Here is a 57,671-nt window from a genome sequence, read left to right on the forward strand (position 1 = left end):
AGGTATTTCAGGCGATCGCTCCTCAACAAGCAACAGAAGACACAGTTTTCAACTTCACTATCCCAGACAACACCTTTAAGGATGTTGATGCTGGCGACACTCTCACCTACACTGCCACTCTCGAAAATGGTGACTCTCTACCGAGTTGGTTAAGCTTCAATGTTGCAACCAAAACCTTCAGTGGTACTCCCTTGAATGCAAATGTGGGTAGCCTCAATATTAAAGTTATCGTCACAGATACTGCTCTTGCCCAAGCGAATGATATTTTTGTACTCACTGTTAACAACACCAACGATGCGCCAGAGGTGGCGAATGCAATTGCTAACCAACAAGCAACAGAAGATACGGGTTTTAATTTCACTATCCTTGACAACACCTTTAAGGATGTTGATGCTGGCGATACTCTCACCTACACTGCCACTCTCGAAAACGGCGACCCACTCCCCAGTTGGTTGAGTTTTAATGCTGCGACCAAAACCTTCAGTGGCACTCCCTTAAATGCAAACGTGGGTAGCCTGAACATTAAAGTCACCGCTACAGATCCAGCTCTTGCTCAAGTCAGTGATGTTTTTGTACTCACTGTTAACAACGTCAACGATCCGCCAGAGGTATTTCAGGCGATCGCTCCTCAACAAGCAACAGAAGACACAGTTTTCAACTTCACTATCCCAGACAACACCTTTAAGGATGTTGATGCTGGCGACACTCTCACCTACACTGCCACTCTCGAAAACGGGGACTCTCTACCGAGTTGGTTAAGCTTCAATGTTGCTACCAAAACCTTCAGTGGCACTCCTTTAAATGCAAACGTCGGTAGCCTGAACATCAAAGTTACCGCCACGGATATTGCTCAAACTCAAGCGAGTAATGTCTTTACACTGACAGTTGCGAATACCAATGATGCGCCACAAGTAGCTTCGCCCATCGCTCCTCAACAAGCAACAGAAGACGCAGTTTTCAATTTCACAATCCCAGACAACACCTTCATTGATGTCGATGCTGGAGACATTCTTACCTACACTGCCACTCTCGAAAACGGCAACCCTCTGCCGAGTTGGTTAAGTTTCAATGCTACTACCAAAACCTTCAGTGGCACTCCTTTAAATGCAAACGTCGGTAGCTTAAACATCAAAGTTATTGCCACAGATACTGCTCTTGCCCAAGCGAATGATGTTTTTACACTGACAGTTGCGAATACCAATGATGCGCCACAAGTAGCTTCGCCCATCACTCCTCAACAAGCAACAGAAGACGCGGTTTTCAATTTCACAATCCCTGACAACACCTTCATTGATATCGATGGCGATAGTCTCACCTACACTGTTACTCTCGAAAATGGTGACTCTCTACCGAGCTGGTTAAGCTTCAATGCTGCTACCAAAACCTTCAGTGGCACTCCCTTAAATGCAAACGTGGGTAGCCTCAACATTAAAGTCACCGCTACAGATCCGGCTCTTGCTCAAGTCAGTGATGTGTTTACACTCACTGTTAACAACACTAACGATTCGCCAGAGGTGGGGAATGAAATTGCAGATCCAGAAACAACAGAAGACACGGTTTTCAATTTCACTTTCTCAGAAGACGCCTTCATTGATATCGATGCTGGAGATAATCTCACCTACACTGCTACCTTGGAAAACGGCAATCCTCTGCCGACTTGGTTGAGCTTTAATGCTAATACTAAAACCTTCAGTGGCACTCCCTTAAATGGAGACGTGGGTAGCCTGAACATTAAAGTTACTGCCACAGATCCTTCTCTTGCTCAAGTCAGTGATGTCTTTGTACTCACTGTTAAGAACGCTAATGATGCGCCAGAGGTGGTGAACGAAATTGCAAACCAAGAAACAACAGAAGACACGGTTTTCAATTTCACTATCCCAGACAACACCTTTATTGATGTCGATGCTGGCGATAGCCTCACCTACACTGCTACTCTCGAAAACGGCAACCTCCTGCCGAGTTGGTTGAGTTTTAATGCTGCTACTAAAACCTTTAATGGCACTCCCTTAAATGCGGACGTGAGTAACCTCAACATTAAAGTTACTGCTAGGGATATTTTTGGGGTTGAAGTCAGCGATGATTTTGCACTCACTGTTAAGAACGTTAACGATGCGCCAGAGTTAGTTGAAGCGATCGCTAATCGAAAGGTAGTCATAAATACGCAGTTTAATTTCACTATCCCAGAAAATACTTTCATTGATATCGATGCTGGCGATAGCCTCACCTACACTGCTACTCTCGAAAACGGCGATCCACTGCCCAGTTGGCTAACTTTTAATTCTGCTACCCGGAATTTTAGTGGTACTCCGACGATGGAGAATTTGGGTAATCAAAATATCAAAGTCACAGTCAAGGATCTTTCTGGCGATGAAGTTAGTGATGTGTTTGTATTGACAGTTGCTAAGTTCAATAGCGCACCAATTGTAGATCGGGCGATCGCTGACCAAAAGGCCACAGCAAAAACTACCTTCAACTTCACAATTCCTGAAAACACTTTTAGCGATGTAGATATTGAAGATACCTTGACCTATACTGCTACCTTAGACAATGGCGATCCACTACCCAGTTGGTTAAGCTTCAATCCTAACAAGCTGACCTTCAACGGCACTCCTACAAATGATAATGTGGGTAGCTTGAACATAAAAGTCACCGCCACAGATCCGGCTCTTGCTGAAATTAGTGATGTATTTGCACTCACTATTGCTAAAGCCAACAATCCACCAATTGTAGATCGAGCGATCGCTGACCAAAAAGTTACGGCAGAAACTACCTTTAACTTCACCATCCCTGAAAACACCTTTAGCGATGTAGATATTGAAGATACGCTAACCTATACTGCTACCTTAGACAACGGCGACCCACTACCCAGTTGGTTAAGCTTCAATCCTAATAAGCGTACTTTCAGCGGCGTCCCTACGAATAATAACTTGGGTAGCTTAAACATCAAAGTTACCGCCAAAGATTCGGTTGGGGCTGAAGTCAGCGATGTGTTTGCACTCACCGTTGCTCAAGGGATTACTGCTGAGACTGAATCAATCAGCCTACTCACAAGAATTACAGGTGATATCTTTACTATAAAAAATCAAGTTAACGGTGAAAAAGCCAAACTCTCAGTCAAGATTAAAAGTAATACCTCTGAAGAAGTCAATGAACTGGGTGTATTTGTCGTTGACGATGCAGAAGGTAGGATTAACGGCGTAGCCCCTGGTGCTGCAAATTACACCGAACTAGCTCTCCAACGAGCAACAGTGCTTCTTTCATCTCTTGCCAAATTACCCAATGGTTTTAATCCCACTGACCTAAGCAGGCTACTGGAATTCAACTCTGAGAGCAACCTAAGATTTTATTTAATCCGTAGCAGCACTACTCAGGCGGTGCTATCTGGACAAACCCCGTTTTCTCAGGTGCTTTTTTCCTCGGATACGAATGTGGACGATACAGGGTTCTCTCTCAACTTCCAGAATTTGGTTGTCAAGATTGCAGCAACAGACCAAGATCCACCTCTAGGTACTGGTCTTCAAGGAAAATATGAACCCGAACTAATTGATTTACGGGATGTGAAACAATTGGTGCAAGCCGAATTTGTGGTTCATAGAGAAGCCGCTTTTAACAACTTTGTCGGCTTTTATCAGATAACTGATGAGAATGGTGGTATCGATACCAATGGCGATGGTACAGCAGATGTGCTGGTTGGACAGGCGGGTTATACTCAAGCTGCGATTAATAACCGTGTCGCTGGTATTGATTTGAGTGTAGCTAACGAAGGTACAGCAAGTTTTACAGGTAATTTTCAACCTGGTGCTATTTTCGTACCATTTATCATTGTTAATGCCGGGGCTGATGCAATTCTTGATAGCAATCCCAATAACGATCCGACAGTTTACTTTTCCTTCTTGGGCGCTAACACTGACAAAGCAGATCATATTCGTCTGTTAGGGAATAACGCTTTTGGCTTTGAGGATTTGGCTAATGGCGGCGATCGAGATTACAACGATTTGATTGTCCGAGTTAATTTGAGTATCGCCTAGTACCACAAGGCGGAAGTCAAAAGTTGACCCTGAGCGCAGTCGAAGGGTCAAAAGTCAAAAGTTTGTATATCAAGGCTTTTGCAAATTTTAAAATGGTGGCTTGATTTTTGCTGTGTACTAGTCTGTATAGCCTATAAGCTTTATTGAGCAATGAATACAGACTTTTTGTTTGAAAAAGTCAAATATGAGTCATAAAGCAATACAGTTTAGTTAGGAAAAATTGTAGGTTCGGTTAGCGAAGTGCAACCCAACAAAGCCCAGGACATGTTGGGTTTCGTTCCTCAACCCAACCTACACAACTTAAGGTTTTTGGCACTAACCCAAGCGTATTGAGTCATAAAGAGCGATCGCATCACGGATGTTTTACTGAATCTGTCATTTGCCAGAAGATGCGATTACAGCAAAATATTACAGTGATTCAAACAAATGTGTGAGAGTATATTTATTCACTCACCCGGAGACATAATTATGGTTTTTGCTGGCAAACGACCAAATAATTTAGGTATTAGCAACGGTAAATTAGCACCCTGCCCTAATTCCCCTAACTGCGTTTCTAGTCAGAGTACAGATGCATCTCAGCAAATTGCACCACTAACTTTTACATCTACTCCAGAAGAAGCGATTACTAATCTTAAACAGATTATTGAGTCTTTACCAAGAACTAAAATCATTACCGAAAATAAAGATTATTTATATGCAGAATTTAAAAGTGCTTTACTAGGATTTGTGGATGATGTAGAATTCTATCTAGACCGGACTGCAAATCTTATCCATGTGCGTTCAGCTTCACGTTTAGGTCAAAGCGATTTGGGTGTTAATCGTCAACGAATAGAGACGATTAGAGCTAAGTTCAAATAATTTTGAATTGGACTAAGAACTGGAGATTAAAGACTGGGAAAATAAAGAAGTAGTTGGACAAAATTAATTACACAATGTCATTACGAGTGAGACATTCGCAGAGTATTGGTTGATTCACTGAGTTTGCAATTGTTGTAAATATTTTTGTCCATCTACTTATGTGGATTCAGACCCTAGTAAAATCTGGAATGACGATGTGTAATGTGGTGTAGTGTTTCACCAAAAATTATGAATTACGAATTAGTTCAACTCTGCGATCGCAATATTTGTGAAATTTAATTTATTTAAAAACTTTGACTCTCGACCCCGATTAATCGTTGCTATCGGACTCGCCGTATTAGTTTTACTAATCCTGCCGCATTCTCTGCACTTACCTACTCGCATTCTCTGCGCTTGGAACTCCGGTATTGACTTTTTCTTAGCGATAACGTGGTGGAAAATGACCAAGGCTAACCCAGAAAAAATTCGCCGTTATGCTGAGAGTGAATATGAAGGACATTTGGCTATATTTATGCTGGTGATTGCTGCGGCTTGTGCCAGTGTTTTAGCTATTGGGTTTTTACTAACTGATAAAAAAGGATTGTCAATAATTCTGCTTACCCTACATGTCATACTTTCAATTATGACCATTGTCGGTTCCTGGTTATTAGTGCATACGATGTTTGCAGTGCAATATGCACACAGCTATTATAAATATATTAATCGTAATCATAGTCAAGAAATCATCGGAGGTTTAGATTTTCCTCATAACGACTATCCAGACTACTGGGAATTTTTATATTATTCTTTTGTAGTCGGCATGACCAGTCAAGTTTCAGATGTGCAGACAACATCACCCAATATGAGACGCTTGACTCTGTTACATGGCATATTATCCTTCTTTTTCAATACCACCATTTTAGCTATGAGTATTAATATTATTGCATCGCTGATTTAAAAATTGTTTGACTCAGCCAAAAGTATGATTATTTGGTTCTCTACTTAGAGAAGGAGGAAATTAGATTACCAGTTCTTTAGCATGGACTCAAGTTGAGATAATCGGAGTGAGTTCATGCCTTATAACAAAATAGATGAATTAGCTGAAGAAATTAAAGGACAACTGCCTGAACACGCACAACAGCTTTTTATTGCGGCATTTAATGCTGCTGAAAGTGATGGTTTGACTGAAGAGGGTGCGCGTGATATTGCTTGGAATAGTGTAAAAAATGAATACGAACCAGGCAATGATGGTAAATGGCAGAGAAAGCCTGAAGACACTGCAATACACAATAAAGCTGTTGTATCTGGTGGGAACTAAGTAAATCTCACTTGTGGATAACTATCTAATCTCAAGGGTCTTATAAGGGTTTAAGGGGAATTTTATTCTTAGAAAACAGAGATAAAATTTCCCTTTTTTTCACAACTTATGTCAGGATATAGATATTTTTAACAACTTTTATTAGTAGCTACTATAAAAAATATTATATCTATACAAGATATGCTGATTCAAAAAGGCGAAATATCTATTCGTCTCATGCAAGATGAAATGTATGATTATGAGTTGATGGCAAAATGGTTAACTAATGCAAAAGTTTTAGAATTTTATGAAGGAAGAGATAATTCTTTCCCCTTAGAAAGAATTATAGAAACGTACAAACCGATGGTTAAGAGAGATGAGCCGGTTATTCCTTGCCTCCTCTACTATCAAAATATTCCCATTGGTTATTTGCAGTATTGTACGCTCAATGACTTATCGGAAACTGATAGACAATTGTATCATCTCGATCAAACCGATCGTGTCTATGCAATTGACTTGTTCATCGGCGAAACCGACTATTGGAGCAAAGGAATTGGTACAAAAATTCTGTCAGTATTTATCAACTATCTTTTTGAACAGTGTCAAGCTTATAAAATTGTCATAGATCCGCACGTTGACAATTATCGTGCTATTCGCTGTTATGAAAAATGTGGTTTTGTGAAAGTAAAACTATTGCCAGCACATGAACTGCATGAAGGAGAATACTCAGATTGTTGGCTCATGGCAATAGAGCCAAAGAAATCATGAGGAAATGCATTCTACCTGTTATGCCTTCTTACCTGCTACTGGTTCAGCTATATTTTCCATATCGACCAGATTCCACTTTAAACCTTTGCTCCTATATATACGCTTCTGCAAATTTGGATAATCACCGATATCATGGTCTAGCCTTTGACCAACTACTATACATTTGAATATAGAATTGCCCGTGTTTTTCAGGTTGTGCGGCTTACCACCAGCGCGATATCCAATAAAATCTCCTGCTTTAACTAGATAAACGCTTTCTCCAATTGTTGCCTCAGCTTCTCCCTCAAGAATGTATACGCACTCTTCTTCGTGATAGTGCATGTGAAGCTCCGTTGATTCACGCCCAGGCTCTACTTCAATGATGTGGAAAGCAATATTTTTTAAACCTGTCAAATCCCCTAAAGACTTATTTAGTCTGCAAGCATTGGAGTTGAGAAAATGTGTTTTTTTTAGTCCTTCATAAGACTCAATCTCTTCTTTGGTGACTAAATACTTTTCCATTTCTTGATACCAAGGTGCTAATAAAATTTGATGGTGAATAAGGGAGGGGCCTAAAGATGAATTAAGACGGAAGTTAAAACAGGTTCAAGGGTTCCATCTCAGCAGAAGCGATGCCCTTCGACAGGCTCAGGGTAAGACCTACGGCGGTAAACTACGCTTCTATTTGTGGATGGGATTATATCATCACTTCGTTATTAAGTGCAACTTCATAGAAAATTGGTATCAGTTAATATCTGACTGGATACCGAGAATAGTACATCAGCCTAGATCGTAGTTTATAGTACGTTACCCAATTAACTCGCGTGTTCCCAGTCACTAAGTAACTCATGTTGTACTATTTTATGGGATTGACGAAATGGTACTTTGGGAGTACCAATACTCCTACCAGGAAAAGACTGTTTTTTCGTCTTGGTAGGTTTATTTTCTAAGGTTGTTGAACTGATCTGTTGGGTTTTCATTGGTAAAAAATTTTTGATTAAAACCTAAGCACCAATAATTTATAACATCAATTTGCAAACGGCAAATTTCTGAAGAAAGATAAAAAATACATATTTTTCTTTTAAAAGTATATTTTGTCAGCTTTAACTTGAAAGAAATTGAAGAGTTTATTTTCTCTTAAGGTTAATCGTGCTTAATGAGACTAACGATCGCTGCGGCTAAATCCGCTGGATCGACGGGTTTAGGTAGATGCTTTTGAAAACCTGCTGCCATTGCTTGGTTGTAGTTAATTTCTCCTGCATAAGCAGTCAAAGCGATCGCAGGAATTTGTCCGCCTTGCTCTGGCGGTAATTTTCTCACTTCGCCCAGCAACATATAGCCATCCATTAAGGGCATTCCAATATCGCTTAAGAGGATATCTGGCTTTGATTGCACTAATGTTTGCAACGCTTCATCTGCTGATTCAACTGTCGTTACCGTCGCGCCATATTGTTCCAGCGCAAAGCTAAAAAACTCTCGCACATCGGCTTGATCGTCCACAAGCAGGATTTGTACTCCAGCAAGTAATGTCTCTTCAGTACTGAGTTCTGGTTGAGAAGCCTCACCACTGTTAACTCGTAACTCAGAATTTTTGAGCAAAGGTAATTTAACTGTGAAGGTAGCCCCTTGTCCTTCTCCCAAACTCTCTGCCTGAACTGTGCCACCGTGAAGTTCTACTAGATGGCGCACAATTGCCAGTCCCAATCCCAATCCGCCAAATACTCTGGTTGTTTTGGCATCTGCTTGTCGGAAGTAATCAAAGACGTAGGGCAAAAATTCTGGGTTAATTCCTTTACCTGTATCAATTACCTGGATTTGGGCATCTAAACCAACTTGCTCTAGACGCACTTCTACAAGTCCATCAGTGGGTGTGAATTTAACGGCATTGGAGAGGAGATTCCACATCACTTGTTGCAAGCGATCGCCATCGCCAAGAACTTTGCCGATATCATTACTTAAGATGATTTGAATTTGAATCGATTTGGCTTCTGCTGCCAAACGTACCGTTTCTAATGCAGATGCGATCGCTATTTTCAAATCCACCGCATGGAGATTTAACCTAACCTTACCTTGCAAAATTCGCGAAACATCAAGTAAATCTCCAATCAATTGGGTTTGTAACTTGGCATTCCGCTCGATTGTTTCCAATGCCCGGATTTTAGTAGCTTCATCGAACTTGCGGGTTCTGAGTAACTTTGCCCACCCTAAAATCGGATTCAAGGGAGTTCGGAGTTCGTGGGAAAGGACAGCGAGAAATTCATCTTTAATCCGGTTGGCTGTCTCGGCTTGTGCCCTGGCAGTTTTTTCGGCTTCGTAAAGTTGAGCGCGGGCGATCGCTTGCGCACACTGCTGTCCCAGTGTCAACATAAATCCCCGGTCTTCTTCGTTAAATATTTGTGCAGTGGTAAAGCTTAATCCCAAAGCCCCAATTACTTTACCTTCTACTATCAAGGGAATGGAAGCCCAGGCATTATTCGCCATAACAGTCACAACATCTGCTAAGTCGGGATATCTAGCAATCATCGCTGCTAAATTTTCTAAAAAAATCGGCTGCCCAGTTCTGACTGTTTCTGCTATTTGGTTAGGTGCTGCGATCGGAAAACTTGTCCAAGTATTTATGAGCGTTTGCGGATAGCCAATTGCTTGCACAACTTTTAGGGTAGTATTTCCTTCAGTAAGTAAGACAACGGAACCACCAGTAGCTTCCAAGGCGGCAATGCCTTGGTTCACCACTACATCAGCCACCTGTTGGGGAGTTAAGGCTTCCGAGAAGGCAGCAGTTATTTTTTGTAAAAGTACCGTGCGATTGACAGACCGTTGAGTTTCTTGGTAAAGTCTGGCATTGTCGATGGCTGTCGCTGCCCGCCGAGCAATATCCTCTGCTAAAGCCAAGTCTGTTTGTTGATAGTACCGACCTGATTCGGCGGTAAAAAAAGAGATTGCTCCAAATAATTGTCCGCGAGAACGAACTGGAATCACCATTAGAGAACGAATACCCAGACTTTGCAGCAATTGCAGATGTTCGTTGTCTTCAGACATCTGTAGAAGATGTGAGTTAGATAATTCCGGATAAAAGACAGATATTCCTAGCCTTAGCTGCCGTACAAGCTGTTTGGCTTTGGTTTTGGGTCGATAACGCCGTCGGATTTCGTCTAAAATATTCAGTTTTGTGGGATCGGCAATTGCGATCGCAATTTGTTTACTTGACCAATCTTCCTGGAAGACATCTACAATGCACAAATCGGCTAAAGTTGGAACTGCTAGATTTGCCACATTTTCTAAGGTGATTTCATAATCTAATGAGGCAGCTAGTAAGGTGCTGGCTTCGACTAAAAAGTTTTGTGTGGCTTCAACTCGTTTGCGATGGCTAATATCTTCAATAATTCCTAATGCATACATTGGTTGTCCGTTAGCATCCCAAACTGCTGATGAAGTTAGATTTGCCCAAACTATGGAACCATCTTTGCGGATATAGCGCTTCTCTAAGGAATAACCACTAATTTCTTTTGCTACAACTCGCCGAGCGTTTTCCCAATCAACTTCTAAATCGTCAGGGTGGGTAATTTCCTGAAAGTTCATTTGAATCAATTCTTCATGGCTATAGCCAGTAATTTCGCATAGAGCAGGATTAATTTGCAGAAATTGTCCATCCAACCCTACTAGAGTAATACCGACAGCTGCCTGATTGAACATTGCCCGAAACCTTTCTTCGCTTTCTCGCAAAGCAACTTCTGTTTGCTTTGCTGCGGTCACATCTGCCAAAATAATGCCAATTCCTACCGTTTCACCCATTGCGTTATGAACTGGGTAATAGTTGCCCAGCCAGTAACCGTAACGTTCGGGTTGCTCCCTTGTCTCACCGCTGATTTCCATATTCAGCAGGGGTTCTCCAGTATCTAACACGCGCTGTAACTGTGGTTCTAACTCAGCCGCCATCGCTGGTAGCACTTCCCTAAATTTGCGTCCTAGATGTTCTTCTATAGTTAAACCGTTAATGTCAGCGAAAACTTGATTAATCCGGATATATCGCAGTTCCCGATCCAAAAAGCATACGGCAATAGGAGCTGCTCCGAGCAACGCATCTAGGAGAGATAGAGATTCGGCATAATGGACTAAAGCCTGGTGGATGTCTCGATAAAGTTGGGCATTTTCCACAGCTAAGGCAGCACGATGGGTAATATCTGTTGCTAAAGTTAGGTCAGTGCGATCGTAGCGACGGTCTGCTTGAGTGCTGACAAAGCTGATGGTGCCGAGTACCCGCCCTTTTGCGATTAACGGCACAATCATCACAGACTTCATCCCCAATTGCCGAACAAGTTCTAAGTGTTCCTGATTCTGAGTACTTGCCACTAATAGCGAATCAGATACCTCTGAGATTAATTCGCTTTGCCCGGTTTGCAGTACTTTAGTAATTGCACTTGCACCTTTGTAATCTATCGCATATTCCTGAAGTTTACGCGCCAACTCTGCTTTTGATGGGTCTGCATGAGCAATGGGTAGGCGGCGAATGGAACCATCTTCATTTAAAATATCGACGCTACACCAATCAGCTAGGTGAGGAACTGGAATTTTGGCGATCTGTTGTAAGGTTTGTTCATAATCTAACGAAGTAGAAAGTACACTACTAATTTGGGCGATATAGCGGAGTCTTTCCTCAGCTTGCTTGCGCTGTGTAATATCGAGAACAAAAAAAGCTCCTCGATCTACAGTCCCTTCAAAATGGCTACCACCTGCCAAAACAGGCAAACGCGAGCCGTCTTTACGGATATATTCTTTTTGATATGGTGTGCAAAAGAAACTGTCTTCAAATTGAGTTAGTGCTTCCTTATCGAGTGGCACGTACTCTGTAGGAGTTAGGTCTTGCCAGCGAAGTGTTCCGGCAAGTAATTCTTCACGCGTATAACCAACCATATTCAGCAAGGCATCGTTAGCGTCTGTAATCCTGCCGTCTCTATCCCAGAAGCCGATACCAATCATGTTTGAATCAACCACACTGCGAAACTTAGCTTCGCTTTCTCGTAATGCTTGTTCAGTTTGTTTCAGTTGAGTAATATCAATTGAACTAATGCCCACTCCCAACAACTGTCCATTTGGCAAACACACCGGATAATAGCTGACAAGACCATAACGATATACCCCAGGCGGATAGGTTTCACCGCTCACTTCTTGGTTGAGTAAAGGCTGCCTAGTTTTCATCACTTGCTGAAAAACAGGCTCAATTTGCGCTGCCCATTCTGGTAGTACTTCCCTAAAGGTGCGACCAATATGTTGAGTTTGCGGTACACCGTTAATGGCAGCTAGCGTTTCATTCGCATGAATGTAGCGCAGTTCGGGATCGAGAAAAGCCAGCGCCACTGGCGAACTAGTAAGCCAAGCATTGAGTAAAGCCAGAGATTCATCTTTTTGCCCAATAGCTTGTTGAAGTTCCTGGTGCAACCTGACTTTTTCTAGTTCTGCCTGCTTGCGCTCAGTAATATTCACACCTGCACAGGTGATACCTAAAATGTTATTGTCTGCATCTCTTAGCGGTTCAACTAGCAAATCGTAGTAACGATTTTCTTTACCAATTGTCAAATCAACCTCTTGGCGGGTTGCAACACCAGTTTTTATTACCTTTAGCTTAATTGCCTGCAATTGCGCTGCTACTGAGGCGGTAAATAATTCATCATCAGACTTACCTAACATTTCCTCAGCAGTTTCTAAACCTTGAGGATTATGAATCCACTGATATCGCAAATCGCAATCCTGCTGAAAGACCACGATATCTGAACTACTTAACGCTAATCGAAATCTTTCTTCACTAACTCTCAGCTTTTGGAGATTTTCATCCGCCCCTCTTTTGGCAGTTTTTAATGTCTCACATAAGATACTGAAGAGCAATCCTTGCAAGGCAAATAACCCAATTCGCACAGAATTAGATAAGTCAAAACTCAGCTCATAAGCTGGAGGGAGAAAGAAGTAATTGCTCAGTAATGCAGACAATGAAGTTGCTAACAACCCTGACTTCAAACCACCATGCCAAGCACTCAATATTACAGCGCTAAAAAATAGTAGAAAAGGAGTTCCATTCATGCTTAACCAAGGGTCTAGCATCAACATTAGCACTAATGCTAGTGCGACAATTAATACAACAAGACCATAACGCAGTAACCGAGAATAATGAATATGGGGCATGAAAAGTTTTTGGAAAAACCAATACTCATTGCAGAGGCTGTACATACCCTAAGTTAGTTTGTGATTTTTTGTAACTTATCTACAGATAGATTTTTGCTGAGTTATAAAAGTCTCTTTTGCCAGAGGTCAATCTGTTAGTTATTTGATATATAGAGTGAAAATTTAGCTCGAACCACCAAGATAAATAACACTATTTGGCTAATTTAAAATACTAAATACAAATACCAGCTAACTTATAACAAAAATTATGGAATAATATTTGCTTAAGGAGCAATACGGTTCAGTTAATGTTTTAAGCTATCATCGATCGCTTTGAACCGATCTAGATCGAGAAATAAGACGGCGTAACGATAGGTTTCTATTCGTTTGGCTTGGTTAATCGATAATTCTAACCGTTCTACCAAAAGCGTCAGATTTGGTAAATCGTCAACGGATCGTGTAAGGCATTATGAATAATCTGTTCTTCTGCATGTTTGCGATCGCTCACGCTCACATCTAAGAAAACACCATCGGACGGAAGCAATAGAAATTCCCCTCTGCTCCCCTGCACCCCTGCCCCTCTGCCCCTCTGCTCCCCTGCCCCCTTGCCCCTCTGCAATCCTGACATTGCCTACCCTTCAGGACACCCATCCCACAAGAAGATTTGGGATGTTTTTTATTTGGAAGTGCCTAAAGAGATTTTTCAGGAACTTTACCCCTTGTCAGCTAATCTTTGTGCCAGTCCCCCATACTCAATATTGCGATCTAAGATTGTTGGGTATTCTATAAATTGCGATCGCCACTATACGGATGATTGAAGTTGAACATCTGAGTAAAATATACGGCTCTACCCCAGCGATTACTGATGTCACCTTTAGCGTTGAGCCTGGGGAAATTTTAGGTTTGTTGGGCCCCAATGGCGCTGGGAAAACAACAACCATGAGGATTCTGGCTGGTTATTTACCGGCAACTAATGGTAATGCCCGGATTGCTGGTTATGATGTCCATGAAAATTCTCTGGCTGTGCGCCAACGCATTGGTTATTTACCCGAAACACCGCCGTTATATCCAGACATGACGGTGGAGGGATTTTTGCATTTTGTCGCCCGAATTAAGGGAGTTCCAGCAGGCGATCGCCCTAATAAGGTGACAGCCGCTATCGAACGCTGCAACTTAGAAGATAAACGGCGAACGATTATTCGCAAACTCTCTAAAGGATACCGCCAACGTGTCGGAATTGCTCAAGCGATCGTTCACGATCCTCCAGCAATCATTTTGGATGAACCCACCGTTGGACTAGATCCCCGGCAAATAATTGAGGTGCGAAATTTAATTAAAAGCCTCGCTGGTAGTCACACAATTATTCTTTCCACGCACATTCTGCCAGAAGTAAGCATGACTTGTAGCCGTGTCGCTATCATCAATCGCGGTAAAGTGGTGGCAACTAATACACCAGAAAACCTGATGACTCAGTTGACAGGTGGTTCTGGGTATGAATTGGAAATAGAAGGAGAAGCTGCCCTAGCGAAACAGGTATTGCAAAAAGTCACGGGTGTGAGCCTGATAGAATCAATTCCTATAGCCGGAGGTCATCAACCCCAGGAAAATCGCGCTTACCTGCGGGTGATATCGCAACCCGGAAAAGAACCAGGAAAGGATATTGCCACAACATTAGTGCGTGCGGGATTCGGTTTACATGAACTGCGCCGGGTTAACGCTACCTTAGAAGATGTATTCTTGCAACTGACCACAGAAGAGAAAAATTTCGATCCTGAGATAGACTTAGCAGCAGACAATGAAGGAGAGGCAGCGTAAATGGGTATAGTGCTGAGTAATATTATTGCCATTTATCGCCGAGAGTTACAGAGTTATTTTGTATCACCTTTGGCTTATGCGATCGCAGGCATATTTTGGTTCATCGCAGGGTTATTCTTCGTGATGATTTTGCTAGGGCCAGATGGCATTTTGGTAGGAGTTGCGGCAATAGATGCACAAGGGCAACAACTGGGAGTACCAGTACCGCCGATAGATGTCCCCTACGAATTTGTCCGGGCATTTTTGGATCGTATGGGATGGCTATTGTTGTTTATCCTGCCCATACTTTCGATGGGACTCTATGCCGAAGAACGGAAGCGCGGTACTTTAGAACTGTTAGCCACCTCACCAATCACCAATTGGGCGGTAGCTGTAGGTAAATTATTAGGTGTGATAACATTTTTTATCACAATGGTTGTACCCATGCTAGTGTTGGAAGCGATCGCTATCAGCGGCTCAAATCCACCAATGACGCCCTCAATTCCCTTGCTGGGTCATATTGGATTAATCTTACTAGCAGCAGCAATTTTATCTGTAGGAATGTTTATTTCCTCATTAACAGACAGCACAATTTTGTCTGCTGTTCTTACCTTTGCAGTAATTTTATTATTGTTATTGATTGATTTAATCGCTAAAATTGTCCCTGGCCCCGTAGGTGTAGCTTTAGGTTATCTATCGTTGCTGAAACATTACAATACATTCATCCAAGGCATTTTTGATACTAGCGCTTTAATTTTATTTGCCAGTTACATTTTTTTGGGCATCTTTCTCACAGCTCAATCAATTGATGCACTGCGTTTTCAAAGGCAATAGTACCGCATGGCGGAAGTCAAAAGTTAACACTGAGCGAAGTCGAAGTGTCAAAAGTCAAAAAGCTTATAGGGCAGAGTTTTTGACGATTTGAAATGGGTGGTTTATTTACGCTGTACTGTAGTAATTATATAAGTTATGAGTAAAAAGCTAGGAGTGAGGAGTTTAAACTTATAACTCATAATTCCTAACTCCTAACTCTTCACTTTAGTCTAATAATATGAAGATAGTTGCAAAAAAGAAACTGTGGAAATATTTATTTTGGTTAGGCCCATTCCTAATTGCTGTTGGCTTAACAGTTGGATTAGTCTCTGAACAATGGGGATTAATTCCCTTAGTATTTTTGATTGCAGGAATTGTCATCAGTGGGTTGGGGATAATATGGCAAAGCTACCAGAGTAACTGGTGGAACCGTCGTTCTACCCAAGCTGGGACTAATGCCCTAGTGGCAACTCTGGCAATCTTGGCAATTTTGGGATTGATTAACTTTTTGGGAACTCGCTATCACTTGCGGGCAGACTTAACAGAGGCTCAATTATTTACCCTTGCCCCCCAATCACGCGAATTAGTAAGAGTTTTACCACAGCCAGTTAAAGTGTGGGTATTTGATATTAACCAGAATCCCCAAGACCGAGAACTGCTAGAAAATTATCAGCGCCAAAGCTCAAAATTTAAATACGAGTATATTGACCCCCAAGCTAGACCAGGGCTTGCAGAAAAGTTTGGCGTCAAAGATTATGGAGAAGTTTATTTAGAATCTGGCGATAAACGGCAATTAGTACAGACGGTAAATGAAAATGAGCGATTATCGGAAATTAGATTAACTAGTCGCCTGCAACAACTAACAAATTCAACCACAGCTAAAGTTTACTTACTCCAAGGTCATGGCGAACGCCAACTTTCGGCTGGTAAAGGTGCAATATCACAAGCAGTTCAGGGATTAGGCGATAAAAACTTTACAACATCACCCCTGAATTTAGGAGAAACTTCCAAAGTTCCTCAAGATGCGGCTGTAGTGATAGTAGCTGGCCCCAAACGAGGGCTGTTTGAGGGTGAAGTCAAAGCTTTGCAAGAATATCTGAATCGCGGCGGTAATTTACTGCTGATGATCGATCCTAATACCGATCCCAAACTTAACAGCTTGCTGCAAGAGTGGGGTGTTCGTCTGGATAATCGTTTAGCAGTCGATGTCTCTGGCGAAAGCGTCGTGGGACTTGGCCCTGCTGCGCCCTTAGTCACAGAATATGGACAACATCCAATTACTAAAGATTTCGGTAACGGTAATTCCTTTTATCCGATTTCCCGACCACTGGAAATTACCTCTGTGGCTGGTGTTCAGGCTACTCCACTGCTACGAACCAAACCCTACCCCAGCAGTTGGGCAGAAAGCGACCTCCAAAGCGAAAAATTGGAGTTTAATGCAGATAAAGACCTGAAAGGGCCTTTAACCTTGGGCGTTGCCTTAACAAGAAAACAAACACCCAAATCTACTTCCACTCCCCAAGTTTCACCCACACCTTCACCTCTACCATCACCAACTACTCAAAGCAAAACTAGCCCGACTCCTTCCCCTTCTCCCAAAACTCCACAAGCCTTACCTCTACCATCACCAACCACTCAAAGCAAGGCTAGCCCTACTCCTTCCCCTTCCCCCAAGACTCCGCAAGCGTTACCCTTACCATCACCAACCACTGAAAGTAAGGCTTCGCCCACTCCTCCATCTTCCCCTGCTGCCTCATCTCAAACAGCTACCGAGTCTCGGTTAGTAGTTTTAGGAAATTCCGATTTCGCCACCGATGGTTTGTTTCAACAGCAATTAAATGGAGATGTATTCCTCAACTCAGTTACTTGGCTGAGTCAACAAGATCAGCAACCCCTTTCCATTCGTCCCAAAGAACCGAAAAATCGGCGGATAACCCTGACAACAGCACAAGGTAATCTTTTAATATTGTTATCTCTGTTGCTTTTACCCTTAATTGGGTTTGCGATCGCAGTTATTATTTGGTGGAAACGACGTTAGAGTTATGAATTCTCCCTCAGAGGTTGTTTGAAAAGTCTTTTGCTGTGACTTTAGGCACTTTTAGATCCCCCCTAACCCCCCTTAAAAAGGGGGGAACCGGAATTAAAGTCCCCTTTTTTAAGGGGGATTTAGGGGGATCTAAAACTTTTGATATCGACAAGAGGACTTTTTAAACATCCTCTCAGACCGAACGACAAATGACAAATGATTAAAAAATGAAATTGCCGCGAACGACTTTAATTTTGATACTGCTAGCGCTGGGTTTAGGTGGTTTTGTTTACTTCTATGAAATTCGGGGTGCAACTGTGCGAGAAGAAACAAAGGAACAAAAGCAGAAAATTTTCTCTTTTGCAGAAGATGATGTGCAGGCTTTAACAGTCAAGACAAACAAACTTACCTTGAATCTGGAACGTAACCCTGAATCTAGTAACCCCAAGTGGTTAATCAAATCTCCGATATCGGGCCCAGCAAATGACGCTATTGTTTCTTATTTAATGGATTTGTTGGTCAAGGGCAATAGCGATCGCACTTTATCAACTCCAGCAAAACAGCTTGGAGAATTTGCTTTAGATCCACCCCAAGCAACTATTAATATCACCCTGAAAAACCGACAAAGCCATCAGTTGATTTTGGGTAAATCTAACTTTAACGGTCGTTTTTTATATGCTCAAACTGACCCTGCTACGAAACCCGATGGAAATATAAATGTGCTGTTAGTATCTACAGATTTTGCCAATGCCGTAAATCGGGAACTATCAGAGTGGAAACAACCTGTAGATAATAGTCAGAAGCTACCTGGACTCAGCACCCCTTTACCAATTCCAACAAATAGTAAATAAGCAATTACGGTTTCTGTGGTATGTTTCGGTAACGCACAATGGGTTAGCACATCTGTGCTACTCTACTTCAAATCTCACTAGTTTTTCTAAGTTACTATGACAAATCCGACAGCAACATTGCTGATTTCCTGCCCCGATCGAAGAGGACTAGTAGCAAAATTTGCCAATTTCATCTATTCTAATGGTGGTAATATTATCCATGCAGATCAACACACAGATTTTGCTGCTGGGTTATTCCTTACGCGCATTGAATGGCAGTTAGATGGGTTCAATTTACCGCGAGAATTTATTGCCCCTGCATTTAATGCGATCGCACAACCTTTAGGCGCTAAGTGGGAACTACGTTTTTCTGATGCAGTACCACGCATTGCTATTTGGGTAAGTCGGCAAGACCATTGTCTATTTGACTTGATTTGGCGACAACGTGCTAAAGAATTTATTGCTGAAATTCCTTTAATTATTAGTAACCATTCTAATTTAAAGGGAGTTGCGGAGCAATTTAATATCGACTTCCAGCACATTCCCATCAATAAAGATAATAAAGCAGAACAAGAAACCCAACAATTAGAATTATTACGCAAGTACAAAATAGATTTAGTTGTATTGGCGAAATATATGCAGATTGTTAGTGCAGATTTTATTAATCAATTTCCGCAAATTATTAATATACATCATTCATTTTTACCAGCTTTTATCGGAGCAAACCCTTATCACCGAGCTTTTGAACGTGGTGTGAAAATTATTGGTGCAACTGCTCATTACGCCACTGCCGATTTAGATGCAGGCCCAATTATTGAACAAGATGTGGTGCGAGTTAGTCACCGTGATGAAGTTGATGATTTGGTAAGAAAAGGCAAAGATTTAGAGAGAGTTGTATTAGCAAGAGCGGTGCGATCGCATTTGCAAAATCGTGTATTAGTATATGGTAATAGAACAGTGGTATTTGAGTAAATCATGCTCAAGTGCTGGAAGTCGCAGCTATACAAACAAAGTCCGCGTAGGCGGACTTTACAAAATACTTATTTCAATAATCGCCGTAGCTGTTTTAGTTAGCTAAAGTTACCTCTGTTTTATCTTTCGATTCACCGCTGATTTTAAAGTAGTAATAAAGATTACCAACAGTTAGGTTTGATGCCTGTTGCAAATAAGATGTAACTAATATTTTATAACCAGTAATTTAAGCCTGTGCATTAATACGCGAGTAAGCAAAAAATTTATAGCTTGAACAAATTTAAAACACTACCTACTACCTATTAGTCAATCCAGGGAGATCCAGCCACCATTGGTTAGTTCAACTAGTTTTTCTTTTAGCCAGGCTTCAAAGAATTCATCTAGCAGTCGCTGGCGCATTGATTCATCTAGTAAAGCTGGGATAAGTATCTCTAGCCTCACAATCACCAGCCATTCTCCTAAACGAGTAGGACGCCATAGTTGACCTGCTCTACTGCCATACAACATTTCTGCTAGCTTTGGGGAGATTTTACCGAGTTCGACTGGCCCACACCAACCTCCGCTTTTTGCTTCTGGCCCTTGAGAAAATTGTCGAGCTAGTTCAGTAAAGGATTGCTCTCCTTCCTGAAGTCGGAAATAAAGCTCGTCAGCAAGCCCTTCATCCTTCGTCCTGATTAAGGAATAAATTACTTTGTTTAGCGAAGACTTACGCTTAAGGAAATGACTTTCAATTTTCGACTCCCAGTTAGCTTGTTTAAACTTCTCAATTCTTAGTTCTCGGATAGCTATAGTTTCTAGCTGCTCTGGAGTCATTTCATAGAGTTCTAGCCATTGCTGACGTTTTAACTCGGAAGTAAGCTGCCATTTCTGATAAAATTGCTCACAAGCACTGGCTTTTTCTTCAAGCGTACAGGTAAAGGAAGCGATCGCCTGATCAGTGATAATCTCACGTAAAAATTGGGGAAACAGCTGATAGCTTGCCAACAAGCTGACAATTTTTGCCGTCGGGATTTTTTGATTTTCAACTTGCAAAATCTGAGCCATATCTGAGAAAGCCTACGGATTTATTCATACTTTTAATCTGTTTTGTAAGCAGAGATCAAGCCTCTACTTACAAAACTCATCTGGGCTTTGAAAGATCATTTTCAGATACAAGTACACAAGGAACTTTTGTTTATTTATTTAACATCAAATCCTAGTTCATACTGGCCGCCATTTCCAGAAAACGTAAATCGAAAGTAGCCAGGTGTTCCATCAAAGAAAATTCCGCCGTCTTTGATTGTGCCTGGATCGCTACCGGCAAATTGGCGTATGGAGCTAAATTTGTCATCGAAAGAAGGGCCAGAGCCAGGATCGTCTTCCCATAGTGTAAAAAACAGAGGGTCTGCTTTGGTCGCCGGATCGTTTTCGAGTAGTTTGTTTGGGAAGAGAATTTCATCAGCATCAAAACTATCACTCACTGTATTTTTCTTAGAACTACTCTCAACTAGGTAATAGATTTCATCATTATTATCACCACCACGTGGATCTTGCTCGTCGATACATTCTATGTAATATAAGTAGACTTTAGCCATGATGCTTTATTCTCCTTCAAGATTTTTTAGATGCTATTTTATACTTGAGCTTTGGCTAGTTTGCGGTGCGAAACCCAAAAGCTCTACAGTAATTGAGATAGGGCAAAATACAGTCAATCACAAGGCTTAATTACTATTGAAAAGATATCACCTTGATCAATCGAAGTGCTGAATCCAGTCATAAAATTTCATATTGACTTATACAAGCCAAAAATTCAAAAAGCAGAAAATTTTGGAAAAAATAGAAGAAGTCAGTAGGCGCGATGTCAGAATCTGCTCTTGAATCACTTAGTCGAGTCATTGCAGAAGCGATCGCACTTTACGAAAATCTCCTCGAACAGCAGGAAAAGGCTCACAATGAAACTCTGGAACAACGTGAGGCTGAAAAGATGTGGATTTACCAAAAGCGCCAAGAACTTGAGCAAGTACAAAATGGGCTGGAAGTCATTCTCAGTAAATGCACCAGCGATCGCAAAAATTAAGCAACTCAATGACCTCAAAAGACATATTACAGACATCCGCCATGCAGTTATATCTGGCTAAAATGCTTTAAGAAGCGATCGCGCTTTGTTATAGTCGCCAGTCTCATAATGTCATTTACAGATAAACGTCCTCTTAGTTGGTTGTTGCAGCAGTTTCAACTCCAGCCAGGTAAGCCCGCCATTGCCTCTGGATTGCGTAGCCTTTTTGTACTGGGTGTCCCGATTGGAATTGGAATCATTACAGGTCATGCTGCTGAAAGTGCGATCGCCACTATGGCAGCTTGGTTCGTTGGCATGGTAAATGTTGACGGAGCCTACCGTCAGCGAGCGATCGCTATGATCGCAGCTACGCTTGGGGTAACTGTAATGTTCCTAATCGCAAGTCTGGTTAGCGATCATCTCTGGTTAGCTGTCCCGACCACGTTCTTGGTAATATTTATAGCAGGTTTAGCAAATCTCTATGGCAACGTGGCTGCATCTGTCAGCTTGGTTACTTCGATAATGTTTGTGATTGCGCTGGCTAGATTCGCTTCATTTTCTAATTTGCCTACTCTTATTCAACACTGTGCGTTATGTCTGGCTGGTGGAACATGGACTACTGTGTTGTCATTGGGATTGTGGGCGGTGCGTCCTGATGTACCTGCAATACAGACAGTCGCTAACTGTTATCTCTCATTAAGCAATTTTGTAGACTTGGCAAGCCAGAGAGCATTAAATCCAAAGGATCGTCAGGAGTGGGAACAGCGATTTTTGCAAGCTCAGGATACGGTCATTCAAAACTTAACATCTGCCCGTAGCGTCTGGACAACTATCTGGACTAGGCAAAGAGGAGCTACCCTGCGGGGAAATCAGTTACTCGTATTAATTGAGGATATAAATCAAATTGTCAATTCTGTTGTAGCACTGAGCGAACTATTAGCGATCGCATCGGAACATGAACTATTTTCTCGGTTACAACAAGAAATTCAGCAAGTGCTAGAACAGTCGGCAATTGCTCTGCAAATGTTATCACAAGCGATCGCCAAAGGAAAAAAATCACCTCACTTAGGGGATCTCGATCGGAGTCTTGAAGCACTAGAACACCAAAGGCAAGTTCTGCGTTCGCAAGTCCTTAATCAAACTATCAATGCTCAGACAGATGATTATTCCGATCTCCTCAACCTTGGGAAAATTACAGCCAGTCTGACAAAGCTAGTAGAGCAAATTCATACTGATGCAGAGATTGCTACAGATTTAAGCCAAGGAAAACTGCGTAACAGCATTGCCCAACGAGATATTTCCCCCCCAGCCCAACCAGAGCGTTCTACAATTATTGATACGCTGCGAAATAATTTCACTTTTGATTCAGTCCTCTTTCGTCATGCGTTGCGCCTCGCACTGATCACAACTTTTGCTGAATTACTTGCCTCGCTATTCCAACTACCTAGAGGTTACTGGATAACGCTCACAGCTTTAGTTGCACTTAAACCTAACTTTGGTGGAACGTCACAGACAACAGTCCAAAGAGTCGTTGGCACTATTTTGGGTGGAATTATCGGTATTGCTCTGGTTTTACTAGTTAAGAATCAATTGGCGATCGCAGTTTGTTTCCTGCTGCTGGTGTTTGTGGCGATGTCGGTGCGATCGTTAAGCTACAGCTTATTTACCATACTCCTGACTCCCGCTATCATATTGCTACTCAACATTATTAGTGCAGGCGGCTGGAAGATTGGAGTATTGCGGATCTTCGATAGCTTGGCTGGGGGTGTCTTAGCATTGCTTGGTAGCTATTTGCTTTTTCCTCGTTGGGAACGACAGCAACTTCCTGCACAACTGGAAAAAACAATTCGAGCTAATCTTGCTTACTTTCAACAAGTAATTGCTAACTATCTCCATCCAGAACAGAATGCGTTTGCTGATTCTATCAACATGCTACGCCACCAAGCAGCACTAGAGAACGCCAACGCCAACGCCGCAGCTCAACGATTATTCAGCGAACCTCGTCACATTCAGGGAGAAATCGAACCTGTAATGACGCTGATGATATACATTCGTGGCTTTTTCAGTTCGGTAACAACTTTGGCAGAACATCTGCGGGAATTTAGCGGCGAGTACCAATTTCCTGAACTCAAGCGACTTGCTGATACCATTGTTCAAGTTTTGGAAAACTTAGCAGATGCCCTTGCACAGGGACAGCCACCCCAACCATTACCAGCGCTGGATAGCTATCTCGAAGCAATTCACGTCCAAATCGAACAGTTACATACTGCTCGGTTATCAGAGATTGCTACCAATTTCAACACTTTAACTCCCACATTACAAGCTGTTCAAGAACAAACTCCGCTCTCTACAGAACTGGATCGAATTGTTAATGAAATTAAAGTTATGCACTGTGTAATTGCTCGTCTGCAAGAATGATTTTCTTTTCGCGCTTGCTTTGCGCGGGTGTTAACCTCTTGATTTTTGTGAGTCTGCGATCGCAGCTACCAGTTTGCCAGGATCGGCTGGTTTTGCAATATGAAGTTAAAATCCGGCTGTAAAAACCTGTTTTTGTGTCGTTTCTGCGGCGTAAACACTTAGTACAGGATTTCATTAATTTGTAGCGAATTAAATTTGGCAATACGTTGCAATGCCAATGCGTCCCACTGCAATCCTCTGCAATGCCGATGCATCTCACTGCAATGCCGATGCATCTCACTGCAATGCCGATGTATCCCTCTGCAATGCCGATGTATCCCTCTGCAATGCCGATGTATTCCTCTGCAATGCTAATGTATCTCACTGCAATGCCAATATATTCCCTTACATTAAAATGCTATGCTTTATACGCAAAACTGTATTTAGAGCGATCGCGGGAATTTGCCCACCTAAATGGCGGGCTATAAGGTACTTTACTTAAGTGGATCGTGTCCCCAATTCTTCAAAGAATAGCACCAGCGTGTGTGTTCCAAATCACCCGATGGCTTCTGTGCCATGTGACGATGGACGTAACTAATAACTTTCTTCATATGCGAAAGATCGTCGTTGGTATAATCATCCTTTCTCTGCAATAGCTGGATGATACGCCGTCCAGATTTATGACCGATTGACTCATCGTCGCCATCCTTTTGCCCAACAGTTTGTGACTCATCCGTATCTAGCCAAGACTCTAGTTCTTTAGGTGTCATATTGACAGCTTGATGAAACTCGTCAATCACCGCTTTAACATCTTTACTCATAACTAAGCATTACTCCTCTACTTTCTTCAGAGCATCAGGCTTGTGAGCAGCTTGTTTTCCTGTCTTATCGCTTTCAACTAAATATTCGGGGTTATCTTCACTTGCAGCAATATGGTGTTCTTTTATATCTGTAGGTGAAGTGAGCTTCTTTACTACTTTGCCAGTTGTTTTACCTTGTGAAGTGTTCCATTCAACGCGATCGCCTTTTTTAAATTCTTCAGCCACATTCATCTCCTATCCTATTTGATGTTTTATACCTACTAAGGTCACATTATGTCTGCGACTGGAAAAGTAGCCATCATTCTAGTGATAGAGAAAAAAACAGCAAACAAGGTTAGTCGGCGTTGCATATTTGCGGGATGGGCATCTTGCCCGTCCCTTGTATTTCGGGGCGGGTGAGACGCCCACCCTACAAGAATCATCCCTTGATTCAGCAACGCCGGTTAGTCTTCAGCAATCAAAATTAGATTCATGGGAACAATCTGAAGTATCGGAGATTTAATCGTCATGAATTTGAATAGTTTCACCGTTGGCACGAGTAATACTAAGGGCATTGAACTCATTGTTATCATAGTTGCCAACTACGGTGACTTGTTCTCCTACAGAGAGGTTAATGGGTTGCCCCAACTGAGGTTCTGCATCAACAATGATTTGTCCCTTACCATCGTTGAGAATGAACTCGTCATCTAAAAGCTTAGTAACTTGACCGGAGATAGTAGTAACACGAGCGTTTGGCGAATTGTCAATTTGGTTTGGTGCTTTCTGCGCTTCCACCTCAAAAGAAATTAGCAAGGCAAACAAGCTAGTTAAAACGATGCTGGGTATAGGATTGAAATTCATTTGTTAAGACCTCCAATCTGATGTGTAACTCACGCTTATTTTCAGATTGCCGGATAAAAGTAACAAGAAAGTAACAGCACGGTCTTAGAGGATGTTTGAAAAGTTTTCTTCTCGGTAACAAAACGTTCTAGATCCCCCTAAATCCCCCTTAAAAAGGGGGACTTTGATTCCGGTTCCCCCCTTTTTAAGGGGGGCTAGGGGGGATCAGTTAGTGCCTAAAATCACAGCAAACCACTTTTCAAACAACCTTTTAAGCCAAGAAATTCCTTCACTAACAATTAAAATCTTTGCTTGTCCAGTATTAATTGCTCCTTATGGTAAAGGTTTAGGCGTGAAGGGTAGCTTGATTTGAAATGTAGAGCCTTCATCCAAACGGCTGATTGCGATAATTTGTCCTTCATGTACCTGGACAATTTGTTGGGCGATCGCTAATCCTAACCCGAAGCCTCCTGTATGGCGCGATCGCACACTATCTACTCGATAAAACCGCTCAAAGATATGCGGTAAATCTGCCTCTGGAATCCCAATACCGCTATCCTGTACTTCAATTACTACCCAACGAGACTCAAAGAAGACTCGTAAGCAAACTCTACCTCCAGACGGCGTGTAGCGGCAGGCATTACTAAGAAGATTTGTTACTGCTTGCCGCATTAAATCTGGATTTATTCTCAACATTACCAATTGTTCAGGAAATTCGCTGGTGAATTCTAAGTTTTTTACCTTTGCTGAGTGAGTGTATTCCTCTACTAATCCTCCCAGCCAGCTAACCAAATTGACGCGGTTAAGTGCCTCTGGCTTTAACTGTCCTTCATTTCGAGCTAAGAATAATAAATCACCGATCAACATTCCCATTGATTCAGTAATCTGGTCAATATTTTCCAGGGAACTTTGCTGTTGATTGGGATCGATTGGTTCGAGCAAACTAAACTGAGCATGATTCCGAATTGCCTGAAGGGGTGTCCGTAGCTCGTGGGAAGCATCGGCTGTAAAACGCTGTAATTGCTCGTAGGCTTGGCGAATTGGCTGCATGGCCATTCCACCAAGAAACCACCCCGTCAAACCAATTACGCTTAAAGCAATGGGTACACCTACTATTAAAAACAGTCTCAACGACCATAAAGTTTCTTCAACAGGCGCTAAAGAAGCGGCTATCTCTAGATAGCCAATTAATTGTTTATCCTGAAAAACAGGAACTGTTAATTGACGCAGCTGTTTATTTTGGCGAACACTGGTAGAAACGCGATCGCTTAACTCAATTGTTTGAAATCCTAATCGATTATTTAACTGCTCTGATGGAATGACACCAAAAAACTCTAGTAATTGCTTTTTGGGAGTGTACCAACGGGCATAAATAATTTTATTGTCAAAAGGCAAAGCTTCACCACCCAAGATGGGGACATCTTCGAGACTAATGCGTTGCTGTTCTTGGTAAAGTCCATCTTCAACGCCAGCCACCATCAACTGAGTTGTGTTGTAAAGTTCTTGGTCAAATGCCCGCAATTGCTCTTTTACTTCTAAAAAGTAAAGTATTGTTGCAAAGATCGCCAAAATACTTCCCATAGAGAGCGTAAACCAGCGAGCTAGGTTACGCCGACTGCGGTTGAACATATTAGGGATTAGCGATCGCATGATTCAGGAGCAAGCAATCTATATCCCATACCGTAAACGGTTTGCAGCCAATCTTCTGCTTTCACCATCTGTAAGCGCTGCCGCAGTCGATGCACTGACATGGCGATCGCTTTACTGTCTGGTTGTATATTCCACTCCCAAAGTGCTTGTTCGATTTGGTCATGAGTAAGTACCTGTCTGGGATGTCGAAAGAAATATTCTAGCAATTGAAACTCTCGACCCGACAACTGGACTGTAACTTCCTGGCGTTGTAACGTTAGAGTGTTGAGATGAAGTTGTAGGTCGGCTAACTCTAGCGTGTCGCCTTGCCAGAGTGGCGCTCTGCGTCCCAGTGCTCGTACTCTTGCCAACAGTTCCAGCAAACTAAAGGGTTTAACTAGATAGTCATCTGCACCAACATCTAAAGCAGATACTTTATCCAAAATTGTATCTTTAGCTGTGAGAATCAGCACTGGAGCCGTTTTTCCTGCTTGACGATACTGTTGACACAGACTAACACCACTCACCTTGGGCAACATCCAATCTAAAATTAACAGATCGTAGTCTCTCTGTTGCATTAACCATTGGGCTGTTTCACCATCTTCAGCACCATCTACAATATGTCCGACTTTCGATAGCGCACCCTGTAGTGGTTGTAACTGAGTAATATCATCTTCTACAAGTAAGATTCTCATTCATCATGTCGCTGTATTTTTTTCTTTTTCCTATGATGAATTAATCATCAAACTTTTTCTGTATTATGGCTCGACCTCGTTGGTTGCAATTTCTCATTAACTTAGGACTAGAGTTTTGGCTGCCAATACCCTTAATCGGATTGTTTTTTTGGTTGAGTACGGGTTTGCTAACGCATCAAGTATTAAGCTATACCTACGATCCAACTGCCCAAATTCACGCCGACTCAAAACATCAAATTCAGTTTTCTGTTTCACTAGCTGTCATGTCTATTGAAGCTGTAATTCAACGCAAACAAAAGTTGACTGAAGTTAAAGTTTACACTGCTGATTCGCTTTTAAAGGAGATGGAATTTGAGTTTCCTGTGACTGAATATGCTCAAATCGATGCTGCGATCGCTCAAGCTTTAGGATTACCAATAACAGCAATAAAGCAGTTGATACGTTATCGCATTGAGAACTAAGGGACTTCCAAAGAATAAATTAATCAACCAAAATCACAAATCCACACCTAAACAATTAAATATACATTAATTCCTACATAATAAAGAAATATTAAGTTGCATTCAGAAAACTTTCAATGAGCCAAACTAGCCTAAATTTAGTTGCAATATCTATCTTTCTCATGACCCTATCGGTACTGGTGGGGCCATTCTTCAATTTATCACCGGCAGTCCCAGCACTTGCTACCTTCACCATCTTAGGTATAGCGACATTAGATAGCTTCAGCTTGCAAGGCAAGGGTGGTACTATCTTTGTAGATTGGATTGCTGGTTTTTCAAAAGAACACCGCGATCGCATCGTCCACCACGAAGCAGGACATTTTTTGGTTGCTTACCTGTTGGGTATTCCCATTAGTGGCTACACACTCAGCGCTTGGGAAGCCTGGAAACAGGGGCAACCTGGACAAGGCGGTGTTAGCTTTGATGATGGCGAATTAGCATCTCAACTAGAAGTAGGTAAAATCAGCGCCCAAATGCTAGACCGCTACTGTACTGTTTGGATGGCGGGTATTGCTGCTGAAACCCTGGTTTTTAATAATGCTGAGGGTGGAACTGATGATAAAAGCAAGCTGATAGGAGTCTTGACAATGTTAGGCTTTTCTGAATCAGTTTATGAGCAAAAACTGCGGTTTCATGCTCTCCAAGCAAAAACTCTACTGCAAGAAAATTGGTCTAGCTATGAGACTTTAGTTAGTGCCATGCGACAAGGCGTTTCAGTAGAAGATTGTCATGCTGAGTTAGGAGTAGGGAGTGGGAAGTAAGAAGTTATATCAAGCTAGTTTTGAGAGTTTGTAGTAAGCACTTTAGTGCTAAAAAAAAGGACTAAAGTCCTTACTACGAACTCATTAACATTATCTTAAACAGAAAAGTTATTCAGCTCTGGCGCGGAGTGCAGGAGATGGAAAAAGATTTTGAAATCCAGCTTGTCGCTCAGTTAAAGATTCTAGAGCATCGTTCCAAAGACTTTCATAATAAAAGAAGGTTACGCCTAGACCGCGTTCTTGGGCAGCCCGCACCTGAGACTTAATTTGCTGTATGGGAACTGGGTTATTTCGTAACCCTGTCATAATGCCAACTCCAGTTGGAATTCTTTGTTGCGCTTCTTGAATTTCTGCGCGGGAAATATTTGCCACAAAACTTTTTAGATCCGGACGATAAATTTGCACAATTAACTCGTCCACAATATTTTGCCGCATCCAACCTAGCCAATCTTGCAGGTGAAATTTGTAAGCAAAATCATAGTAATTAGGAGAAACAGAGAAAATCACCTGGGGTTTTCTCTGCTTCACCGCTTGATTAAGTTTTACCATGAATGCCGTAATCTTATCTGCCCGCCACTTTACCCACGCCGCATCTTGGGGATCTTTTGGGGGAGGATTTTTCGTTTCTTTGGTATACAAAGCAACTGTATATTGGTCGTAACCAAATTCGTGAGGCAAACTCATGTGATCGTCAAACTGAATGCCATCGGCATCATATTGGGTAACAGTTTCTAGCACAAGATTAGTGATGAACTGTTGCACTTTTGGATGGAATGGATTGAGCCACATCACCTCACCAGCCGCACTGTTTGAAGTTTGGCTACCATCCCGCTTTTGTGTGAACCAATCCGGGTAATTCATTGCTAGTTCTGAGGTTGGGGGAGCCATGAAACCAAACTCAAACCAGGGAATCACTAGCAATCCTTGGCGATGAGCTTGGGTAATGAGGTCTGCCAGAATATCATGTCCATCTGAACCTTTGTAGACAAAAGGTTGAATACCTGCACGTTGTGCTAAGGTACTAGGATACATCACATAGCCAGAATTCCACACCACAGGATAGATTGTGTTGAAGTTCATCCGCCGCAGTTGACTCACTGCATCCTGCACCTTATCCCGATTTTTGAGGGTGTCAAAATCATTAGTGGTCATCCAAACCCCGCGAATTTCCTGACGAGGTAACTGTGCGATCGCAGGGGTGAAACTGTCCACCAGAAATACAGTAACAAACGATATTAAAATGAGAATGGGAAAAAGAGATTTAAGTAGTCGCCGCCAACTTTGGACAATAAAAGATGATTTCATAAATTTGAATGATGCATTAGCTACCCACACACGCCATTGCTCGTTTTTACGATTGAATCTACTAACCATATAGTCTACAAGTATTTATGCTTAGTACAGAATTGATGAGTTGGTAGTTGTTCGTTCCTTGTTTATGGAACTTTTGCACCAAAAAACTAAAACAGACAAATTAAGGTAGTTGACGCAGCTAATAAGCATTTGTGCCCAATAGATATTCGTATGGGGAATGGAGCATTGGGTACAAGAGGCAGAGGGGCAGAGAGGCGGAGGGGCAGAGGGGAAAAACTTACTACAACTTCTCCCCTGCTCCCCTGCTCCCCTGCTCCCCTGCTCCCCTGCTCCCCTGCCCCCCTGCCCCCCTGCTCCCGATCTTCACATTCCCCCATGCCCTACCTGTGTCACAATAAAGAACTGTAATAAGAAAAATATTGTTAAGGTAATTTAGTGAGTCCAACTGCTCAATCCACGGCAAGTGCGCGTCGCGTAGTATTTCCTTTTACGGCAATTGTGGGCCAGGAAGAAATGAAACTGGCGCTGCTATTGAACGTGATTGACCCCAAAATTGGGGGTGTAATGATTATGGGCGATCGCGGCACCGGGAAATCCACAACTATTCGGGCGCTGGCGGATCTGCTACCAGAAATTTCTGTGGTTGCTAATGACCCCTTCAGTAGCGATCCTAGCGACCCTGACTTGATGAGCGATGAAGTCCGCCAACTGTTAGAACAAGGGGCGGAAATTCCCGTAGCTCAGAAAAAAGTCCAAATGGTAGACCTGCCGCTAGGAGCTACTGAAGACCGAGTTTGTGGCACAATCGACATCGAGAAAGCTTTATCTGAAGGTGTCAAAGCTTTTGAACCGGGACTTCTGGCAAAGGCTAACCGGGGCATTCTCTATGTGGATGAAGTCAACTTACTAGATGACCACCTTGTAGACGTGTTACTCGACTCCGCTGCCAGTGGATGGAACACTGTAGAACGGGAAGGTATTTCTATTCGTCACCCAGCGCGTTTCGTGCTTGTGGGTTCTGGAAACCCAGAAGAAGGCGAACTACGTCCCCAACTGCTCGATCGCTTTGGGATGCACGCAGAAATTCACACCGTAAAAGAACCAGCTTTGCGGGTGCAAATCGTGGAACAACGGGCGGATTTTGACCAAAATCCCCCCGTATTTCTCGAAAACTACAAACCCCAGCAAGAAGCATTGCAACAGCAAATTGTCAATGCTCAACAGCTTTTACCAGAAGTGAAAATTGACTACGATCTGCGGGTAAAAATTTCTGAAGTCTGTTCAGAACTGGATGTAGATGGTTTGCGGGGTGACATTGTTAGTAACCGCGCCGCCAAAGCCTTAACAGCTTATGAAGGACGCGCTGAAGTTACAGTTGATGATATCCATCGTGTAATTACGCTATGTTTGCGTCACAGACTGCGGAAAGACCCTTTAGAATCGATTGATTCTGGCTATAAAGTTGCCAAAGTTTTTAGCCGCGTCTTTGGCGTGGAACTACCAGAAAGTGATACTGCACAAAAGAACGGCACAGGTCAAAAATTAGGAGCTAGGGGTTAAAAGTTAGGAGCGGAGCCGGAAACGCTCCGCCTCCGGTGAAGAATTAATAGTTAAGAGCTTTGAATGGAAAGCTGCTTCATATCTCACAACTTTAATTCCTCACTCAGCACTGACTATATAACTCACAACTCCTAACTCTTAACTCCTAACTCTTAACTCAGTACTGAAATATGAGATTTTGGTCTTTTTGGTTCAACAGCTTTGTTCTATCTAGCCAATACAACCCGCCCAGGTTTGTAGAATTATTGATGCTCTTTTTAGCGATCGCAATGCTGGCAATAGCCAGTATTTTACCCGACATACCCTATTTAATCTTAGGCTTGAGCTTAGTAGTTGGGGCATCTATTTCCATCTTAGTGCGGGAAGCGATCGCTCCCTCACCCCAAACGCGAATTACCCAACTAACAGCATCCCTATTACTCATCATCAGCCTCTATGGCTTTGCTGATTTAATGTACACTCTTTAAAATTAGTCATTTGTTATTTGTCCTTTGTCAGTTATAAGCACCAATGACTAATGACTAATGACTCCATTTTTGCATTTCCACCAATTCCATACACAAATCATTAATTTGCTCCAAATCAGGTTTATGAGGTAGGGGAGATTGTTCGCAAACAACTTCCATTTCGGCGACCAAATCTTCTGCTATTTTCATCACCTGCTCATAAGAATACTCACCTTTTAAAATAGCTTTTAAATCCTCAACATCACCAGCTGTTCTCCTATCTACAATTACTTCACCTCGTCGCAATATTTCTACTCCACTGCGTAACAATCTAATGCAGTGCATTCCATGTTTGAGGTCAAAACCTGACTTTCTTTCCATTTCTGCTCTAGCCGGATTTCTATTTTCCTGCCAAGATAAGTAAGCCTTCCATTCTCTTAAAGCAATTTGATAGCTTTGGCTTTTCTGAAGCAGACGGATAAAATCTTTACGGCTATTGGTTAACTTTTGGGTATATTCCAAAGTTTCATCAGGTAAAGTATATTGTTTTAATACTCCTTTAAAATCAATATCTGCTGTCAGTAATTGATATAATTGTTCTGCTTCTTCTAAAAACTCAATCCGTCCTCTGATTAAGTTATAAAGATATTCCAGAAAAGCATTTAGCTCATCTTTGCTCAGAGGTGCTTCGTCTTCTATAGCGAAGTCAGATGGTATTGGTTTTTTTTGCGGGGGCTTTAACAACCACTTCCGATGAGTTTCCATCTTTTTGATTTGGGCAAAGGCATAACCAGTGTAAGTATGTTTTACCTTCTTGCTCAAAAATAATTGTTTACGATCTATTAAATGCTGTCCGACTGCGCTTAAAAAAGGATAGTTATTTAACCAGAGCAATTCTAAAACATTGGGATTTGCGCCCGCTAATAACTGGAGGATTTTTCTTAATTCATATATAACCGTGTCTTTATTACCATCAATGAATGGAAATATTCCTGGTTCATCCCAACCAGTATCTTTTTGTTCTATCCGATCGAATCCCAAATAGTACCTTTTGGGTGCAATAAATACTCCCCGATAATCAAAGTCGGAATCAGGACGATTTAAACCATAGCCGTGGCTACCAGCCAAACCAATTAAAATAGTTCTTTGCTCAACTTCTATTCTTTTCATATCACCTGATTAAAATATAGTCATCCTAACTCATGAGTTAAGCAGGTGGCGAGATGGAGAGTAGAGAAAGGGTTTTTAACTCTATACACTTTCTAAAAAACCAAAATTGTCCTAGATCCCCCTAAATCCCCCTTAAAAAGGGGGACTTTGAAAGCTTTTTGCCCCCCTTTTTAAGGGGGGTTGGGGGGATCAAAAGCCTGTGGCGCAACTCTAGAAGACTTGTGTATACACCGTAGCCTCGCAAGCGGGGTGGGATTGGGGGTGGGGTGCAATGACTGTGGAAATCATAACTAATTAGTCGGACTTGATATAACAGCTCTACTTAATCATTTGCAAACAATAAGATCCCCGACTTCTCTAGGAAATCAGGGATTTGAACCTTGTGTTTAACAGGAATACCCCTAAAGGAGATGATGCAACAGTATCCCCTTGAGGAGCAAAACTTGTCAATTCAGTTGTTTGTATACTTTCGGTTTCCTAGAACAGGAATTATCTAGGATAAATGTGGCGTCTATTCCCCCATCCTGGATTGACAATGGCAGCTAAATCTTCTTCAGATAATTTGCTGATTTCACTATCCAGTTCTTTGGCGGTGAAATCATAGCCACGCTCTTGAGCAATTTTGATGAAGGCTTCTGGATCGGCTGTTGCTTTGAGTCTTTGCTGTAACGCTTGATCTTCTTTTACAGCTTGAAAAAGTCGGGCAGCATTTTGCTGTGTCATGACAATCAATCTCCTGTTTGAAATATCAGGTTTGAATGTGATAGTTTAACTCTTGAGGATTCACTAACTTTTGTAAAGAAGTTCTAGATGAGACACCGTATATTTCATCTTAAAACAAAGAAGAAGAATGTGTTGATTTTGATAACAAAATATAACTTTTAAGCTAATACTAACTAATGTTAATTTTTTATAGATTCAGCCCTAAGATAGTAGCAATTTTTCTCTAAAAAGCATTTGTTTTGACTGCTTGTAAATACAATTGACATTCGTGTGAGTGGGTGATGTATACGATGGGCTACACCTATGCCCATGACGACTGTTGACTAATCTTAGAAAATGAGCGATCGCACAGAGTAATTAACTGATTTTCCATCTTCAGGTTGACTAGACAGCAATGCCAAACGCAAAAATCCTGTTATAGCTTGACTTGACGCCTATTAATAAAATAGTATGTTAGATTGTCTGTCTAATTCCTGCTCGGATCAGGTAGACATATTACAAAGGCTGGCAAAAGCATCTCTACGGGAGATAAAAACCAGCTACCTGTACGGCAACCTCAAGGACAATTCCATGACCTACGCGATTATTGAAACTGGCGGCAAACAAATACGAGTAGAGCCAGGCCGGTTTTACGACGTTGAACTGCTAGCGATCGAACCAGATGAAAAAGTTACAATAGATTCCGTATTACTCGTGCAGCACGATGGCGAAGTCACCATTGGACAGCCATTAGTAACAGGTGCAACTGTAGAAGGGACTGTAATGCGACATTACAGAGGTCGTAAGGTCCTGGTATACAAAATGAAGCCGAAAAAGAAAACCCGCAAAAAACGGGGGCATCGTCAGGAAATTACCAGACTTATGATTGACTCCATCACCCTTAACGGTGCAGTGTTTGCTGCCCAAGGAGAACCGGAGAAGGAAACCCCCATTCTAGATAACACCGCTGCTGAAGAAGTTGAAACCGCTGCTGAATAATAAAAGAAGTAGATACACAAGAGGAAATCATGGCTCATAAGAAAGGAACAGGTAGTACACGTAACGGTCGTGATTCTAATGCCCAACGTCTGGGTGTCAAACGTTATGGCGGTCAAGTTGTACGTGCAGGAAACATTCTCGTGCGTCAACGCGGCACTAAATTCCACCCTGGTAACAACGTCGGTATTGGCAGCGATGACACTTTGTTTGCCTTAATCGATGGTGTTGTAATGTTTGAGAGAAAGGGCAAAACTCGTAAAAAAGTTAGTGTTTATTTACCTATAACTGCTGCTGAGGCAGCCCCTGCTGAAGCAGTGGCAAGTTAGAGTATTAGCGTGGGCATCCTGCCGTTGGTGTCAAGTTAAGGCATCAGCCCAGATGTCAAAAGAACAAGCAGCCGTTCGTCGGTGAAGTTGACGGACGGCTTTACCCAAGCTCATCGAACAATAATGTTCGACAAGCCTGAAAATATTTTCAATGTAACATCCAATCCTCAGCCTCCAGTTTTCTAGAAAGTAAAAGTAGTGCGAAGTGCGCCTACAATTGCTGTGTCATTAGCACTAAAGCCTTCCGGGCTAAAGATGAAATATACACCAGGGGTAATGGAGATATTGTCGCTAACTCGATAGTTATAAAATGTTTCTAAATGGTAGGGAGTCGCGTCTTCTGGACGAGAAGCAACTCCTGCTACAGATTCTCGGTAAAGCGGCTGTCCAAAAATGACGGCGGCGGTGTTCCCTTCATGGAATATATCTCTAAAATGCAACCCAGCCGACCAACTACTGTAGGTTGTAGAGGCATCCACATTCGAGAGATTAGCAAAAAGCAATGCACCTGATAGTGACAGGGATGTTTTCGGCGCAAACCGCCACGTTACCGTTGCACCTACAGAATTTACATTGATTGGCTCATCAAGAATTGCTAGTGTCGCGTCACCACCAAACCTCGCCAGTTGTGCTGCATTGGGAGTAAATCGAATAGAAGCAATATCAGCGCTACCCAAGCCTGTACCTAGAATGTTAATTGTGTGGTAGCTGTGTGCATAGTTGATGCCGATATCAATAGTTGAGATTGGTTTGAGGGTTAGTTGGGCAGCAATTGCTTGTGTACCGTTAAAGACACCTGCTCCCAAAGGTGTGTTCAAAAGACCGCGCTCTTCTGATATCGGAGCCGAACCACTACCATAAATCACTCCAAGTCCCACTTGTTTTGAAGGATTCCACAAGAAACCAGCACCCGCTAATAAACCCGTACCAGAAGTGCCTCCTGTAATTCTGACAGCAGCGTTGTAACCTGCAAATCGAGAGATTGCACCTTGGCTATCGCTGGCGTAGGGAGTGATGGCAGGAAAAACATCTGTAATCTCTGCATTGGTTCCAGCAAAGACGACGAATTTCTGAGACAACGGTAAGACATAAGCTAGCTTGTAAAGACTAACTGAATTTGCTCCGCCGTCGGGTTGTAATGTCTGGGGATTAAAGCCAGGAAATTGAGGTTCAAAGCTTAATTTGGTTGAACCTGCACCAAGAAAACTTGAATTTGGCAGTAATTGACCTTGAATGGTTCCTCTTTCATAAAATGAACCGCTCGATCTGAAGTTGTAAGCTTGAAGTCCAACAATCAACAAATCACTGCCGTTAAAGCTGCTGGTAAGATTGAGCCGGACGCGATTATTGAAGGCTAATTTAGCATCTTGGCTACCTGGTTCTCCACCTGTCGCTGTGGACAAAGAAAAAATCGCTTCGCCATTAAGTTTAGTTGTGGTAGAAAACTGTTGCTTCTCTAAGGTAGCTGTGCGAGGTTCTAAGGCATCTACTCGACCACGCAATGTTGCAAGTTCAGATGTAAATTCTTCTTGGAGTTTTTGGAGAGTAGTTAAATCTTCTTTCTTAACTAAGTCACCAGTACTAGTAGCAATCAGTTCGTTGATTCTATCTAAGCAAGCATTCAAGCCAGCAGCAAATTCATAACGGCTTAAGGCACGATTTCCTTTATAAGTACTGTCAGGATATCCCACAATGCAACCGTAACGTTCCACTACCGATTGCAGTGCTTGAAATGCCCAATCTGTTGTCTTAACATCAGATAATTGAGATACTGAGTTTACTTGAGCGATCGCATTCGATTCTAGAAAATTAGAATTAGTTGAAACTCCGCTACTGTTGTCTTTGTCTGCGCTCTCAAAATTGTTTACAGGATTGTCAGTAATTGATTGAGCAGTTGCAGGAGATGCACCCAGCGAAATTAAAGCAGTAAGTAAGCACAGCCAACTGACTCTTCTTGCACACATTAATTGGTAATAATTCACACTCGTTCCTCACACACAAAATAAAACACCACTATTTGTTGTGAATACTAATTATTCACAAGCTAAAGCTAACCAGCAAAAGCAAGCTCCAGGAATTAAATACTCTTTTTGTTGAGAGTTTGCTGATTAACTATGCGAATTCTGCACAAAATTACTTTGTGCAGAATTCGCATACTAATATCTCAGTCGATGCATCGGCTGAGGATAATTGCAGCTTTTCTCAATCTCAAAATTGGAATTTTAAGAACTACTTAGCCATAATTAAGGACTCATCGCTTGAAAAATATTTTTTGAAATTTTCAAACTACTTAAACTTTATAGATACACTATAGTTTTGATAAGTGGTACTTTACCATATATCTTTTACAAAAATAAACATTTTTGAAGGTTTTATTTTTTATATACAAATAATATTAACGTATTATTTAATATAATAATAAATCGCTTTTTGATAATATTAAAATATATAATCCGATCGCTCGTGCAATCAATAATGAGTTTATTGTCAGACGAAACAATGGCATTGTCAGCCAAAACAATGCCATTGCAGCTCTAAAAGACTTGTGTGTATACCGTAGCTTTGTAAAGAAGCGGGTTTTCTAGACAAAAGGGAACAGCCAGGTTAATAATAGCTGCCAGATTTCCGATGTTCCAAAGCCGTGACACCATCATTTTCCAACACTTCACCGCGATCGATCACGGCATAAATTAACCATCTGTCGCCACATTCAAGCTGATTTTGCACTGTACATTCTAAATAGGCTAATGCCTCATTCAAAATTAAACAACCATTCAGAGCAGTTTTTGTGGCAAGATTCGCAAAGGGATTATCTCCTAAAGTGCTGTGACGAGAAAAATAGCGGCGGACATTTCTTCCTTCTTTGAGGATATTCAGCACAAATTTATCGCCAGGATGATGCATTAAATCTGCATTTTGCTCGTTAGCGATCGCAATCATAATTCCTGGCGGGTTAAAAGTTGCCTGAGATATCCAAGAAGTTAAAACCCCTTTGTGAGTTTCTTCATCACGAGTTGTCACAACACACAAAGAACCAACGATCCGCCCCACCGCTTGTTCGGTACGATCTACATGGGTTTCTGTGACAATATGGCGGGAAGTCCGCAGCTTTTTAGTTTTCTTCAAATTTTGAGCAAAAAAAGCACCAGCTTCTTGACATTGCTGAAGAATCTCAGGAGTCGGACTGAAACGCACCCGAATTGTTTCAAATCCTAGCTGATAATTAGCATCTTTGAGCTTGCTTTCGATTAAATCAATTGCCTCGCCACTCCAGCCATAAGAACCAAACACCCCTGCTAACTTAGTTTTGGCTGCCACCGAGAGAACTATTCCTAAAGCAGTTTGAATTTGAGTCGGTGCATGACCGCCTAAAGTGGGTGAACCGATAATCAAGCCATCGCAGCTTTCTACAATGCGGTTAATCTCCGCCGAGTCGGCTAGTTCGCAGTTAATTGATTCTACATTGACTCCATTTTGGATCAAACCTTGAGCGATCGCATTCGCCACAATTGCTGTATTTCCATAAGCAGAAGCATAGAGCAAAGCGACACTCAATTCTTGAGATTTTTGTCCTTGACACCATTGACGGTAATCATAAGTAAAACGACTCAGGCTGTAACGAACAACTGGTCCGTGTGCTGGGGCATAACATCTGGCTCCCAAAAGCGACAATTTATCTAAGGCTACTTCGACTTGTTTGGCTTGGGGCGCATGGAGACATTCAAAATAGTAACGACGTTCCGCATCTAAACCCTTCCAATCTTCATCAAACAAAGTATCTTCGCAAATATGAGCGCCGAAAAGTTTGTCTGTGTAGAGTATTTTTGTAGCGGCATCGTAGGTACAAAGTCCATCCGCCCACCGAGGAGTCGGTACGGAGATAAATGATAGAAGATGTCCTTGTCCTAAATTTAGAGTATCCTGCGATCGCATCACTTGAATAGGTGATTCAAATTCGGGAAAGGCAGTTTTGAGAGCATTGGCGGCGGGGCGAGAACAAATGAGAGTGGCTTGAGGAACCAGAGAGAGTAATACTTGCAAGGTTGCTCTGCGGTTCGGGTTGACATGACTGAGAACAATGTAATCGAGGGAGATGAAATCTAGATGTTGTGCAAGTTGCTCAAGGTAAATTTCGGTAAAAGATTCGCCGGGAGGGTCAATTAAAGCCTTTTTATCAGCTTGAATTAGATAAGAATTCGCTGTAGTTCCCCGTTGACGGGAATATTCCACCTCAAATTTTAATCTGTCCCAAGTCCGCGATCGCATAATCAGAGTATTTTTACCAATTTCAGCAACTTGTACATCTCTGCTATGGTTGGACGTTAATGTGGCAGTAGACATAATAACCTCTCTTAATTGGGCATTGGGCACTTGTACTGAGCGAAGTCGAAGTATTGGGCATGGGTTATTCTCCTTGTCTCCCCCTATTCCCCACTTCCTACTCCAATACGGTTCAGTTAAGCATCTCTTTTTTCTCTCTGCGTCCTCTGCGCCTTGGCGGTTCGTTAAAAAATTGACTTTGGTAACAGAGTTTTAGCCTTAACTCAACCGTATTGCTTCCTACTCCCTATTTTTAATGACCATTGTTTTGTATTAATTCAGACTTGGCTTTGCTTCTATAGCGTTTAGATACTTCTTGTTCGGGATCGATACCTTCAAAGGTAGGGGGTAGCCAAACTCGGAGAAACAGTAGTACTCCCAGGACTAATAAAAAAGCACAAGTTGCTAAAACTTGACTCCAACTTGTTTCTAGAACACCTTTAACAATGACTTCTCGCAATGCGGAAACGATAGAAACTTCAACAGCTACCCCAATAGATACTCGATGTTCTTGTAGGTAAATAATCAGCAGTCGGAATAGCTCAACTAAGATAAGTAAAAAGAGAATATCGGCAGTAACAGCATGAAAATCTAAAGGTGGAAGTAAGGAGAGAAACATATCTCTCACCTGAAGCACCATGAAGCTAAATAAACCGATACACAAAGAAATTACAATTACATCTTGGATAAATTCCAAGCTTCTGACAACGCGCCCACGATTGATTTCGTACATGGTAATCGGGGTATTTTCAACAGATTTATACATAGTTTTTGTGAGTTGTAGAGACGCGATTCATCGCGTCTGTGGGGAGCAGGAGGAGCAGGGGAGCAGAGGAAGAAATTATTAATTATTGATCAATCCCCAATGACAAATGACAAATGACAATTTAGTAATGATTGCCAATTTTGCGGTGATGCGCAGCAGTAAGTGCATCTAGCTTGGCGACTCTTCCAGTTTGGACTGTGCTATAAATTACCCAGTGATCTCCACAATCCATACGGCTAGTGATTTCACATTCCATGTAAGCTAAAGCTTCAGCTAAAACGGGCGATTCATTTTTAGCCGGATATGTTTTCACTCCAGCAAATCTATCTGCGCCAGGAGCAAAACGCTTGAGGAAATGTTTCATTAATCCTTGATATTTGCCTTCTTCTAAAACGTTTAAAACAAAGCGATCGCCAACATGCATCAAGGATTCAATTGCCCGATCTTTGGAGACTGCGATCGCTACTCCTAAAGGCTCAAGACTGGCTTGTGTCACCCACGAAGCCAGCATTGCACTCTGAACTTCTCCTTTTTTGGCAGTGATAATGTATAATCCTGTGGTAATCCGCCCTAAAGCTTTTTCTAGCTCGGTATTGATAGATTTGATTTGTTTTATAGTGCGATCGCGGGTTAACCATTGACCCATATCTGTCCCCGCTTCATCACAAAGTTGTTCCGTTGCCTGGGTAGGAATTTCCTTAACTAAAATAGGTGGAAAAGCTTCAGTTAATCCCAATTCTTGAAACTTATTGCGTAAGGGGTAAATTGGTTCATCTTCTCCTCCTCCCGACTCTAATAAACCAATTGCTTGTTTTTTATGAACAGCAGCTAAAATCGTACTTAAAGCCGCTTGAGCCATTACCGAAGATTGGGCTGGCATTGCAATTATTAAACCAGAGGCTTGTGCAACTAATTCTCGAACTTCTTGAGGCTCGGCACTATTGAAGTCTACTAATTCTATTGCCACGCCTGTTTTTGTGCATCCATGTGCAATGTTACGGACTAAATGTTCGCTATGCCCATAATCTTCAACATAAAATAGAGCTACTAAAGTCTCTGTTTTTGCTTGTTCTAAACTCCAGTTTTGATACCGTCCGAGCCATTCAGAGATATAGTGTTGTAATAAAGGGCCATGTCCTGTAGCAACAGTTGCTATTTCTAACTTTTCAATCCGCTTTAAAGCTGCCAAAACAGACCGGGCATTCGGCTCCATGAGACAATCATAGTAATATTTAAAATCTTCCTCAAGTAAGGTGATATTTTCATCATAAGTATGGTCATCACAGTAGTGCATCCCAAACACATCGCAAGTGTAGAGTGTGGAAGTTTTATGGTCATAGGTCAAGATTGTGTCAGGCCAGTGTAAGTTAGGTGCAGAGATAAATTCTAATTCGTGTCCGTTGCCTAAATCTAAGCGCTCTCCACTTTTCACCTGCATTGATTTAAAAGGCTGGTGAACCATATTTTCTAAAAATTGAATAGCTACCTTTGCACCAACAACAGTAATGGAAGGAGCTAATTGCAAAATATCTTTCACTAAGCCACTGTGGTCAGGTTCTGTATGGCTAATAATCAAGTAATCTATCTTAGTTGGATCGATTAATCCCGCCACTACCTCAAGATATAATTGCTCAAACTTGCGGTGAGATGTGTCAACTAAGGCAATTTTTTCTCCTTGAATTAAGAAAGAATTATAGGTTGTACCATTACGTAAACCAAACTCGATATCAAAACGTTCTCTATCCCAATCGAGACAACGTATAGCAGTTGTTTGATGAGCAATTTCAACAGTTTCAATCGTCAAACGTCCAGGATGGGAAATAACTTGAGTAAGCTGTGTGAGTGCAACCATTTCTTTTCTCCAAAAGAATATTATCTGGAGCGAGTGTTCTGTTTCTTATATTTACCTGAAACACTCAATTAGTAAAATGCCAATTTCTAAAGCTAATCATTAGAAAGATTTATTCATCATTTAGCTTGACTTACCATTGAATTACTCAATGTTTATCATTACTTTTATATTCGATAATGAACGTGAGAAAATGCAAATTATCAGTTAGAATCTTGACAGATGTCGTTAACCTTTATTACTCCTCTTCTACAACAAATCAACAGCGAAATAGCCCGTCACGCTGGTGTTGAACTGTATGTGCTGCGCCTGGATCTCATGCACCCGTGGGTTAACGGCAATAAGTGGTTTAAGCTGAAATACAATCTTTTAGAGGCTAAGGAGAAAAATTTCACAACACTGCTAACCTTTGGCGGCGCTTATTCCAATCACATCTATGCAACTGCGGCGGCTGGTAATCTTTTCGGTTTTCGCACCATCGGTGTAATTCGTGGAGAGGAGAGGCTACCATTAAACGCAACGCTGAGTTTTGCTGTCCAACGGGGTATGCAGCTTGTGTACCTAAACCGCGAAATGTATCGACAGCGCAACACACCAGCGTTAGAGGAATATCTGCGACAAAGTTTTGGTGAGGTGTTTATCATTCCCGAAGGCGGGAGTAATTTAAATGGTGTGCGCGGCTGCACAGAAATAGTTGGTGATGCGACGATCGCATTCGATCGTATCTGCGTAGCCTGCGGTACAGCCACCACACTAGCAGGTATTGCGCTTTCGTTGCATGAAAGACAAAAAGCGATCGCTTTTCCCGTATTGAAAAATGGCGCATTTCTTGCACAGGAAATTGAAAGTTTATTGACAAATTACCTCGCCTCTGATTTACCTACACCATATAATTCTTCCGCTTCCTGGGAATTGGTATGTGATTATCACTTTGGCGGCTATGCAAAGGTGAACAACGAGTTACTACTGTTTAGCCAACAGTTTACACAGGAACATGGCGTACCCCTCGATTACGTATATACCGCCAAAATGTTTTACGGAGTGATGGATTTACTACAGCAGGAATTTTTTTGTAAAGGCGATCGCTTACTGCTGGTACACACAGGCGGCTTACAGGGGAACGTTGGCATGGAAGAAAGGTTGTAGAGATTTTCTAAAATTTGAGTTGCCACTTAATTAAATATCAGTTAACCTTGTATGGAATTTTACTAAACCAAGTTAAATTCATACACCAATCTTGATATTTACTCAAACTTAGATAAGGTTAATTCAATGTTTACATCTACTGAACGCATTAAGGCGGATGATCAGAGTATTGCTCTCTATTTGGAAAATCTTCTATCAAATAAATATCAAATTCCAACCTTTCAAAGAGATGTTGTCTGGGAGAAAGAGAATGTTAAAAAACTTTGGGATAGTATCTATAAGTTTTACCCTTTAGGAAGTATTTTAATTTGGAAAACTAATACCAAGCTAGAAAGTCATAGAGAAATAGGTGGTATAAAGTTTGCTGATAATTTTCACTCGAATGAATACCAATACATTTTAGATGGACAACAAAGAACAACTTCTCTATTAACATCAATACATGGGGGCAAGGGTAAAATTGCTAATCACGAAAACTTTGATCCAACACTATATATAGACTTGACTATTAAACTTACTGATGCGACTGATGACACAAGCTATGCAAAAAGGTTTTTGTTTTGGGACGAAATCGATGATAGAGATGGTAAGCTTACAGCAAATACTGGGAGAAAAAACCGTTATCAAGATAAACTAATTGTCAGTTTAATAGATATTCTTAAAAATCCTGGGGAAATAGAAAGAAATCTTCATAAAAATGGATACGGTGACTTTGAAAATCCCTATATGCAACAATTGAGAAGGATTAGAGAAGTCTTATATAGTTATAAAATTTCTTTCATTGAGTTGAGAGGTATTGAAGTTGCGGAAGTTTGTCAAATATTTGAGCGGATTAATCAAGCTGGTAAACCCTTGGATATCTTTGATATTGTGGTTGCTAAGACTTTTCGTTCTGAAAATAAGACAAATAATATCTCTGGGTTCTATCTTCGTGAATTATTTGATAAGTTTAAAAAAACTATTTCTAGTAGTCAATATGCCAGTATCGATAATTGGACATTGCTCCAGATGCTAGCTGTAGTAGTAAAACTTGAATTTCCCGAAGCTGGGATACAAAATATTACTGATATGTATCTTAATAAGCTAAAAACAGAGCATATTGAAGCTGTATGGTCTAATTTTAAAATAGCCGTTGCTAAAACTTTTGATTTCTTTGATAATATTTTGCATATTAAGGGTGGAAGATTAATTCCTTACCGATATTTATACCTGACTATTACAGCATACTTTTATCGGAATGATAAACCAGATTATAGTTTTTTAAATAAATATTTTTGGTATTATAGTTTTCATAATGCAGACTTACTAACAAACACTACTCACCTCTGGGAACATATATACTTTGTTAATCAACAAAAGGCTAATAGTACTTCCTCATTCAATAAATTTGATATTGATAAGAATTCTCTAAGAAAATCTTTTTACAGTTATAGAGGTCGCTTATCCAGAGCAATACTATCACTTTATGCAAACCACAAGCCGCAAGACTGGGCAAAACCTCATAGAGATATTTTGTCTGATGTTTATTATTTGCTAACAGATAAGCCTAACTTGCACCATATATTTCCAGTTATTTTTATTAAACAGAGTGGTATTGCTAGTCAAGTAGAATGTGACAGCTTGATGAATATTGCCTATCTGTCTCAAATAACTAATTTGAAAATTAGCGATAAAAATCCATTAGATTATCTCAAAGAATATGACGAGCCTGGTTTAGAGACAGTCCTACGCTCTCATCTTATACCGACGATGATTCTTGAATGGTCAAGAGCCGATGCACTTCCTGAACACGCCCTAACAATTTTTATTGAAGAAAGAGTAAATCTTTTATTAGAGGCTTTGAGACTGAAGTTAGACGGGATTGAATTTAATGTTTTTGATATGGGCGATCGCATAGAGAATATCCATTTATAAAAAAGTGATTATCCAAAAAAGAGGCATTGCTGGTTTTCATGCTTACCGTTTATTTTGTAAACTTTGAATGGTAGCGATCGCATGTTTCGCTACAATATCAATCTCCTCTTCTGTATTAAACCTGCCAATGCCAAACCTTATCGAGGCATAAGCTAGCTGTTGGGGGTGTCCCAATGCTGTGAGAACATGGGAAGGTGCAGTATTTGTTGACGAGCAAGCAGAACCAGAAGATACTGCCATTACTGGCTGCAATCCTAGCAAAAGTGCGGCTCCATCCACTCCCTCAACACTAATACTCAAGTTTCCCGCTAATCGCTGTTGAGGATGTCCGTTGAGATGAATTCCTTCAACTTGCGATAGCTGTTCCCACAATCTTTGTCTTAATTGGGTGAGGCGTTGGGTTTCTGTTGCTTGTTCAGTCAAAGCGATTTCTACAGCTTTCCCAAAGCCCGCGATTTGCGGTGTATACAATGTACCAGAGCGCATCCCCCGCTCATGTCCGCCGCCGTGCTGCTGGGGAGCCAGTTGCACTCTGGGATCGCGTCTGCGAACGTACAGCGCTCCAATGCCTTTGGGGCCATATACTTTATGTGCTGTTAAAGACATCAAGTCAATTTTCATCGCTTGCACATCTAAAGGAATTTTACCAATAGCTTGGGCGGCATCGGTGTGGAAAATGATGTTGTGTTCATGGCACATTTCCCCAATTTCTGCTAAAGGCTGTAACACGCCAATTTCGTTATTTGCAGCCATTACCGAGACTAAAATTGTCTCAGGACGGAAAGCATTTTTTAACTCAGTTAAATCAATCAATCCATCTTTTTGGACAGGGAGAATAGTAATTTCAAAACCCAGAGTTTTTAAATAATTACAAGGGTCAATTACTGCACTATGTTCAGTGGCAACAGTAATAATATGCTGACCTTTTTTAAAATAAGCTTCAGCAACACCTTTAATAGCTAAATTATTTGCTTCTGTTGCACCACTAGTAAAAACAATTTCTTCTGGTGTGGCGTTGATTGCTCCTGCTAAAATCTCTCGCGTTTGTTTGACAGCAGCTTCTGCTTCCCAACCATAAACATGACCGATACTTGCTGGGTTGCCAAATTTTTCTGTGAAGTAGGGGAGCATTGCTGCTAATACCCGTTCATCTACGGCTGTAGTAGCGTGGCAATCAAGGTAAATAGGACGAATAGACATAATTATTAACTTAAACTTTGACTCAAATTTTTTAATACACTTAGAACTTGATACAGTTCACTTTCTCGTTTCAAAAGTGTAAATTTGTCAGACATAGCATACTTTGGCTGATTCTCTTTGGTAAATTTTAGGAAAATAAAATCACTACCATTTGTTACTAATCCAAAAGTAGCTTTGTCTTGATTAGGATTAGCCAACATATAAACAAGTGCTTGAGGTATGGCTTCTAAAAGAGAAAAGTTAGACCTTTTAGATTCAATTACTAACAACCAGAATTTTTCTTGAATAACTAAAACATCAATTCTACCTCTAATGATTTCTCCTTCATCTTCCGCAGAAATTTCTATTGATTCCTCGCCTCTGATATAAAAAGGCTCATCATAAAATCCAGCTAAATTGAGTAAAGGAGATAAAACTACTAATTTCACCGTTTCTTCTGACAAGGGAGGATACTTTACTAAACGGAGAAAATGAAATTTTACTCTGTCTAAATCTTGCTTTTCTAAATCTGTAATTTTCGGTAAATTTTCAAGCCATTCTGTGAAGAATACCTCATCTTCGGCTAGCTGTAGGCTAAATCTTTCTTCCAAATAGGCAAGCCCGATATTTTGTGCTTGGATAAATTGAACCATAATTCATTTCAAAGATGCAATATAACTATTATGACACTATTACAGTATTAACCTAATAGTTAAAGATAGTTTTGAGTGTTTGTAGTCAGCACTTTAGTGCTTAGAAATAATGACTTTAATCCTTACTAAAAACTTGCTTACTATCGATTTACATTTGACATACGACTAGATATAAATATCGCAGATAATTAATTTAAAACTTGACCTATTTTTTTTAATATATTCAAAACTTTATATAATTCATTCTCACGTCGATATAAAGTGAATCTATCAGATAAAGCATACATTGGTTTATCTTGTTTTATCAACTTAATAAATTGGAAATCTTCTCCATTCATTACCAAGGAATATGCAGGATGCTCAGGCTGAGGATTTGCCAGCATATAAGTTAGTGCTTGAGGAATCGCCTTTGCCAAGGAAAAACTAGATCTTTTAGATTCAATTATCAGTAACCATAGCCGATCTTGGAGAACTAGGACATCAATTTTTCCTTTAATAATTTCTTTAGTATCTTCGGTAGTTACTTCATTATCAATGATAAAATTTTCACTAATTTCTACACTTTCTTCAGTAGCAATATAAAAAGGAGGACAATAAAAACCAGCTAAATCTAGCAACGGAGATAATACTACCAATTTTACTGCTTCTTCTAAAAGAGGAGCATTTTCAAGTACATTAAGATAGTTATTTTTAACTCTGTCTAAATATTGCTTTTCTGACTCGGAAATTTCAGGGATATAGTCAAACCACTCTGTAAAAAATTGCTCATATTCAGATTTATAGAGAGCAAATTTTTTCTTTAAGTAGGCAAGAGTAACATTTTGGGCTTGGATGACTTGAATCATGTTTATTCCTGACTTTAATTATCACCCTAGCAGTTTCTAGCATCCAGCTGCCTTACGTGGCTGCTAATTCCCGTAATTTAGTTAAAACTGCTTGAGCGTGACCTTTGGTTTTGACGTTGGGCCAAGTATAGACAATAATTCTATCAGGTGAAATTAAAAAGGTTGACCGAGCAACACCCATATATTCTTTACCCATAAATTTTTTCAATCGCCAAGCGCCGTAGGCTTCGATTAAAAGATGTTCTGGGTCGCTTAAAAGGGCGATCGACAAGTTATGTTTGCTGATAAATTTACAATGGGATTTACCCAAATCTGGACTTACACCTAAGATTTTCGCTCCTAGTTCGCTGAAGTCTTGATACAACTCGCTGAAATCTTTCGCTTCGGTGGTACAACCGGGTGTGTCATCTTTGGGGTAGAAGTAGAGGACAACCCACTGACTGCTGAGGTCGTCGAGAGTGACTGCATTGCCATTTTGGTCAGGGGTGGAGAAATCTGGCGCTGGTTGTCCGACTTGGGGAATGTTGCTCATGATGGAGGTGTGAGATATTGCGATCGCTTTAGAATTGTACATAAGTTGAGCGATGCCTGTGGTGGGCTATGCCTAAGCACGTAACCATTCATATTTGCTGATAATGCCTAAAGATATGCAACGCCAATTTACCAACCGCGATGAGTTGGTAGCCTACCTGCGCGAACAATTCCCAGGTGCAGCAGAACGCGATGACCACATCAGCGAAACTGTGGGGGGACGCAAAGCTGCACAAACAGCGCTGCAAAAAATCGATCCTCTTCGCTACGCCCAAACACGTAATTTCTTCGCAGGTGCAGTCACGCGTCTTTCGCCTTACATCCGCTATGGCGTTTTGAGTTTGCGAGAAATTCGAGATTATGTCCTTGAGCAGGTACAGCATCAAGATGATGCTACGAAACTAATTAACGAGTTAGGTTGGCGCGACTATTGGCAACGGTTGTATATAAAGTTAGGGAATGAAATCTGGAAAGACCAGGAAGAGTACAAAACTGGTTATACTGTGGGCGAGTATGCACCCGAATTGCCGCAAGATATTAGAGAAGGAACTACAGGCAGAGTTTGCATTGACAGTTTCAGTCGTGATTTGAGAGAAACTGGCTATTTACATAACCACGCACGAATGTGGTTAGCGGCTTATGTTGTCCATTGGCGGCGTATTCGTTGGCAAGCAGGAGCCAAGTGGTTTCTCGAACACCTTTTAGATGGAGACCCTGCTAGTAATAATATGTCATGGCAGTGGGTTGCTAGCACTTTTAGTCAGAAACCGTATTTTTTCAACCGTGAAAACTTAGAACGCTACACTAAAAGCCTTTATTGCCAGAAATGTCCCCTTTACGGTCATTGCGATTTTGAAGGCAGTTATGAAGAATTAGAACAGCGACTTTTTCCCAAAGGTGAATTTAGCAAACAACCTAATAGCCAAAGTTGGCAGCGTGGAAAGAAAGGTAAAAAATGAATAAATCAATTGTTTGGGTACATGGAGATTGCCTCAGTCCAAATAATCCCGCATTGCAAAAATACCCTGATGCCCCAGCTATCTGGGTTTGGGATGAGGCTTTGATAGAGGAATGGCAATTGAGTCTTAAACGTCTGACTTTTATCTACGAATGTTTGCTAGAGTTACCTGTTGTTATTCGCCGTGGCAATGTGGCGCAAGAAATTTTAGCTTTTGCTCAAGAACATGATGCTAATTTAGTTGTCACAGCCGATAGTCCCAGTCCCCGATTTGATGATATCTGTAATCAAATGGAGCGTTCTATAGCAGTGGAAGTGCTAGAGGTAGAACCATTTTTTAACTATGACGGCTATATTGACTTGAAACGGTTCTCGCGCTATTGGAAAGTGGCTCAAAATTATGTTTATCAAAAGCCTTCACCCTAAATCCCTCTCTTAAGCTTGGGCTACGGGGTATACACATCTTGGTAATGAAGCATAAACTCTGGATTTACCCCCCTTAATCCCCCCGATGTTTTGGGGGGAAACACGAAATTTAGTTCTCTCCCCTTTATAAGGCTACGGTGTACACACAAGTGTTCTAGAGTTGCCCCACAGCATTGAGATCCCCCCAACCCCCCTTAAAAAGGGGGGCAAAAGCCCTTAAAAGTCCCCCTTTTTAAGGGGGATTTAGGGGGATCTTCGACGATTTTGGTTTTCTACCAAGATGTGTGTACACCGTAGCCTTTATAAGGGAAGGGTTAGGGTGGGGTAAAACCTTGGTTAATCAGCTATTTCAGACTTGTGTGTACACCGTAGCCCAATTTGGAAGAGTGGCTTTGAAATTGGCTCCCTTTCTCTCGATTTGGGAGAAGGGGTTGGGGAATGAGGGCAGTTAATCTTACTTAAAAGATTTTGATTTTTTAAGTAAGATTAACTCATAAGCTAATTACAACAATTGCTGCAATCATTTAAACGTTTCTTATACATGGAGGAACAATTGTTGCAAAGTATTAAGCCTTTCCAGCAATTGCTTATATATTTTTTGGAAATACTTAAACCTTTCTTATACATGGAGGAACAATTGTTGCAAAGTATTAAGCCTTTCCAGCAATTGCTTATATATTTTTTGGAAATACTTAAACCTTTCTTATACATGAAGGAACGATTGTTGGAAATGCTTCAATTTTGGCAACTAGTGTTGCAGATTAATGGAGTTACGAGTGCTAAGTTGCAAGTGAGATTTTTCACTCAGCAGTTTTGAATCTATTGAGGTTTGTAAATAATTTGTAGCCCCGGAAGGAATATTCCTTTAGACTGAGTTTCAACTGAAAAAATGTGGGAATAAACACAAATGCATTCGTTAAATATATTATTTTGTCACGAATCTGTAGTTGCTGTTTCCTTTGTCGCTTGCATTATTGGACTGTTGTTACTGTGGGATGGTAAGCAGCAAACAAATGAGATGGAAGAAACAGAGCGAATTCTGTTTAGAATGAGCTTTAGTTACTGGCTTGTTTACTGTGTAGCTTTTGGCATAGAAAAAATAGTTTTACCCGGCTGGGAATCTGTAGTCATGACTTTGAAAATAACTACGGCTCTGTCATATTTCTTAACTTTTTCTTGTATTGTTAGTCTACCGCTACACAAATTTGCAGTACATCGGGTTGAGGAATAGTTATTGAGGACTGGGTATCCCTTCGGCTTCTCTGCGAGACGCTACGCGAACGCTCAGGGCAAGTGGGCATGGGGCATTGGGTATGATTAACATCTCATAGCGATCGCTAATGCAGCTTCTAGTCGATCTTGGGGTAAAGTTGTTAAAATAAACACCTCTTGTACCGTTTTCCCCTGCCGTGCAATGACTTTATAGCCGCCGCGAATGGGTACTGAGACGCGTAGTTGCATTTTTGGACAGTGACCCTTCGATCGCCCAAGCACTCCCGGCGTCACAGTTTGGATACCATCCTGCTGACAAAGACGTTCTAAAATGGGGATAAGACCAGAAAGGTGTGTTGAGTGATTCCAAACCAGTCTGGCAGCTTTTTGTGAAGCCGTGCGGAGAGGATCTACGGAGGGTTTGCCCATAATAATTAAGCTGCTTCTAGAGGTGCCATTGTCAAACCTGCTCGGCGCAGCTGCTGGTGATAGAGTTCCGCAGGTTCTTGGGGCCCGACCCAGACGATCGCTTGACCTTCATAGTGTACCTGATTAGTCAGATCCCACGCGCGATCGCCACTCATTCCCGGAATATATTTCATCAAACATTCACACACGTGTTGGAATGTATTAAAATCATCGTTTAATACAATCACTTTGTAATTCGGATAAGTCTTACGGATAACTTGATTAGACCGTTCAGGAGCTATAGTTGGTGCTGTGGACATCCTGTAAACATCTGCTGAAAGTGTCATAACCATAAAACAATTGGTCAAGATAATTTTACAAAACTACATTACTACACTATAAGTAATTAGTTTAGTTCGTTGTTTAGTTGTCCATTGTCATTTGTCCGTTGTCCTTAACCAATGACCAATAATATCGTGTCCGGCTAAAGACTTATCATTTAGACCGCAGTTATTGCTAGGGGAAGAGGCTTTTGGGATTTTTGCACAGATTCGGTAATCATAAGTGATTAACCGGACTTGATATGACAAATGACCAATGACCAATGACAAATGACAAATGACAATTTATTTCCAATTATCCCAGTTTTCGTTAAAAATAGATGTATCTGGGAAGGCGGTAGGGTTGCCATTTTGTTGCAAAAGCCGCTTGAGTGCTTCTAGTTGTGGCTCTTGTTTAGGTAAGTCATCAACAAGTTGGTAAGGTGCGATCGCATTTTTGAGTGCAAAACTAGCAATAGTTCCCGCAGCTGCGCCAGCCGACCATTCAAATGAGTGTACTCGATAGGCAGCAGCAGCAATATGACTAGTCGCAATACTTTTGCCACCTACGAGCAAATTATCAATTTTCTGGGGAATCATTGCTCTCAAAGCAATTTGGAAGGGATAGGCAAGACCTGCACCGCGTCTTTCGCCTGGACGTTCTGTGTTACCAGGTGCTTCTGGGGGACTATTCACCATGCAAGGATGGAAATCTATGGCGTAGTGACCAATACCCACAGCATCGGGAAAGATGGTAGAACGAGTCCGTCGCATTGCTTTGTCTGGTGGAACTTTACCCTCAATTACTGATATTGCTTCTAAACCTGCAACTGCTGCTCGTAGGCGACGATACATATCTGCTGGCAGAGTCTTAGAATAATACTCGTCATTATAATCTCGGCGGGAAATATCAATTTCCCCAATACTAAAGCCTTCGGCTTGTCCCCAACTGGGGCGGCCAATGATGCGCCGTCCTTCTCGCATATAAGGATATTTCGATAAGCCATGCGCTGTCCCCATTGGCGAATTTAAACCGGAAACAAAGCGGTTATTAGTTTGCGCCTGCTTGACACCATCTCCTAGTTGAGAATCTGTAGTTCCAGCTACCAACCAGTAATAGAAAGATAAAGCATTTTCCTCAGCCTTGCGGAGGGCTTCTGTCCGCAGTCCTCCCATCCAACCCCCTGGCTCTAACTGTCCAGTACCTTGTAACTGTTGACGAGTATAAATTAGGTTATCCTGGGCTGTTCCGGGGCGGTAGTCGTTACCCCAAGTCCAGTTTTGCATCGAGATATCCCCTGGTGCAGCCGCAGTAAAACCGACACCACCGAATTTTGCTGGTTTCCCTTTGTTTGGACTCCAAATGCGACGATAGCTAAAAACTAAATCAAAATTAGCCAGTCGCTTTAATTCATAGCTGAAATATGGCGCATATTGTGGATAAAATGCAGGCATTGTCTGCGGTTGCGGTTCCTTGGTGGCCTCCATTGCAAAGGTGTAGGTAAAGCCTTGAGGGCAATAGGGGTCATTGTTGGTGCTGGAAGCAGAAGGTTCTAAGTAAGAACGGGCATCAATACCTAATCGGTAAGGAACATCAGCAAGGGCGATAATTTCTCCAGTTTCGCTAGCGTCTACGACGTACCATTTAGCAGCATCCTCTTTCGCTACCTTGGGAATGAAACGGACAATCGTTTTGGTAAACCGAGACGAGTTTTCGTAGCGATAAGCATCTTCAATACTTTGAGATAACGTAAAAGTATTGAGAGGTGGTGCGCCTTTTGGTGGTTGAGATTGAATTGCGATCGCACTATTAATTATTTTGCCATCAGCAGCGATTTCCAAATCCTTAATTACCGTGTTGGGAAACCATTGCAACTTCCCTTTGCCCTGCTTTTCGGCATCTTTAAGCATCTGGGTCAAAATTGTGTGAGCATCGCGGGGAAGAAAACACGATTCACTTACCCAGCATTCACCGGGGTTAAGCTTACCGTATTTACGCCCAATGCGGTTTCGCAATTCTAGGTAGCCGCGAGAATAGAATTTGAGAGCTCGTTGAGTTGGGCGTTCATCTAACGCAGATGTCCCTTGAGCAGAAATTTGCCCTCCCAGCCAGTCAGTAATTTCTGTCAAACAAACTGTTCGCCCTGCTAGCAAGCCCTCATAAGCTGTGGCTACACCAGAAAGTCCACCACCCACAACTAAAATTTCGCAGTTAACACTTTTGTCTGGGGTTCTCGGTGGTGCTGCGATCGCCCGATCGAATGCGACTAAGCTAGAGATTAAATTAAGACCGATCAACGATGTTAAGCTAAAAGCTACTTTGTGTCTATGTTTCATAGTTAAAAAAAACCGCTCCAAATCCTGTGTCACCTTGTAGACGTTAGCATTTAGGAAATGTCTAACTCAAGAAATTTTTCCAGAGCAAGAGACGCGATGAATCGCCGTCTTTACAATATAGACGCGATGAATCGCCGTCTCTACAATACGCGATTTATCGCGTATTTGCGATGATTTGTCACATTTCTGTGCTCTAAAATTTTCATTAAAAAACTTTAACCGAAGCGTATTGTAATTACTTCTCCTAACAGAGATGAAAATGAAACTTGGCATAATAAAATCCCCCCTTCTTACACTCCCTAAAAAAGGAGAATCGGGTTAGAGGGGATAACTCACAATACTTTTCGGATAAACCCAACAATCTCTCTTTTAGTCTGGAGAAAGGTTAAAGGTTAAAGGGTAAGGTAAATTCCATATCTTTGCCCTTTAATCCTTACCCTTTTCCCCACAATGCCAAGAAGTCTAATGTTAGCTTTCGGAAGTTTCCTGAGAGAACTTCTTATGGATAGTTCTTGTGGATTCCCCATCAGCAGCTACTGTTATGAGATAGTCCATTAAACCATCTGAAAAGGGGAGACGTAGGTGGAAAGTACCATCGGGTTTAACTTTGATGGCATGTCCACCAATGTTTACGTTTGTATTTGGTTGAGTTGCTCCGTGAATAATTAACTCAGCATCAGCCACAAACCAGAAATCTCCTTGGGGACGACTGAATACCCGAACGTTAGCGGAACGGGCGATGAGTAACCAACGATCGCCATCAGCAATATAGCCAATTTCAACCATGTAATCGCGATCGCTCACAGGAATAGCCACAAAGCGATCGCGTGCTACTTCTTCAGATTCATACTGCTGGACAAGCTGGGGACTTTGATAACTCAAGTCAATGCCGGTGACATCATAGAGCCGCACTACTAATTGGGAACCGCCTTGTTGTCGCAGTACTTCAGCCTGAGCTTTGGAAATGTGCCAAGAAACATAAGCCCACTTGGGAGTCCGGGGTGTGAGGACAATACTGCTCTCTTCTGGGGCAGTTTCTGCTTCTACATTTGCCCAGCCAACAGCGGTTTCGCTTACTAATGGTACATTTTTAACAGTGGAATCTGTTGTCGGTTCTGTAGGCACTGGACTAAAGACACGAACGATCGCAGAACGGGCAATGAATAACCAGCGACCGCCATCAGCGACATAGCCAATTTCAGCTATGTAATCGCGATCGCTGATGGGAATTTCTACAAAGCGATCGCGTGCTGTCTCTTCACATTCATACTGCTGGACAAGCTGAGGATTTTGATAACTCAAGTCTATTCCAGTCACATCATACAGCCGCACTGCCAATTGAGAGCCGCCCTGTTGACGCAGTGCTGCTTTTTTGGCTTCGGAAACCTCCCAAGAGACTTCAGCCCATTGGAAAGTGCGGGGTGTGAGGACAATACTGCTCTCTTGTTGGATATCTACCAAATCAACATCTGTTTTATCCGAGATTGCGACATCATCAACTACCGGATCTGGATTCACAGGACCGAAGACATGAACGATCGCAGAACGGGCGATGAATAACCAGCGTTGTTTACCGCCGTAGGCATCGCCATCAGCGAGATAGCCAATTTCAGCTATGTAGTCGCGATCGTTCAGGGGAATGTCCACCAATCCGTCGTTTTCTGTTTCCTCAGATTCATACAGCTTTACCAGCTGCGGAGTTTGATAACTCAAGTCAATGCCAGTCACATCATACAGCCGGACGATCAATTGAGAGCCGCCTTGTTGCCGCAGTGCTGCTTTTTTGGCTTCGAGAATCTCCCAAGAGACATGAGCCGATCCATCAGTATCTGGTGTGAGCACAATACTGCTTTCTTCATCTGCATCTACCAAACCAATAGCTGTTTCGGCTGCCGCCACATCATCAACTACCGGATCTGGATTCACAGGACTGAAGACACGAACAATTGCAGAACGGGCGATGAATAACCAGTGTTCGCCATAAGCGAGATAGCCAATTTCAGCTATGTAGTCGCGATCGCCCTGGGGAATTTCTACAACGCGATCGCGTGCTGTCTCTGCACAGTCATACTGCTTGACCAGCTGCGGAGTTTGATAACTTAAATCAATGCCAGTCACATCATACAGCCGCACTGCCAATTGAGTACCGCCTTGCTGCCACAGTTCTGCTTTCTTGGCTGGGGAAATCTCCCAAGAGACATGAGCCGATGTATAAGTCTGTGGTGTAAGCACAATACTACTTTCTTCATCTGCATCTACCAAACCACTAGCTGTTTCGGCTGCGATTGTCCCATTTTGAGCATCCGATCCGAAAGTGCTAGCCCAAGCGCCAACTCCCGCACCCGCTGCTAAAGCTGCTGTCAAATCTGTGGAGTTAGCTTCCCCAACAGTCGGCTCGGCGGGAAGTTCTGACTCTGGCAAATTTAAAGTGGGTTCGGCTGCGTCCGCTACCACATTCAATGCATCTTTACTCAATACATCTTCTGGAAATTCCGGTAAATCGAGCAGTGAGGATGTATCTGTCTCTGATGCTTCCAAATCGGCTGTCGTTTCGTCAGATTCCGCTAAGGGCAATTCATCTACTGAGGCTGTATCTTCAGTTGAGGTGATACTCTCTAGCCAATTCAATTCTGCCTGAAGTTCCTCATCTACCTCATCTTCACTAATTGCTGTGTCCCAGTATCCAAAATCAGATGTTGCTTGTGGCACATCTGGTAATTCCGGGAGTGGGGCTGTCACCTCAGATGAAGGCAGTTCCACATCAGATACCTCTTCTGTAATATTATTACCGGGGTAAGGATATGAAGTATTGACTACAGCTGCCGGGGCTTCTATATCCCATGCAACTTCATCAGCATCAGGAGTGTACGTCTCCGTATAATTGTTTAGCTCGATTGTCTCATCAGTTGCATTTGGTTCTGTTTCTTTGTTGTTAAAGGTAGACCAAGTAGCCGCCCCAATGCCTGTTGCTATAGCCGCACCACCCAAAGCTGCGGCTCCCAAATTGTTATTTTCTGAGCCATTAGCTACGCCCGATGTCGCGCCTTCATAGAGGTTAGAAGTACCATTACTTGTCTCTTGTACTAAATTTGCTGTCTCCTGCGTAGCATTTGGGTTCAAGTCAGATTCTGTTTGA

Annotated in this window: 52 protein-coding genes (1 of these 52 running past the window's edge); 23 read left to right on the forward strand and 29 right to left on the reverse strand. The window is 41.7% G+C overall.

Annotated features, from left to right (window positions below):
- The 5 genes from AC1F2U_RS05480 to AC1F2U_RS05500 form a co-directional block, all read left to right on the forward strand.
- A partial coding sequence (locus tag AC1F2U_RS05480) for a putative Ig domain-containing protein (protein WP_480260187.1) occupies positions 1 to 4,028 on the forward strand: 4,028 nt, incomplete at its 5' end.
- 468 nt (positions 4,029 to 4,496) lie between these two features.
- The gene (locus AC1F2U_RS05485; protein WP_480260188.1) at positions 4,497 to 4,886 is read left to right on the forward strand and encodes a DUF1499 domain-containing protein; all 390 of its coding nucleotides are present in this window, start codon (positions 4,497 to 4,499) and stop codon (positions 4,884 to 4,886) included.
- Between the two features lie 268 nt (positions 4,887 to 5,154).
- A complete protein-coding gene (locus AC1F2U_RS05490; RefSeq protein ID WP_480260189.1) occupies positions 5,155 to 5,823 on the forward strand; it encodes a DUF1345 domain-containing protein in 669 nt (222 codons plus the stop codon).
- Positions 5,824 to 5,937: 114 nt separating this feature from the next.
- A complete protein-coding gene (locus tag AC1F2U_RS05495) occupies positions 5,938 to 6,183 on the forward strand; it encodes a ChaB family protein (RefSeq protein ID WP_480260190.1) in 246 nt (81 codons plus the stop codon).
- 180 nt (positions 6,184 to 6,363) lie between these two features.
- Entirely contained in the window at positions 6,364 to 6,930 is a 567-nt protein-coding gene (locus AC1F2U_RS05500; RefSeq protein ID WP_480260191.1) for a GNAT family N-acetyltransferase, read from the forward strand.
- An 18-nt stretch (positions 6,931 to 6,948) separates the two neighbouring features.
- On the opposite strand, the gene AC1F2U_RS05505 is transcribed toward AC1F2U_RS05500, so the two are convergent.
- The 5 genes from AC1F2U_RS05505 to AC1F2U_RS05525 form a co-directional block, all read right to left on the reverse strand.
- On the reverse strand, positions 6,949 to 7,431 hold the full coding sequence (locus tag AC1F2U_RS05505; RefSeq protein WP_480260192.1) for a cupin domain-containing protein: 483 nt from the start codon (positions 7,429 to 7,431) through the stop codon (positions 6,949 to 6,951).
- A 293-nt stretch (positions 7,432 to 7,724) separates the two neighbouring features.
- Positions 7,725 to 7,889, reverse strand: a complete 165-nt coding sequence (locus AC1F2U_RS05510; protein ID WP_480260193.1) for a hypothetical protein — start codon at positions 7,887 to 7,889, stop codon at positions 7,725 to 7,727.
- A gap of 163 nt (positions 7,890 to 8,052) precedes the next feature.
- Positions 8,053 to 13,083 carry a PAS domain S-box protein gene (locus AC1F2U_RS05515; RefSeq protein ID WP_480260194.1) on the reverse strand — a complete coding sequence of 1,677 codons (5,031 nt, stop codon included), beginning with the start codon at positions 13,081 to 13,083 and terminating at the stop codon, positions 8,053 to 8,055.
- Between the two features lie 284 nt (positions 13,084 to 13,367).
- The gene (locus tag AC1F2U_RS05520; RefSeq protein ID WP_480260195.1) at positions 13,368 to 13,487 is read right to left on the reverse strand and encodes a hypothetical protein; all 120 of its coding nucleotides are present in this window, start codon (positions 13,485 to 13,487) and stop codon (positions 13,368 to 13,370) included.
- A gap of 5 nt (positions 13,488 to 13,492) precedes the next feature.
- On the reverse strand, positions 13,493 to 13,690 hold the full coding sequence (locus AC1F2U_RS05525; protein ID WP_480260196.1) for a hypothetical protein: 198 nt from the start codon (positions 13,688 to 13,690) through the stop codon (positions 13,493 to 13,495).
- A gap of 182 nt (positions 13,691 to 13,872) precedes the next feature.
- Between AC1F2U_RS05525 and AC1F2U_RS05530 the strand changes: the two genes are divergently transcribed.
- The 5 genes from AC1F2U_RS05530 to purU all read left to right on the forward strand — a co-directional run bounded on the left by AC1F2U_RS05530 (position 13,873) and on the right by purU (position 19,497).
- The gene (locus tag AC1F2U_RS05530; protein ID WP_480260197.1) at positions 13,873 to 14,877 is read left to right on the forward strand and encodes an ABC transporter ATP-binding protein; all 1,005 of its coding nucleotides are present in this window, start codon (positions 13,873 to 13,875) and stop codon (positions 14,875 to 14,877) included.
- The gene (locus tag AC1F2U_RS05535; protein WP_480260198.1) at positions 14,878 to 15,690 is read left to right on the forward strand and encodes an ABC transporter permease; all 813 of its coding nucleotides are present in this window, start codon (positions 14,878 to 14,880) and stop codon (positions 15,688 to 15,690) included.
- A gap of 217 nt (positions 15,691 to 15,907) precedes the next feature.
- Positions 15,908 to 17,707 (forward strand): GldG family protein, encoded by a 1,800-nt coding sequence (locus AC1F2U_RS05540; protein WP_480260199.1) that lies wholly within the window; start codon positions 15,908 to 15,910, stop codon positions 17,705 to 17,707.
- Between the two features lie 215 nt (positions 17,708 to 17,922).
- Positions 17,923 to 18,546 (forward strand): DUF4340 domain-containing protein, encoded by a 624-nt coding sequence (locus AC1F2U_RS05545; RefSeq protein WP_480260200.1) that lies wholly within the window; start codon positions 17,923 to 17,925, stop codon positions 18,544 to 18,546.
- A 96-nt stretch (positions 18,547 to 18,642) separates the two neighbouring features.
- Positions 18,643 to 19,497: a formyltetrahydrofolate deformylase gene (gene purU / locus AC1F2U_RS05550; RefSeq protein ID WP_480260201.1), complete on the forward strand. Its 855-nt coding sequence runs from the start codon at positions 18,643 to 18,645 to the stop codon at positions 19,495 to 19,497.
- Between the two features lie 306 nt (positions 19,498 to 19,803).
- On the opposite strand, the gene AC1F2U_RS05555 is transcribed toward purU, so the two are convergent.
- Together AC1F2U_RS05555 and AC1F2U_RS05560 are read right to left on the reverse strand one after the other, a co-directional pair.
- Positions 19,804 to 20,541 (reverse strand): peptidylprolyl isomerase, encoded by a 738-nt coding sequence (locus AC1F2U_RS05555; protein WP_480260202.1) that lies wholly within the window; start codon positions 20,539 to 20,541, stop codon positions 19,804 to 19,806.
- 134 nt (positions 20,542 to 20,675) lie between these two features.
- A complete protein-coding gene (locus AC1F2U_RS05560) occupies positions 20,676 to 21,071 on the reverse strand; it encodes a hypothetical protein (protein ID WP_480260203.1) in 396 nt (131 codons plus the stop codon).
- A 263-nt stretch (positions 21,072 to 21,334) separates the two neighbouring features.
- Between AC1F2U_RS05560 and AC1F2U_RS05565 the strand changes: the two genes are divergently transcribed.
- The gene (locus AC1F2U_RS05565; RefSeq protein WP_480260204.1) at positions 21,335 to 21,553 is read left to right on the forward strand and encodes a hypothetical protein; all 219 of its coding nucleotides are present in this window, start codon (positions 21,335 to 21,337) and stop codon (positions 21,551 to 21,553) included.
- Positions 21,554 to 21,661: 108 nt separating this feature from the next.
- Positions 21,662 to 23,950, forward strand: coding sequence for an FUSC family protein (locus AC1F2U_RS05570; protein WP_480260205.1), 2,289 nt, complete (start codon positions 21,662 to 21,664; stop codon positions 23,948 to 23,950).
- Here the strand turns inward: AC1F2U_RS05570 and AC1F2U_RS05575 are convergent.
- The 6 genes from AC1F2U_RS05575 to AC1F2U_RS05600 all read right to left on the reverse strand — a co-directional run bounded on the left by AC1F2U_RS05575 (position 23,916) and on the right by AC1F2U_RS05600 (position 27,893).
- Positions 23,916 to 24,314: a hypothetical protein gene (locus AC1F2U_RS05575; RefSeq protein WP_480260206.1), complete on the reverse strand. Its 399-nt coding sequence runs from the start codon at positions 24,312 to 24,314 to the stop codon at positions 23,916 to 23,918. The genes AC1F2U_RS05570 and AC1F2U_RS05575 overlap by 35 nt on opposite strands.
- Positions 24,315 to 24,423: 109 nt before the next feature.
- Complete coding sequence (locus AC1F2U_RS05580) at positions 24,424 to 24,750, reverse strand: DUF3140 domain-containing protein (protein WP_480260207.1); 327 nt, start codon at positions 24,748 to 24,750, stop codon at positions 24,424 to 24,426.
- 9 nt (positions 24,751 to 24,759) lie between these two features.
- A complete protein-coding gene (locus AC1F2U_RS05585; RefSeq protein WP_322674149.1) occupies positions 24,760 to 24,975 on the reverse strand; it encodes a hypervirulence associated TUDOR domain-containing protein in 216 nt (71 codons plus the stop codon).
- Positions 24,976 to 25,248: 273 nt separating this feature from the next.
- Positions 25,249 to 25,590: a DNA-binding protein gene (locus tag AC1F2U_RS05590; RefSeq protein ID WP_334837472.1), complete on the reverse strand. Its 342-nt coding sequence runs from the start codon at positions 25,588 to 25,590 to the stop codon at positions 25,249 to 25,251.
- Positions 25,591 to 25,902: 312 nt separating this feature from the next.
- Entirely contained in the window at positions 25,903 to 27,219 is a 1,317-nt protein-coding gene (locus AC1F2U_RS05595) for a sensor histidine kinase (RefSeq protein ID WP_480260208.1), read from the reverse strand.
- The gene (locus AC1F2U_RS05600) at positions 27,207 to 27,893 is read right to left on the reverse strand and encodes a response regulator transcription factor (RefSeq protein WP_480260209.1); all 687 of its coding nucleotides are present in this window, start codon (positions 27,891 to 27,893) and stop codon (positions 27,207 to 27,209) included. Before AC1F2U_RS05600 ends, AC1F2U_RS05595 begins: the two co-directional genes overlap by 13 nt.
- Before the next feature lie 65 nt (positions 27,894 to 27,958).
- Here AC1F2U_RS05600 and AC1F2U_RS05605 point away from each other — a divergent pair, with 65 nt between their 5' ends.
- Together AC1F2U_RS05605 and AC1F2U_RS05610 are read left to right on the forward strand one after the other, a co-directional pair.
- The gene (locus AC1F2U_RS05605) at positions 27,959 to 28,354 is read left to right on the forward strand and encodes a hypothetical protein (protein WP_334703466.1); all 396 of its coding nucleotides are present in this window, start codon (positions 27,959 to 27,961) and stop codon (positions 28,352 to 28,354) included.
- A 116-nt stretch (positions 28,355 to 28,470) separates the two neighbouring features.
- Positions 28,471 to 29,154: an ATP-dependent Zn protease gene (locus tag AC1F2U_RS05610; RefSeq protein WP_480260210.1), complete on the forward strand. Its 684-nt coding sequence runs from the start codon at positions 28,471 to 28,473 to the stop codon at positions 29,152 to 29,154.
- A 108-nt stretch (positions 29,155 to 29,262) separates the two neighbouring features.
- On the opposite strand, the gene AC1F2U_RS05615 is transcribed toward AC1F2U_RS05610, so the two are convergent.
- Positions 29,263 to 30,528 (reverse strand): glycoside hydrolase family 10-like protein, encoded by a 1,266-nt coding sequence (locus tag AC1F2U_RS05615; protein WP_480260211.1) that lies wholly within the window; start codon positions 30,526 to 30,528, stop codon positions 29,263 to 29,265.
- An 86-nt stretch (positions 30,529 to 30,614) separates the two neighbouring features.
- Positions 30,615 to 30,845, reverse strand: coding sequence for a hypothetical protein (locus AC1F2U_RS05620; RefSeq protein ID WP_480260212.1), 231 nt, complete (start codon positions 30,843 to 30,845; stop codon positions 30,615 to 30,617).
- A gap of 58 nt (positions 30,846 to 30,903) precedes the next feature.
- Here AC1F2U_RS05620 and bchI point away from each other — a divergent pair, with 58 nt between their 5' ends.
- Positions 30,904 to 32,028 (forward strand): magnesium chelatase ATPase subunit I, encoded by a 1,125-nt coding sequence (gene bchI / locus AC1F2U_RS05625; RefSeq protein WP_334899080.1) that lies wholly within the window; start codon positions 30,904 to 30,906, stop codon positions 32,026 to 32,028.
- A 170-nt stretch (positions 32,029 to 32,198) separates the two neighbouring features.
- Positions 32,199 to 32,495 carry a hypothetical protein gene (locus tag AC1F2U_RS05630; RefSeq protein WP_480260213.1) on the forward strand — a complete coding sequence of 99 codons (297 nt, stop codon included), beginning with the start codon at positions 32,199 to 32,201 and terminating at the stop codon, positions 32,493 to 32,495.
- Positions 32,496 to 32,549: 54 nt separating this feature from the next.
- Here AC1F2U_RS05630 and AC1F2U_RS05635 read toward each other — a convergent pair whose 3' ends face one another.
- Both AC1F2U_RS05635 and AC1F2U_RS05640 read right to left on the reverse strand, forming a co-directional pair.
- Positions 32,550 to 33,644, reverse strand: coding sequence for a nucleotidyltransferase domain-containing protein (locus AC1F2U_RS05635; RefSeq protein ID WP_480260214.1), 1,095 nt, complete (start codon positions 33,642 to 33,644; stop codon positions 32,550 to 32,552).
- 489 nt (positions 33,645 to 34,133) lie between these two features.
- Positions 34,134 to 34,367, reverse strand: a complete 234-nt coding sequence (locus tag AC1F2U_RS05640) for a Nif11-like leader peptide family natural product precursor (RefSeq protein ID WP_480260215.1) — start codon at positions 34,365 to 34,367, stop codon at positions 34,134 to 34,136.
- A gap of 570 nt (positions 34,368 to 34,937) precedes the next feature.
- On the opposite strand from AC1F2U_RS05640, the gene rplU reads away from it, so the two are divergent.
- Positions 34,938 to 35,345, forward strand: coding sequence for a 50S ribosomal protein L21 (gene rplU, locus AC1F2U_RS05645; RefSeq protein WP_480260216.1), 408 nt, complete (start codon positions 34,938 to 34,940; stop codon positions 35,343 to 35,345).
- A gap of 29 nt (positions 35,346 to 35,374) precedes the next feature.
- Complete coding sequence (rpmA, locus tag AC1F2U_RS05650; RefSeq protein ID WP_099099325.1) at positions 35,375 to 35,671, forward strand: 50S ribosomal protein L27; 297 nt, start codon at positions 35,375 to 35,377, stop codon at positions 35,669 to 35,671.
- Positions 35,672 to 35,853: 182 nt separating this feature from the next.
- Here rpmA and AC1F2U_RS05655 read toward each other — a convergent pair whose 3' ends face one another.
- From AC1F2U_RS05655 to AC1F2U_RS05670, 4 genes are all read right to left on the reverse strand, one after another.
- Positions 35,854 to 37,653, reverse strand: coding sequence for an iron uptake porin (locus AC1F2U_RS05655; RefSeq protein WP_480260217.1), 1,800 nt, complete (start codon positions 37,651 to 37,653; stop codon positions 35,854 to 35,856).
- Between the two features lie 622 nt (positions 37,654 to 38,275).
- Positions 38,276 to 40,012, reverse strand: a complete 1,737-nt coding sequence (locus tag AC1F2U_RS05660; protein ID WP_480260218.1) for a diflavin flavoprotein — start codon at positions 40,010 to 40,012, stop codon at positions 38,276 to 38,278.
- Positions 40,013 to 40,244: 232 nt separating this feature from the next.
- Positions 40,245 to 40,757 (reverse strand): phosphate-starvation-inducible PsiE family protein, encoded by a 513-nt coding sequence (locus AC1F2U_RS05665; protein WP_334837483.1) that lies wholly within the window; start codon positions 40,755 to 40,757, stop codon positions 40,245 to 40,247.
- Between the two features lie 121 nt (positions 40,758 to 40,878).
- A complete protein-coding gene (locus AC1F2U_RS05670; protein WP_480260219.1) occupies positions 40,879 to 42,609 on the reverse strand; it encodes a diflavin flavoprotein in 1,731 nt (576 codons plus the stop codon).
- Between the two features lie 219 nt (positions 42,610 to 42,828).
- On the opposite strand from AC1F2U_RS05670, the gene AC1F2U_RS05675 reads away from it, so the two are divergent.
- A complete protein-coding gene (locus AC1F2U_RS05675; protein WP_480260220.1) occupies positions 42,829 to 43,752 on the forward strand; it encodes a 1-aminocyclopropane-1-carboxylate deaminase/D-cysteine desulfhydrase in 924 nt (307 codons plus the stop codon).
- 126 nt (positions 43,753 to 43,878) lie between these two features.
- Positions 43,879 to 45,666: a GmrSD restriction endonuclease domain-containing protein gene (locus tag AC1F2U_RS05680; protein ID WP_480260221.1), complete on the forward strand. Its 1,788-nt coding sequence runs from the start codon at positions 43,879 to 43,881 to the stop codon at positions 45,664 to 45,666.
- A gap of 42 nt (positions 45,667 to 45,708) precedes the next feature.
- Here AC1F2U_RS05680 and AC1F2U_RS05685 read toward each other — a convergent pair whose 3' ends face one another.
- From AC1F2U_RS05685 to bcp, 4 genes are all read right to left on the reverse strand, one after another.
- Positions 45,709 to 46,866, reverse strand: a complete 1,158-nt coding sequence (locus AC1F2U_RS05685; RefSeq protein WP_480260222.1) for a cysteine desulfurase family protein — start codon at positions 46,864 to 46,866, stop codon at positions 45,709 to 45,711.
- A gap of 5 nt (positions 46,867 to 46,871) precedes the next feature.
- Positions 46,872 to 47,498 carry a type I restriction endonuclease gene (locus AC1F2U_RS05690; RefSeq protein ID WP_480260223.1) on the reverse strand — a complete coding sequence of 209 codons (627 nt, stop codon included), beginning with the start codon at positions 47,496 to 47,498 and terminating at the stop codon, positions 46,872 to 46,874.
- Positions 47,499 to 47,686: 188 nt separating this feature from the next.
- Positions 47,687 to 48,343: a type I restriction endonuclease gene (locus AC1F2U_RS05695; protein WP_480260224.1), complete on the reverse strand. Its 657-nt coding sequence runs from the start codon at positions 48,341 to 48,343 to the stop codon at positions 47,687 to 47,689.
- Positions 48,344 to 48,395: 52 nt separating this feature from the next.
- Positions 48,396 to 48,875 (reverse strand): thioredoxin-dependent thiol peroxidase, encoded by a 480-nt coding sequence (bcp, locus tag AC1F2U_RS05700; RefSeq protein WP_480260437.1) that lies wholly within the window; start codon positions 48,873 to 48,875, stop codon positions 48,396 to 48,398.
- A gap of 103 nt (positions 48,876 to 48,978) precedes the next feature.
- Here bcp and AC1F2U_RS05705 point away from each other — a divergent pair, with 103 nt between their 5' ends.
- The 3 genes from AC1F2U_RS05705 to AC1F2U_RS05715 all read left to right on the forward strand — a co-directional run bounded on the left by AC1F2U_RS05705 (position 48,979) and on the right by AC1F2U_RS05715 (position 51,489).
- Positions 48,979 to 49,833, forward strand: coding sequence for an FAD-binding domain-containing protein (locus AC1F2U_RS05705; RefSeq protein WP_480260225.1), 855 nt, complete (start codon positions 48,979 to 48,981; stop codon positions 49,831 to 49,833).
- Positions 49,830 to 50,258: a hypothetical protein gene (locus AC1F2U_RS05710; RefSeq protein WP_480260226.1), complete on the forward strand. Its 429-nt coding sequence runs from the start codon at positions 49,830 to 49,832 to the stop codon at positions 50,256 to 50,258. Before AC1F2U_RS05705 ends, AC1F2U_RS05710 begins: the two co-directional genes overlap by 4 nt.
- A 907-nt stretch (positions 50,259 to 51,165) precedes the next feature.
- Complete coding sequence (locus tag AC1F2U_RS05715) at positions 51,166 to 51,489, forward strand: hypothetical protein (protein WP_480260227.1); 324 nt, start codon at positions 51,166 to 51,168, stop codon at positions 51,487 to 51,489.
- Between the two features lie 86 nt (positions 51,490 to 51,575).
- Here AC1F2U_RS05715 and AC1F2U_RS05720 read toward each other — a convergent pair whose 3' ends face one another.
- The 4 genes from AC1F2U_RS05720 to AC1F2U_RS05735 form a co-directional block, all read right to left on the reverse strand.
- Positions 51,576 to 51,899 (reverse strand): DUF2103 domain-containing protein, encoded by a 324-nt coding sequence (locus tag AC1F2U_RS05720; RefSeq protein WP_480260228.1) that lies wholly within the window; start codon positions 51,897 to 51,899, stop codon positions 51,576 to 51,578.
- Positions 51,900 to 51,904: 5 nt separating this feature from the next.
- Positions 51,905 to 52,231, reverse strand: coding sequence for an ATP-dependent Clp protease adapter ClpS (gene clpS / locus AC1F2U_RS05725; protein ID WP_480260229.1), 327 nt, complete (start codon positions 52,229 to 52,231; stop codon positions 51,905 to 51,907).
- Between the two features lie 273 nt (positions 52,232 to 52,504).
- Entirely contained in the window at positions 52,505 to 54,535 is a 2,031-nt protein-coding gene (locus AC1F2U_RS05730; RefSeq protein WP_480260230.1) for an FAD-dependent oxidoreductase, read from the reverse strand.
- 468 nt (positions 54,536 to 55,003) lie between these two features.
- Positions 55,004 to 57,671, reverse strand: partial view of a DUF4912 domain-containing protein gene (locus AC1F2U_RS05735; RefSeq protein WP_480260231.1) — the 3' portion only. It continues 1,310 nt past the right edge of the window; only the last 2,668 of its 3,978 coding nucleotides appear in the window; the start codon falls outside the window, past its right edge; it ends in the stop codon at positions 55,004 to 55,006.

The sequence above is a fragment of the Nostoc sp. LEGE 12454 genome (assembly GCF_056620565.1).

What these genes read in the sequence shown, in the direction of transcription:
- AC1F2U_RS05630 (WP_480260213.1), top strand. Translation starts at nt 32,199, where the DNA reads ATGAGATTTTGGTCTTTTTGGTTCAACAGCTTTGTTCTATCTAGCCAA.
- AC1F2U_RS05680 (WP_480260221.1), top strand. Translation starts at nt 43,879, where the DNA reads ATGTTTACATCTACTGAACGCATTAAGGCGGATGATCAGAGTATTGCT.
- AC1F2U_RS05505 (WP_480260192.1), bottom strand. Translation starts at nt 7,431, where the DNA reads ATGGAAAAGTATTTAGTCACCAAAGAAGAGATTGAGTCTTATGAAGGA.
- rplU (WP_480260216.1), top strand. Translation starts at nt 34,938, where the DNA reads ATGACCTACGCGATTATTGAAACTGGCGGCAAACAAATACGAGTAGAG.
- AC1F2U_RS05485 (WP_480260188.1), top strand. Translation starts at nt 4,497, where the DNA reads ATGGTTTTTGCTGGCAAACGACCAAATAATTTAGGTATTAGCAACGGT.
- AC1F2U_RS05685 (WP_480260222.1), bottom strand. Translation starts at nt 46,866, where the DNA reads ATGTCTATTCGTCCTATTTACCTTGATTGCCACGCTACTACAGCCGTA.
- AC1F2U_RS05660 (WP_480260218.1), bottom strand. Translation starts at nt 40,012, where the DNA reads ATGTCTACTGCCACATTAACGTCCAACCATAGCAGAGATGTACAAGTT.
- AC1F2U_RS05590 (WP_334837472.1), bottom strand. Translation starts at nt 25,590, where the DNA reads ATGAATTTCAATCCTATACCCAGCATCGTTTTAACTAGCTTGTTTGCC.
- AC1F2U_RS05510 (WP_480260193.1), bottom strand. Translation starts at nt 7,889, where the DNA reads ATGAAAACCCAACAGATCAGTTCAACAACCTTAGAAAATAAACCTACC.
- AC1F2U_RS05540 (WP_480260199.1), top strand. Translation starts at nt 15,908, where the DNA reads ATGAAGATAGTTGCAAAAAAGAAACTGTGGAAATATTTATTTTGGTTA.
- AC1F2U_RS05640 (WP_480260215.1), bottom strand. Translation starts at nt 34,367, where the DNA reads ATGACACAGCAAAATGCTGCCCGACTTTTTCAAGCTGTAAAAGAAGAT.
- AC1F2U_RS05675 (WP_480260220.1), top strand. Translation starts at nt 42,829, where the DNA reads ATGTCGTTAACCTTTATTACTCCTCTTCTACAACAAATCAACAGCGAA.
- AC1F2U_RS05545 (WP_480260200.1), top strand. Translation starts at nt 17,923, where the DNA reads ATGAAATTGCCGCGAACGACTTTAATTTTGATACTGCTAGCGCTGGGT.
- AC1F2U_RS05720 (WP_480260228.1), bottom strand. Translation starts at nt 51,899, where the DNA reads ATGGGCAAACCCTCCGTAGATCCTCTCCGCACGGCTTCACAAAAAGCT.
- purU (WP_480260201.1), top strand. Translation starts at nt 18,643, where the DNA reads ATGACAAATCCGACAGCAACATTGCTGATTTCCTGCCCCGATCGAAGA.
- AC1F2U_RS05715 (WP_480260227.1), top strand. Translation starts at nt 51,166, where the DNA reads ATGCATTCGTTAAATATATTATTTTGTCACGAATCTGTAGTTGCTGTT.
- AC1F2U_RS05710 (WP_480260226.1), top strand. Translation starts at nt 49,830, where the DNA reads ATGAATAAATCAATTGTTTGGGTACATGGAGATTGCCTCAGTCCAAAT.
- AC1F2U_RS05690 (WP_480260223.1), bottom strand. Translation starts at nt 47,498, where the DNA reads ATGGTTCAATTTATCCAAGCACAAAATATCGGGCTTGCCTATTTGGAA.
- AC1F2U_RS05595 (WP_480260208.1), bottom strand. Translation starts at nt 27,219, where the DNA reads ATGCGATCGCTAATCCCTAATATGTTCAACCGCAGTCGGCGTAACCTA.
- clpS (WP_480260229.1), bottom strand. Translation starts at nt 52,231, where the DNA reads ATGGTTATGACACTTTCAGCAGATGTTTACAGGATGTCCACAGCACCA.
- AC1F2U_RS05600 (WP_480260209.1), bottom strand. Translation starts at nt 27,893, where the DNA reads ATGAGAATCTTACTTGTAGAAGATGATATTACTCAGTTACAACCACTA.
- AC1F2U_RS05525 (WP_480260196.1), bottom strand. Translation starts at nt 13,690, where the DNA reads ATGTCAGGATTGCAGAGGGGCAAGGGGGCAGGGGAGCAGAGGGGCAGA.
- AC1F2U_RS05635 (WP_480260214.1), bottom strand. Translation starts at nt 33,644, where the DNA reads ATGAAAAGAATAGAAGTTGAGCAAAGAACTATTTTAATTGGTTTGGCT.
- AC1F2U_RS05515 (WP_480260194.1), bottom strand. Translation starts at nt 13,083, where the DNA reads ATGCCCCATATTCATTATTCTCGGTTACTGCGTTATGGTCTTGTTGTA.
- AC1F2U_RS05615 (WP_480260211.1), bottom strand. Translation starts at nt 30,528, where the DNA reads ATGGTTAGTAGATTCAATCGTAAAAACGAGCAATGGCGTGTGTGGGTA.
- AC1F2U_RS05535 (WP_480260198.1), top strand. Translation starts at nt 14,878, where the DNA reads ATGGGTATAGTGCTGAGTAATATTATTGCCATTTATCGCCGAGAGTTA.
- AC1F2U_RS05565 (WP_480260204.1), top strand. Translation starts at nt 21,335, where the DNA reads ATGTCAGAATCTGCTCTTGAATCACTTAGTCGAGTCATTGCAGAAGCG.
- AC1F2U_RS05605 (WP_334703466.1), top strand. Translation starts at nt 27,959, where the DNA reads ATGGCTCGACCTCGTTGGTTGCAATTTCTCATTAACTTAGGACTAGAG.
- AC1F2U_RS05555 (WP_480260202.1), bottom strand. Translation starts at nt 20,541, where the DNA reads ATGGCTCAGATTTTGCAAGTTGAAAATCAAAAAATCCCGACGGCAAAA.
- AC1F2U_RS05495 (WP_480260190.1), top strand. Translation starts at nt 5,938, where the DNA reads ATGCCTTATAACAAAATAGATGAATTAGCTGAAGAAATTAAAGGACAA.
- AC1F2U_RS05665 (WP_334837483.1), bottom strand. Translation starts at nt 40,757, where the DNA reads ATGTATAAATCTGTTGAAAATACCCCGATTACCATGTACGAAATCAAT.
- AC1F2U_RS05560 (WP_480260203.1), bottom strand. Translation starts at nt 21,071, where the DNA reads ATGGCTAAAGTCTACTTATATTACATAGAATGTATCGACGAGCAAGAT.
- AC1F2U_RS05570 (WP_480260205.1), top strand. Translation starts at nt 21,662, where the DNA reads ATGTCATTTACAGATAAACGTCCTCTTAGTTGGTTGTTGCAGCAGTTT.
- AC1F2U_RS05610 (WP_480260210.1), top strand. Translation starts at nt 28,471, where the DNA reads ATGAGCCAAACTAGCCTAAATTTAGTTGCAATATCTATCTTTCTCATG.
- rpmA (WP_099099325.1), top strand. Translation starts at nt 35,375, where the DNA reads ATGGCTCATAAGAAAGGAACAGGTAGTACACGTAACGGTCGTGATTCT.
- AC1F2U_RS05730 (WP_480260230.1), bottom strand. Translation starts at nt 54,535, where the DNA reads ATGAAACATAGACACAAAGTAGCTTTTAGCTTAACATCGTTGATCGGT.
- AC1F2U_RS05620 (WP_480260212.1), bottom strand. Translation starts at nt 30,845, where the DNA reads ATGGGGGAATGTGAAGATCGGGAGCAGGGGGGCAGGGGGGCAGGGGAG.
- bcp (WP_480260437.1), bottom strand. Translation starts at nt 48,875, where the DNA reads ATGAGCAACATTCCCCAAGTCGGACAACCAGCGCCAGATTTCTCCACC.
- AC1F2U_RS05705 (WP_480260225.1), top strand. Translation starts at nt 48,979, where the DNA reads ATGCCTAAAGATATGCAACGCCAATTTACCAACCGCGATGAGTTGGTA.
- AC1F2U_RS05580 (WP_480260207.1), bottom strand. Translation starts at nt 24,750, where the DNA reads ATGAGTAAAGATGTTAAAGCGGTGATTGACGAGTTTCATCAAGCTGTC.
- AC1F2U_RS05670 (WP_480260219.1), bottom strand. Translation starts at nt 42,609, where the DNA reads ATGGTTGCACTCACACAGCTTACTCAAGTTATTTCCCATCCTGGACGT.
- AC1F2U_RS05695 (WP_480260224.1), bottom strand. Translation starts at nt 48,343, where the DNA reads ATGATTCAAGTCATCCAAGCCCAAAATGTTACTCTTGCCTACTTAAAG.
- AC1F2U_RS05530 (WP_480260197.1), top strand. Translation starts at nt 13,873, where the DNA reads ATGATTGAAGTTGAACATCTGAGTAAAATATACGGCTCTACCCCAGCG.
- AC1F2U_RS05500 (WP_480260191.1), top strand. Translation starts at nt 6,364, where the DNA reads ATGCTGATTCAAAAAGGCGAAATATCTATTCGTCTCATGCAAGATGAA.